Source organism: Alteromonas sp. BZK5, from assembly GCF_014349115.1.
GTDB lineage: Bacteria > Pseudomonadota > Gammaproteobacteria > Enterobacterales > Alteromonadaceae > Alteromonas > Alteromonas macleodii.
On the sequence record NZ_JACSOE010000015.1, the window covers coordinates 1 to 57,671 of the forward strand.

Annotated in this window: 39 protein-coding genes (1 of these 39 running past the window's edge); 31 read left to right on the top strand and 8 right to left on the bottom strand. The window is 44.2% G+C overall.

Annotated elements, in window-relative coordinates; genetic code table 11:
- Window positions 1-204 precede the first annotated feature (204 nt).
- Window positions 205-1,659, bottom strand: a complete 1,455-nt coding sequence (rimO, locus tag BIZ39_RS06270; RefSeq protein WP_187446612.1) for a 30S ribosomal protein S12 methylthiotransferase RimO — start codon at window positions 1,657-1,659, stop codon at window positions 205-207.
- Between the two features lie 306 nt (window positions 1,660-1,965).
- On the opposite strand from rimO, the gene BIZ39_RS06275 reads away from it, so the two are divergent.
- Complete coding sequence (locus BIZ39_RS06275; protein WP_014976532.1) at window positions 1,966-2,436, top strand: DUF2919 family protein; 471 nt, start codon at window positions 1,966-1,968, stop codon at window positions 2,434-2,436.
- Between the two features lie 90 nt (window positions 2,437-2,526).
- Here BIZ39_RS06275 and BIZ39_RS06280 read toward each other — a convergent pair whose 3' ends face one another.
- Both BIZ39_RS06280 and tcdA read right to left on the bottom strand, forming a co-directional pair.
- Window positions 2,527-2,940: a hypothetical protein gene (locus BIZ39_RS06280; protein ID WP_187446613.1), complete on the bottom strand. Its 414-nt coding sequence runs from the start codon at window positions 2,938-2,940 to the stop codon at window positions 2,527-2,529.
- A 111-nt stretch (window positions 2,941-3,051) separates the two neighbouring features.
- A complete protein-coding gene (gene tcdA, locus BIZ39_RS06285) occupies window positions 3,052-3,828 on the bottom strand; it encodes a tRNA cyclic N6-threonylcarbamoyladenosine(37) synthase TcdA (protein ID WP_187446614.1) in 777 nt (258 codons plus the stop codon).
- A gap of 220 nt (window positions 3,829-4,048) precedes the next feature.
- Here tcdA and BIZ39_RS06290 point away from each other — a divergent pair, with 220 nt between their 5' ends.
- From BIZ39_RS06290 to BIZ39_RS06305, 4 genes are all read left to right on the top strand, one after another.
- Complete coding sequence (locus tag BIZ39_RS06290; protein WP_187446615.1) at window positions 4,049-5,014, top strand: glutathione S-transferase family protein; 966 nt, start codon at window positions 4,049-4,051, stop codon at window positions 5,012-5,014.
- A gap of 86 nt (window positions 5,015-5,100) precedes the next feature.
- A complete protein-coding gene (locus BIZ39_RS06295; RefSeq protein WP_075176564.1) occupies window positions 5,101-5,964 on the top strand; it encodes a pirin family protein in 864 nt (287 codons plus the stop codon).
- A 115-nt stretch (window positions 5,965-6,079) separates the two neighbouring features.
- Entirely contained in the window at window positions 6,080-6,583 is a 504-nt protein-coding gene (locus tag BIZ39_RS06300) for a GNAT family N-acetyltransferase (protein WP_187446616.1), read from the top strand.
- Window positions 6,584-6,777: 194 nt separating this feature from the next.
- Complete coding sequence (locus BIZ39_RS06305) at window positions 6,778-8,238, top strand: phosphomannomutase CpsG (RefSeq protein WP_110289625.1); 1,461 nt, start codon at window positions 6,778-6,780, stop codon at window positions 8,236-8,238.
- A 263-nt stretch (window positions 8,239-8,501) separates the two neighbouring features.
- Here the strand turns inward: BIZ39_RS06305 and BIZ39_RS06310 are convergent, their stop codons facing one another.
- Window positions 8,502-8,924: a DUF3429 domain-containing protein gene (locus tag BIZ39_RS06310; RefSeq protein WP_187446617.1), complete on the bottom strand. Its 423-nt coding sequence runs from the start codon at window positions 8,922-8,924 to the stop codon at window positions 8,502-8,504.
- A 99-nt stretch (window positions 8,925-9,023) separates the two neighbouring features.
- Window positions 9,024-10,301 carry a citrate synthase gene (locus BIZ39_RS06315; RefSeq protein ID WP_014949444.1) on the bottom strand — a complete coding sequence of 426 codons (1,278 nt, stop codon included), beginning with the start codon at window positions 10,299-10,301 and terminating at the stop codon, window positions 9,024-9,026.
- A 704-nt stretch (window positions 10,302-11,005) separates the two neighbouring features.
- Here BIZ39_RS06315 and sdhC point away from each other — a divergent pair.
- The 19 genes from sdhC to BIZ39_RS06410 all read left to right on the top strand — a co-directional run bounded on the left by sdhC (window position 11,006) and on the right by BIZ39_RS06410 (window position 44,201).
- Window positions 11,006-11,380 (top strand): succinate dehydrogenase, cytochrome b556 subunit, encoded by a 375-nt coding sequence (gene sdhC / locus BIZ39_RS06320; protein ID WP_014949445.1) that lies wholly within the window; start codon window positions 11,006-11,008, stop codon window positions 11,378-11,380.
- Complete coding sequence (sdhD, locus tag BIZ39_RS06325; protein ID WP_014949446.1) at window positions 11,374-11,721, top strand: succinate dehydrogenase, hydrophobic membrane anchor protein; 348 nt, start codon at window positions 11,374-11,376, stop codon at window positions 11,719-11,721. The genes sdhC and sdhD overlap by 7 nt, the downstream gene beginning before the upstream one ends.
- Before the next feature lies 1 nt (window position 11,722).
- Window positions 11,723-13,495 (top strand): succinate dehydrogenase flavoprotein subunit, encoded by a 1,773-nt coding sequence (gene sdhA / locus BIZ39_RS06330; protein WP_014949447.1) that lies wholly within the window; start codon window positions 11,723-11,725, stop codon window positions 13,493-13,495.
- A gap of 14 nt (window positions 13,496-13,509) precedes the next feature.
- Window positions 13,510-14,220 (top strand): succinate dehydrogenase iron-sulfur subunit, encoded by a 711-nt coding sequence (locus BIZ39_RS06335; protein WP_012518362.1) that lies wholly within the window; start codon window positions 13,510-13,512, stop codon window positions 14,218-14,220.
- 176 nt (window positions 14,221-14,396) lie between these two features.
- A complete protein-coding gene (gene sucA, locus BIZ39_RS06340) occupies window positions 14,397-17,216 on the top strand; it encodes a 2-oxoglutarate dehydrogenase E1 component (RefSeq protein WP_014949448.1) in 2,820 nt (939 codons plus the stop codon).
- A gap of 9 nt (window positions 17,217-17,225) precedes the next feature.
- The gene (odhB, locus tag BIZ39_RS06345; protein WP_014949449.1) at window positions 17,226-18,737 is read left to right on the top strand and encodes a 2-oxoglutarate dehydrogenase complex dihydrolipoyllysine-residue succinyltransferase; all 1,512 of its coding nucleotides are present in this window, start codon (window positions 17,226-17,228) and stop codon (window positions 18,735-18,737) included.
- 152 nt (window positions 18,738-18,889) lie between these two features.
- Complete coding sequence (gene sucC, locus BIZ39_RS06350) at window positions 18,890-20,056, top strand: ADP-forming succinate--CoA ligase subunit beta (RefSeq protein WP_014949450.1); 1,167 nt, start codon at window positions 18,890-18,892, stop codon at window positions 20,054-20,056.
- Window positions 20,056-20,928, top strand: a complete 873-nt coding sequence (gene sucD, locus BIZ39_RS06355; RefSeq protein WP_012518366.1) for a succinate--CoA ligase subunit alpha — start codon at window positions 20,056-20,058, stop codon at window positions 20,926-20,928. The genes sucC and sucD overlap by 1 nt, the downstream gene beginning before the upstream one ends.
- A gap of 328 nt (window positions 20,929-21,256) precedes the next feature.
- On the top strand, window positions 21,257-24,118 hold the full coding sequence (locus BIZ39_RS06360; RefSeq protein ID WP_187446618.1) for a TonB-dependent receptor: 2,862 nt from the start codon (window positions 21,257-21,259) through the stop codon (window positions 24,116-24,118).
- 130 nt (window positions 24,119-24,248) lie between these two features.
- On the top strand, window positions 24,249-25,769 hold the full coding sequence (locus tag BIZ39_RS06365) for a tryptophan halogenase family protein (RefSeq protein ID WP_014949452.1): 1,521 nt from the start codon (window positions 24,249-24,251) through the stop codon (window positions 25,767-25,769).
- A 290-nt stretch (window positions 25,770-26,059) separates the two neighbouring features.
- Window positions 26,060-29,110: a TonB-dependent receptor gene (locus BIZ39_RS06370; RefSeq protein WP_187446619.1), complete on the top strand. Its 3,051-nt coding sequence runs from the start codon at window positions 26,060-26,062 to the stop codon at window positions 29,108-29,110.
- An 83-nt stretch (window positions 29,111-29,193) separates the two neighbouring features.
- The gene (locus BIZ39_RS06375; RefSeq protein WP_187446620.1) at window positions 29,194-33,525 is read left to right on the top strand and encodes an alpha-1,6-glucosidase domain-containing protein; all 4,332 of its coding nucleotides are present in this window, start codon (window positions 29,194-29,196) and stop codon (window positions 33,523-33,525) included.
- 166 nt (window positions 33,526-33,691) lie between these two features.
- Complete coding sequence (locus tag BIZ39_RS06380; RefSeq protein WP_014949455.1) at window positions 33,692-34,552, top strand: patatin family protein; 861 nt, start codon at window positions 33,692-33,694, stop codon at window positions 34,550-34,552.
- A gap of 785 nt (window positions 34,553-35,337) precedes the next feature.
- On the top strand, window positions 35,338-35,826 hold the full coding sequence (locus BIZ39_RS06385; protein ID WP_207198495.1) for an RNA methyltransferase: 489 nt from the start codon (window positions 35,338-35,340) through the stop codon (window positions 35,824-35,826).
- A gap of 96 nt (window positions 35,827-35,922) precedes the next feature.
- Window positions 35,923-36,819 carry a PEP-CTERM/exosortase system-associated acyltransferase gene (locus BIZ39_RS06390; protein ID WP_014949457.1) on the top strand — a complete coding sequence of 299 codons (897 nt, stop codon included), beginning with the start codon at window positions 35,923-35,925 and terminating at the stop codon, window positions 36,817-36,819.
- 122 nt (window positions 36,820-36,941) lie between these two features.
- Window positions 36,942-38,894 carry an alpha-amylase family protein gene (locus BIZ39_RS06395; RefSeq protein WP_168533986.1) on the top strand — a complete coding sequence of 651 codons (1,953 nt, stop codon included), beginning with the start codon at window positions 36,942-36,944 and terminating at the stop codon, window positions 38,892-38,894.
- Between the two features lie 156 nt (window positions 38,895-39,050).
- Complete coding sequence (locus BIZ39_RS06400) at window positions 39,051-40,991, top strand: glycoside hydrolase family 13 protein (protein ID WP_187446621.1); 1,941 nt, start codon at window positions 39,051-39,053, stop codon at window positions 40,989-40,991.
- Window positions 40,992-41,029: 38 nt separating this feature from the next.
- Window positions 41,030-42,502, top strand: a complete 1,473-nt coding sequence (locus BIZ39_RS06405; RefSeq protein WP_061094979.1) for an MFS transporter — start codon at window positions 41,030-41,032, stop codon at window positions 42,500-42,502.
- A 1-nt stretch (window position 42,503) separates the two neighbouring features.
- Window positions 42,504-44,201, top strand: coding sequence for an alpha-amylase family glycosyl hydrolase (locus BIZ39_RS06410; RefSeq protein ID WP_061094980.1), 1,698 nt, complete (start codon window positions 42,504-42,506; stop codon window positions 44,199-44,201).
- Between the two features lie 89 nt (window positions 44,202-44,290).
- Here the strand turns inward: BIZ39_RS06410 and BIZ39_RS06415 are convergent, their stop codons facing one another.
- Window positions 44,291-45,313: a LacI family DNA-binding transcriptional regulator gene (locus tag BIZ39_RS06415; protein ID WP_014949462.1), complete on the bottom strand. Its 1,023-nt coding sequence runs from the start codon at window positions 45,311-45,313 to the stop codon at window positions 44,291-44,293.
- A 296-nt stretch (window positions 45,314-45,609) separates the two neighbouring features.
- On the opposite strand from BIZ39_RS06415, the gene glnS reads away from it, so the two are divergent.
- Entirely contained in the window at window positions 45,610-47,277 is a 1,668-nt protein-coding gene (gene glnS, locus BIZ39_RS06420) for a glutamine--tRNA ligase (protein WP_061094981.1), read from the top strand.
- A 96-nt stretch (window positions 47,278-47,373) separates the two neighbouring features.
- Here glnS and BIZ39_RS06425 read toward each other — a convergent pair whose 3' ends face one another.
- Window positions 47,374-48,117 (bottom strand): YciK family oxidoreductase, encoded by a 744-nt coding sequence (locus BIZ39_RS06425; protein WP_061094982.1) that lies wholly within the window; start codon window positions 48,115-48,117, stop codon window positions 47,374-47,376.
- Window positions 48,118-48,437: 320 nt separating this feature from the next.
- Here BIZ39_RS06425 and BIZ39_RS06430 point away from each other — a divergent pair, with 320 nt between their 5' ends.
- The 4 genes from BIZ39_RS06430 (at window position 48,438) to BIZ39_RS06445 (ending at window position 55,692) form a co-directional block, all read left to right on the top strand.
- Window positions 48,438-51,038, top strand: a complete 2,601-nt coding sequence (locus BIZ39_RS06430) for a VolA/Pla-1 family phospholipase (RefSeq protein ID WP_061094983.1) — start codon at window positions 48,438-48,440, stop codon at window positions 51,036-51,038.
- A gap of 240 nt (window positions 51,039-51,278) precedes the next feature.
- Window positions 51,279-53,801, top strand: a complete 2,523-nt coding sequence (locus BIZ39_RS06435; RefSeq protein ID WP_187446622.1) for an acylase — start codon at window positions 51,279-51,281, stop codon at window positions 53,799-53,801.
- A 119-nt stretch (window positions 53,802-53,920) separates the two neighbouring features.
- Window positions 53,921-54,967 carry a protease SohB gene (gene sohB / locus BIZ39_RS06440; protein ID WP_014976551.1) on the top strand — a complete coding sequence of 349 codons (1,047 nt, stop codon included), beginning with the start codon at window positions 53,921-53,923 and terminating at the stop codon, window positions 54,965-54,967.
- A 101-nt stretch (window positions 54,968-55,068) separates the two neighbouring features.
- A complete protein-coding gene (locus BIZ39_RS06445; protein ID WP_014949468.1) occupies window positions 55,069-55,692 on the top strand; it encodes a TetR/AcrR family transcriptional regulator in 624 nt (207 codons plus the stop codon).
- Between the two features lie 175 nt (window positions 55,693-55,867).
- On the opposite strand, the gene BIZ39_RS06450 is transcribed toward BIZ39_RS06445, so the two are convergent.
- Window positions 55,868-56,215, bottom strand: a complete 348-nt coding sequence (locus tag BIZ39_RS06450; RefSeq protein ID WP_061485869.1) for a hypothetical protein — start codon at window positions 56,213-56,215, stop codon at window positions 55,868-55,870.
- Window positions 56,216-56,445: 230 nt separating this feature from the next.
- Between BIZ39_RS06450 and BIZ39_RS06455 the strand changes: the two genes are divergently transcribed.
- Window positions 56,446-57,207, top strand: a complete 762-nt coding sequence (locus BIZ39_RS06455; RefSeq protein ID WP_061485870.1) for a Nif3-like dinuclear metal center hexameric protein — start codon at window positions 56,446-56,448, stop codon at window positions 57,205-57,207.
- Window positions 57,208-57,222: 15 nt separating this feature from the next.
- A protein-coding gene (locus BIZ39_RS06460) for a methyltransferase (protein ID WP_039232909.1) crosses the window boundary here: on the top strand, window positions 57,223-57,671 show its 5' portion. The gene runs 298 nt beyond the window's last position; the window shows 449 of its 747 coding nt (coding positions 1-449); it begins with the start codon at window positions 57,223-57,225; its stop codon lies beyond the right edge, outside the window.

Here is a 57,671-nt window from a genome sequence, read left to right on the forward strand (position 1 = left end):
TTAAGCTTGGAAACGAAAGTAACCCACAGCTGGAGGCTATATAATACAAAGCCTGTAGCATTCTATGTTACTTTAGAGGGGAAAATCCCTAGAACCCCTATAGGGTCTGTTATACATAAAACCCTATCGACTGGCAATTAGCCGATAGGGTTATAAAAATAACGAATAGATGACTTTCGAGTATAGACAGCAGTTAATCGAAAGTTACAGCGCGGGATCAGCGCCTTCGTCTTCTTCGTCTTGGTCTTCAGACAATACTGCCCATACGTCGTGTTCGTTAGCGTGAATAACTTCAGCCCATACACGATCGCCAGGTTTTACGTCATAAACGCCGTTTAAATGAACCAGACCATCAACTTCCGGTGCGTCTGCATAGGTACGGCCAACGGCACCTTCCGCATCAACGCTGTCGATAACAACTTGATATTCGTTTCCGATCCGCGCTTGTAAACGTGCGGCACTGATTTCGCCCTGTACTTCCATAAAACGTGCAAGGCGAGCTTGTTTCACTTCTTCTGGCACTGGGTCGGGGAGGTCATTTGCTCTCGCACCTTCAACAGGGGAATAGGCGAATGCACCAACGCGATCAAGCTGCGCTTCGCGAAGGAAGTCCAATAACTCTTCAAACTCTTCTTCCGTTTCGCCCGGAAAGCCGACGATAAATGTCGACCGAATGACTAATGATGGGCACTGTTCACGCCACTTTTTAACGCGCTCTAGTACGCGTTCAGCACTACCTGGGCGTTTCATTAACTTAAGAATACGTTTGTTGGCGTGTTGAAACGGAATATCCAAGTAAGGAAGGATCTTACCTTCGTTCATCAGTGGAATTAGGTCATCGACATGCGGGTAAGGGTACACGTAATGTAATCGGACCCAAATGCCCATTTCGCCCAACTTTTCACACAACTGCTGCATGTGTGCTTTAACCGGCATGCCGTTCCAAAAGCCCGTTCTGTGCTTAACATCAACACCATAGGCGCTAGTGTCTTGTGAAATAACCAATAGCTCTTTAACACCAGCGTCTTTCAAACGCTTAGCTTCATCGAGTACGTTACCCACTGGGCGGCTGACAAGGTCGCCACGCATAGAAGGAATGATACAGAACGTGCAACGGTGGTTACAGCCTTCTGAAATCTTTAAATAAGCATAATGACGAGGCGTTAATTTTACACCATGGTCAGGGATCAGATCTTCAAACGGATTGTGCTGGGGTTTTGGAAGATGATCGTGTACTTGCTCAACTACCGCTTCGTAGGCATGAGGCCCCGTGATAGCCAGTACATTTGGATGAAGCTCTCTAATTTCGTCTTCTTTAACACCTAAACACCCGGTAACGATAACTTTGCCGTTTTCTTTAAGTGCTTCGCCTATAGTGTCTAATGACTCTTCTACCGCCGCGTCAATGAATCCACAGGTGTTAACGATAACCAATTCGGCATCGTTGTAGGTAGGGACTACGTCATAACCTTCGGTGCGAAGTTGAGTAAGAATACGCTCTGAATCAACTAAGTTCTTAGGGCAACCTAAGCTAACAAAACCAATTCTGCTGCCATTGCTTTGTTGCGAAGGTTTGTTGTCACTTAATACCTTCACTGGCGTTTCTAGCGTGGTGGTTTTATTTACTACTTTGTTTGGATTAAACGTTTCTACTGTCATCTAAAATATCACCTGGAAAATGACTGAGCTTAAAATGGCCGCGGATTATACAGGAAAACACGCTTGTACGCAGTATATATAATTAGCGACCAAGATATAAATTATTGACGCGTTCTAACAACACAGCCGTAATTTAGGCATTAAATGTGAAAACAAGTTTAAACGGCCACGGGTTTCATTGTAAAAGCGGCACGAACGAGGTTTAAAAATACCTTACTCACCCCCACATTTATTACTTCTTGAAAATAAACATTATCAGAGTTGAATGCGCTTTAGGGTTCAAATTAATAAAATAGAAGTGAATGCATGCTTAAATTACCGCTAACTTTTTATGATGAGTCAGGGCGAATTCTACCTCCCCGTTGGCTTTACAGCGTGTTTATACTTCTATGCATTGACTGGCTAGCGTTCGTCTTTTCTCTGGCTTCCCGCACTCAAACTAGTGAGCTACTTACGTTCTTTTACCCACAAAAAGAAACGTTAGGGTTGGGGTTAGCGGCAAGTTTACCTGTGTTAATTGCGTTATCTTTGGTTAGCCAACGAGATCGCTTATGGAAAAAAGGCTTTTTAGCATGGCGCCGATGGGTTATTCCGCTGGCTCAATTGGGGGTGTTGGCATTGTTGAGTGTTCAGCTTTACTACGCTATGCATCATCACTGGGGGTTTGAAACTATTACGGGTGTAAAAATCGTTTTTTACAGTATAGCCTTGTACGCAATTTCAAAAAGTCGTCATTTAAAGTGGATGGTAGAGGATTGGGAAACACCTAACCCCTGAACCTCATTCTCCAAAAACATCATTATTGGAAATATATTTAATGCACTCAATTGAACAGACGTTAAACTGAGTGCAAAATCTGTGAGAACGCTAGTGGCTGCGTAAGTGGTTCCCCAACGCCTGTTCATAGTAGGCAAGTACGCTGATTTGACTGTCGTTAACCAGACGTTCATAGCAAATACCCGCTAAGGCATAGGTATTTTCACCAACCTGAAGAAAAACGGCAGGTGCTTTAGGATTTGACTGATCGTAAATCCATTCACCATCTAGCTGCGCTTTTAAAATTTCTCCAACATAAGCGCCAAAGATATTACAGATGGTGAACACTGCTTCATCTTCTAACGCTAAATCGTGATATTTGTCTACGAAACTAAGTAAAATATCGTCCACCAGTGCTACGCTAGCAGGTGAGTAGTCGAGTACAATTTCGAACTCATCAGCTGCTGTAGCCACAGCGTCCTTCGCGCAATCTGCCATTAATTTATTGAGTTCATCAGGTGACATGTTGTTCTCCTTCTCACCGATACCTTTGGTATAACAAGTTAACGCTTAAAAAGTCGTTAAGACAAGGTGTTATAAGTTTTTGACTATTGTGCGCAAGTTATCGGCCAAAGTCTATTTTTGTCCAGTTAATCTATTTATTACACTTGCAGCGGCAAACATACCAAAGGTGGCGGTTACGGTGACCACAGCACCAAAGCCGCCTGCACAGTCTAGTCGAGTACCACCTTCCATTGCAGATTTGTTGTAACAAACCGAGCCGTCAGGTTGTGGGTAGCGCAATTGCTCTGTTGAATAGATACACTCAACGCCAAAGCGGCGTTTTGGGTTTTTACTAAAATTATAGTTACGTCTAAGCTCACTGCGTAGCTTAGCTGCTAGGGGGTCTTGTGTTGTTTTAGCTAAATCGCCTTTAGTGACTTGAGTTGGGTCTATTTGACCGCCCGCACCGCCAACCGTAACAATTGGAATTTTGTTGCGTTTACAGTGAGCTATCATCGCCGCTTTAGCGCGAATACTGTCAGTGGCATCGACTACAGCGTGCATTTCTTTGGTTAAAAGCGTGGCCGTATTTTCTGGAGTAACAAAATCCTCAATACAACTCACTTTGCAAGCAGGATTTATCAAGTTAATTCTCGATGCAATGGCGTCGACCTTTGCTTCTCCTATGGTATTGGAAAGCGCGTGAATTTGACGATTTGTATTAGTTACGCAAACATCGTCTAAATCAATAAGGGTTATAGTACCAATGCCCGAACGAGCTAGTGCTTCTGCAGTCCAACTTCCCACACCGCCAATGCCGACTACAGCCACATGACTGTTGGCTAAATTATTAGTTTGCTGTGCGCCATACAAACGCACAATACCGCCTAAACGTGGATCATCAGACATGTTTCACTTCACTTAAAAATAAACTAACTCAAAGGCGTGTGTTTTCACAAAAACGTGCAAACACGCTAGCAGGGCGCGCATCATCTCAAAAGTGAACACTAAAGATCAATACACTCCAGTTTTTTCGAATAATAAATCCGATTTTAAGCGACATACGTTCTACCCAATACATGTTTAAATGAATTCATTGTTTAATGAAGTAATGAAAAGGGGCAGGCATATGGGCTTACTCGTTGATGGAAAATGGCAAGACAAGTGGTACGACACCAGCAAAAATGGTGGGAAATTTGAGCGCCAAGCATCTAAATTTCGTGACAAAGTCAGTAACGAAGATGGTTCCACGTTTCCCGCTGAATCTGGTCGCTATCATCTTTATGTCTCGTTAGCTTGTCCTTGGGCCCACAGGGCGCTCATATTTAGAAAGTTAAAGGGATTGGAGGCGCATATTGATGTTTCGGTGGTACACCCTGAGATGCTTGATCAAGGCTGGGAGTTTAAAGATTACCCAGGAGCAACGGGAGATAAGCTTTATAACTTTGATTATGCGCATCAAATTTATACTAAGGCAGAACCTGAGATAACCACCCGTGTCACTGTTCCAATCCTTTGGGATAAACGAACAGAAACTATCGTTAATAATGAATCAGCTGAAATTATCCGTATTTTTAACAGTGGGTTTAATTCACTGACTAATAATGAAGACGATTATTATCCTAACGACCAACGTGAAGAAATTGATGCCATCAACAATATGGTGTATCACGACATAAATAATGGCGTGTATAAAGCTGGATTTGCTACAACGCAAGAGGCCTATGAAGAGGCAGTAACTGCATTGTTCTGCGCGCTAGATAGGGTTGAAGAAAGGTTGAGTAAACAACGTTATTTGGTTGGCAGCAAAATAACAGAAGCTGACTGGCGCTTATTTACCACGCTGATACGCTTCGACGCTGTGTATCACGGGCACTTTAAATGCAATAAAAAGCAAATCGCAGATTACCCAAACATCTACGGCTATATGAAAGAACTTTATCAAGTTCCGGGCGTTGCTGAAACGGTAAACTTCGACCATATCAAAAGGCACTATTACTACAGCCACACTATGATAAATCCAACCCAGGTAATCCCCGTCGGGCCAGAGCAAGATCTTATGTCGCCTCACGGTCGCGATAAAATAGAACGTTAAAGCACACAAAAGGTCGGTAATACAAAAAGCTAAACGTGAAGCTCGTAAAAGATAGTGAAGGCTAAGATTTAAGGTAGATACACATTATGTCAGTGGAAGTGAGTGAACAAAAATCGATAGAGAAAGTGGTTACAGGTATGCCAACAAGTGATGGCGCGGGGGTGTCGCTTACTCGTATTATTGGGCAACCTGATCTACCTCGCCTCGATCCCTTTTTAATGTTGGATTTTTTTGGTTCAGATAATCCAGGTGAATACATTGCTGGTTTTCCACCACATCCTCACCGTGGTTTTCAGACAGTTACTTATATGCTTGCAGGAAAAATGCGCCATAAAGACTCTGTAGGCAATGAGGGGGTTATTGATGCTGGTGGCATTCAATGGATGAACGCGGGTCGAGGCATAATACATGAAGAAATGCCAGAGCAGGAGGAGGGCTTGTTACAAGGCTTTCAGCTGTGGGTGAATCTTCCGGCCGCAGAGAAAATGTCAGCGCCGAACTATCAAGACATACAGCCAGATAGTGTGCCTACAGTACACATTCAAGATGCAGTAATCAAAGTGTTAGCAGGTGAAATTGACGGTGTGAAAGGGCCTGTGAAGACAACGGCGGTTGCTCCTACTTTTTTAGACGTTGCACTACGAAGCGGGAGTTCGGAAATTACACTGGGTTCGGATGAAGCTGCCTTTATTTATGTGTACGAGGGAAGCGTGGTCATTAATAGCGGCGAACTTAGCATAGAAACAATTGTGTCGCAGGGAGAGCTGGGTGTTTTGTCACAAAGTGGCAAGCAGCTATCTGTATCCGCTGATACGGGTTGTAAGTTTATAGTGGTCTCAGGTAAACCTATTGAAGAGCCTGTGGTCCAATATGGGCCTTTTGTAATGAACACTCAGCAGGAAATTGTTCAGGCATTTAACGATTACCAAAGCGGTTCATTAGCAAAGTAGATACAAGGTTTGCCTGTTTTGATTCGACTATGGGTAATTATCTATGTGGACTGTTATTAGACTGGGCTTTTAATCAATACCTCTTCATTAGGTTCAGCAACGAGTAGCACTGCCAATGCATTTTGAAAGCGTCGCCGAAAAACACGTGCTATCACTTTTAGAATTTGAGCGTAGTAACAAAGCCTATTTTGAATCGTCTATAGCACCAAGAGAGGCAGCGTTCTATTCATTGGATGGCGTTGGCTACCACATTAGCGAATTGCTTTACTTACAACAGCAGAAAAGAGCTTGGGGTTTTGTGCTTGTTGATGAGCAACGAAATAACCAGATTGTAGCGCGTGCTAACATCAAAAATAGAGCAGGCGACAAGGCGGAAATCGGCTATCGAGTTGCAGAGAAGGATTGTGGAAAAGGCATTGCTTCTCGCTGCGTCTCATTTTTAATTGAGGAGGCCAAAAGCATGGGCATAAAATTGCTCACTGCTGAAGTCATGGATAATAACGCCGCTTCTGAAAGAGTCCTTATCAAGAATGGTTTTAGTCCAAAGCTGTGCTTTCGCCGAAAGTATCGTCATCAAGGCGCTTTCCATAACAGTATCTACTTCGAACTCGCGCTTTAAACTTATCGATTGAAAACAGCGTGAGCAAAACGTTGTGCTGTTTAAATTGAATTAGTAATTCACTCCCTCTAATGATTTAATATCGGTATGTATAATCTCTTTTACGACGATAACAAAGGGGCGTATGCGCTTTTTTGTTGTAAAAAACGATAATGTAATCATAAATAGTTAAAACACAGGGAATTTCGATCCAAATGGCAACCCCAATTACCTGCTTTAAAGCGTACGATATTCGTGGCGAATTGAACTCACAACTGACTGAAGATGTAGCGTATCGAATTGGCTATGCTTTTGCGCAAGAATTAAATGCGAAAACTGTTGTTGTTGGTAGTGATGTGCGTCTTACGTCAACACCATTAAAATTAGCGTTAAGCGCGGGTCTAATCGATGCTGGTGCAACAGTGACAGATATTGGCATGGCAGGAACAGAAGAAATTTACTTCGCTACCAAACACCTTGGCGTTGATGGTGGTATTGAAGTAACGGCAAGTCATAATCCCATTAATTACAACGGTATGAAACTAGTGAAGTCAGGCTCTGTTCCAATTAGTGGCGACACAGGCCTAAACGCGATAAAAGAGAAAGCGGAAGCACTAGAAGATAGCTTCGTGTCAGAGCGATTAGCACACTACACTGAGGGTGCGTTGATTGATGCTGATGCGTTTTTTAACGGTACGGCCCATGTAAAAGAAGACAAGCTTTCTGAGACCGATAAATATGCGGTTAAATCGTGTATGTCTGACTATGTTTCTCACATGCTTTCTTACGTTAATTTGAGCAATTTTACGCCGTTAAAAGTGGTGGTTAATGCAGGTAATGGTGCCGCAGGCCCCGCGCTAGACGCTATTGAAAAAGAAATGAAAGTGCAGGGTGTTCCGATAGAGTTTGTTAAAGTACATCACAATGCTGATGGTACATTTCCAAACGGCATCCCCAATCCATTGTTACCTGAAAACCGTGCTGACACGGCTGACGCTGTTAAAGCGTCGGGAGCTGATTTTGGCATTGCATGGGATGGTGATTTCGACCGTTGCTTCTTGTTTGACGCTGATGGTGAATTTATTGAAGGGTATTATATCGTTGGCTTGCTTGCTGAAGCCTTTATCGAGAAAAACACCGACAGTAAAATCATTTATGACCCTCGCGTATACTGGAATACAGAAGATATCGTAGCGAATGCAGGTGGTACACCTATTAAGTCGAAAACCGGCCATGCGTTCATTAAGGAGCGTATGCGCAAAGAAGATGCGGTCTATGGCGGTGAAATGAGTGCGCACCATTACTTTAGAGATTTTGCCTACTGTGATTCAGGCATGATCCCTTGGTTGTTAATTGCCGAATTGGTGTGTGTGAAAAAGCAAACACTAGCGAGTATGGTAAAAGCGCGAATTGAAGCGTTTCCATCTTCTGGTGAAATTAACAGTAAACTAAAAGATGCTGACGCAGCGCTGGAACGCGTTACAAGTAAATATCAGCCACTAGCCAGCGTAATCGATACTACCGATGGCTTGGGTCTGGAGTTTGGCACATGGCGCTTTAATTTACGTAAATCGAATACTGAGCCAGTTATTCGTTTAAACGTCGAAAGTAAAGGCGACATTGCGTTGATGGAACAAAAAACCGAAGAGCTACTTTCGCTTATTCGCGCTGAATAACCACGGTACTTTTCGTTAATAACGCTAGGTCAACAGGCCCTAGATAAGTAAAAAACGAAGGCGATAATATAGTGATATTATCGCCTTTTTTGTTTTCGATATTTGAACTTGTTAAAGCTCTATTTATCAATTGCTTAAGCTGGTTATGCGTAACTTTACGGTTTGAGTTAGACACTCGCTTAATCACCGCAGGCTTTTGCCTCTATTACTTTTTTGCAATTAACTAATGTCATGCCTTTAACGCTAAGCTGTTAGTAGTAACGTTATACGAGCAAGTAAATCATCCAGGCGTGACAGATAACAACGACACTTGTTAATCCCACCCGCAAGCTTATGTAACTTACAATCTGCTCTTTAGGAAGACTAAGGATAAACTTGTCGTAAATAAGTACGGCGACGTAGCTTAGCGATAAAACGCCAAACACCTTCACGTCGTGAGAGAACACTAAACACAACCACCCAATTATGGTCGGCAACATAGCGACTAGCATTTGCTTGTCGTAACGTTGATTACTTATTGCGTCCCACCAATGGATACCACCAAAGAAAGACAATAGCACGGCTGAGTATTGGACAAAGTAAACGGCGCTTTGCGTAAGCGATAACAGGTTAAGCTGATAAGCCAGTGGCATAGCCACAAAAGGAATGAGACCGGCAATACCTAGAAAAACCGCTGAATAGGGCATTGTTGTTCCTTGAAGTAATCTTGTATAAACAAAAATAGCGCCTTAAAGGCGCTATTTTTACTATTAAGCGTAATACTTAGTTCAGTATTTACTAATTTACTACTTAATTGGCGTGTACTTACGCTGGTTATGACCAGTGTAAAGCTGACGAGGACGACCAATTTTTTGTTTAGGATCGCTCATCATTTCATGCCAGTGTGAAATCCAACCTACTGTACGAGACAGGGCAAAAATACACGTAAACATGTTAGTTGGAATACCAATCGCTTTAAGTACGATACCAGAGTAGAAGTCTACGTTCGGGAACAGTTTCTTCTCTGCAAAGTACGGGTCACTCAATGCAATCTTTTCAAGCTCCATTGCTACTTCTAGTAGTGGATCTTTAACATTAAGTTCGCTTAGTACTTCGTGACAACTTTCACGCATTACCGTTGCACGTGGATCGTGGTTCTTATAAACACGGTGACCGAAGCCCATAAGACGGAATGGGTCATTCTTGTCTTTAGCGCGTGCAATAAACTCAGGAATACGATCAACTGTGCCAATTTCTTCTAGCATGTTCAGACATGCTTCGTTTGCACCACCATGAGCAGGACCCCAAAGTGAAGCAACACCAGCAGAAATACATGCATATGGGTTCGCACCAGAAGAACCGGCAAGACGAACGGTAGACGTTGAAGCATTCTGTTCGTGGTCTGCGTGAAGCGTAAAGATACGGTCCATCGCGCGCTCAACAGCTGGGCTGATTTGATATTCTTCTGCTGGTACAGAGAACATCATGTTCAGGAAGTTAGCTGCATAGCTTAAGTCGTTTCGTGGATAAACAAACGGCTGACCTACATTGTACTTGTAGCACATAGCAACAAGAGTAGGCATTTTAGCAATTAGACGGTGCGCGCTGCGAATGCGCTGTTCTTCATTAGAAACGTCTAAATCGCTGTGGTAGAACGAAGACATCGCGCCAACGGTACCACATAGCATTGCCATAGGGTGGGCGTCGTTGCGGAAACCGTGGAAGAACATGTTAATTTGTTCATGTACCATGGTGTGACGAGTAATTGTCTCTTTAAATTCTTCGTACTGTTCTTTTGTTGGTGCATCACCGTGAAGAAGCATGTGACAAACTTCTAAGTAGTCTGCATCACGCGCTAGTTCTTCGATAGGGAAACCGCGGTGTAATAATACACCTTGAGCGCCATCAATGTAGGTAATTGAAGACTCGCAAGATCCTGTCGCCATAAAACCTGGGTCGTACGTGAAATAACCGTGCTGGCCTAACGTACGGACATCGATTACATCTTGTCCTTCGGTGCCAGACAAGATAGGAAGCTCGATTTCCTTACCGCCGGCTTTAAGAATGGCTTTCTGATCTGCCATAAAATGCTCTCCTCAGAATGGTTCTGTTTGCAGCGAAAACGGACGAAAATATCCGCTTCGTTGGGAAAAGTGGGCGTATTTGTACTTTATTATGCACCAACAAGTCAATTTAATTGCATATTTGCACAATAAATATTCCGAATTGCTTAAAAAAATACTAGCAATCAGATAACGATTAATTAACTCGTTGGGATTTCACTTTGCCCGATACGGTGCAATTATCAATGGCTTTTCGATAAAGGTAAACCACCGAACGATAAATATATTAACAGGTTAGTTTAGAAAGTAACCTTTTGATGAGGAATAAATACGCATACAGATTAAAAGTGCTTAATTTCTCGTTGTTATGCATAGTTATTCCATTTAGCTGCTGGTAAACTTCTTAACACTGTAATTGCGCTCGTTTAAACGTGTTGCGCTCAATTTTGATCTCTTTTTATTCAAAATAATTATCATAAAAGTGTATATAGCGACTAAAGTCTTACTACGGCACAAAAAATTGTAATTATATACTACGCTGGATATACTCAGCGGTGCTTTGGAAATGGAATAATTATTCTGTTACAGGCATTAAAGAATAATTCACAAATTGTTAACAACTCAATGGATGAGGCAATTAACAGGTTAAAAATCGAATTCACTTACTCAGGACATAATAAAGGTAAGAAATTCATTATCCCCTACGGATTAAACAGGCATACATTGTGAAAAAGCAAAGACCAGTAAATTTAGAACTCAATACTATTAAATTTCCGCCCTCTGCTATTTCGTCAATTCTCCACCGTGTAACCGGTGTTGCAATGTTCTTCGCGCTACTTTTTGTTATCTGGGCATGGGCAGTTTCTGTTCATTCGCCTGAAGGTTTCGCGGACGTACAAGCAATCATGGACGGTTTCTTTGGAAAATTTGTCGCAATTGGCACAGCTTCAGCGCTGACATATCACATTCTAGGCGGCCTAAGACACGTTGTTATGGATTTAGGTCACTGGGAAGAATTAGAGTCGGGTAACACAAGTGCAAAAGCAGTAATCGCACTTTGGGTTGTACTGACCGTAGTATTGGGAGTTGCATTATGGTAACCAACCAAGCAAGCATTAAGCGTGACGGCGTACAAGACTACGTTTCACTTCGCGCTACAGCAGCAATTATTTTCGCGTACTCGGTTTTCATGGCGTGGTTCTTTATTACCACCGATAACCTAACGTTTATCGAATGGCGAGGGTTGTTCTCTGGCCTGGCTATGAAAGTTTTCACATTGGCAGCACTAGTAGCAGTGATGATCCACGTGCGCATCGGCCTTTGGCAGGTGCTTACAGACTATGTTAAATCAGCAGGTCTGCGCGCAGGACTACAATATATCTTAAATATCATTGCGTTCGGCTATGTAGCTGTTGGCCTATTCGTATTGTGGGGAGTGTAAAATGAGTTTACCCGTTCACGAGTTTGATGCAGTAGTAATTGGTGCTGGCGGTGCAGGTATGCGCGCAGCACTACAGATTTCGCAGTCTGGTAAATCATGTGCACTGTTATCAAAAGTATTTCCAACCCGTTCTCATACTGTGTCTGCTCAAGGTGGTATTACTGTAGCACTTGGTAATTCACACGAAGACAATTGGGAATGGCACATGTATGACACCGTTAAGGGCTCTGATTATATCGGTGACCAAGACGCTATCGAATACATGTGTAAAACTGGTCCAGAAGCAATTATCGAAATGGAAAATATGGGTCTACCATTTTCTCGTTTCGAAAACGGTAAAATCTACCAGCGTCCTTTTGGCGGTCAGTCTAAGAATTTTGGTGGCGAGCAGGGCGCTCGTACAGCAGCTGCAGCTGACCGTACTGGTCACGCGCTTCTACACCTTCTTTACCAGCAAAACGTAAAGAACAAAACAAAAGTTTTCTCTGAGTGGTATGCACTTGACCTAGTTAAGAACCAAGACGGAGACGTTGTTGGTTGTACCGCGATTGATATCGAATCTGGTGAAGTAGTTTACTTCAAGTCTCGCGCTGTTGTATTAGCAACAGGCGGTGCAGGTCGAATTTACGCATCTACTACAAACGCACACATCAATACCGGTGACGGTGTTGGTATGGCACTTCGTGCAGGTGTTGCAGTTCAAGATATGGAAATGTGGCAGTTCCACCCAACGGGTATCGCTGGCGCAGGAACATTGGTAACAGAAGGTTGTCGTGGTGAAGGTGGTTACCTTCTCAATAAAGACGGCGAACGTTTCATGGAACGTTATGCGCCTAACGCGAAAGACCTTGCTGGTCGTGACGTTGTTGCCCGTTCAATGATGACTGAAATTCGTGAAGGTCGCGGTTGTGAAGGCCCATGGGGTACTCACATTAAGCTTAAGCTTGACCACCTTGGTAAAGACGTTCTTGAGTCTCGTCTACCTGGTATCCTTGAACTTTCACGTACGTTTGCGCACGTTGACCCAGTGAAAGAGCCAATTCCAGTAATTCCTACTTGTCACTATATGATGGGTGGTATTCCTACAAATGTTGATGGCCAATGTCTAACGGTTGATGAAAACGGTAACGACAAGGTTGTTAACGGTCTATTTGCCTGTGGTGAGATTGCCTGTGTATCTGTACACGGTGCGAACCGTCTTGGCGGTAACTCACTTCTTGACCTTGTTGTCTTCGGTCGCGCGACTGGTTTACACCTTGGTAAGACATTGTCTGAAATGGCACCAACACGAGACGCATCAGAGTCTGATCTCGAAGCCTCTATGACGCGTTTCAACCGTTGGGAAAATTCAGAGAAAGGTAAGGGCGAAGACCCAGTACAAATTAAGAAAGACTTGCAGAAATGCATGCAGCTTAACTTCTCAGTATTCCGTGAAGGTGAAGCAATGGCGGAAGGTCTTAAAGAGCTTAGCGAAATTCGCGAGCGTCTTAAGCATGCACGCCTTGACGACAAGAGCGCAGACTTCAATACCCAGCGTATTGAATGTTTAGAGCTTGATAACCTAATGGAAACCGCGTACAGCACAGCAGTAGCAGCGAACTTCAGAACGGAAAGCCGTGGTGCTCACAGCCGCTTCGACTTCCCGGACCGTGATGACGATAACTGGTTATGCCACAGCATCTACGATCCGAACACTGATAAAATGCTTAAACGTGAAGTGAATATGGCGCCTAAGCTTAGGGAAGCATTCCCGCCTAAAGTGCGTTCATATTAAGAGAGGCAACGATCATGCAATTAACTTTTTCGATTTATCGTTACAACCCAGAAGTAGATGCGAAGCCTCGCATGCAAGACTACACTCTAGAAGTAGAGGAAGGTCAGGACATGATGGTGCTAGACGCGCTACTTGCACTTAAAGAGCAGGATCCGACGCTTTCTTTCCGTCGCTCTTGCCGTGAAGGTGTGTGTGGTTCAGACGGTGTGAACATGAACGGCAAAAATGGCCTTGCGTGTATCACTCCTTTATCTGCACTGGGCAAAGGTAAAATAGTAGTTCGTCCACTTCCAGGTCTACCAGTTGTACGTGACCTTGTTGTTGATATGACGCAGTTCTACACACAGTACGAAAAGATTAAGCCGTTCTTAATCAACGACAGTAAGCAGCCGCCAGCGCGCGAACACTTACAGTCACCTGAAGAGCGTGCGAAACTTGACGGTCTTTACGAGTGTATTCTATGTGCATGTTGTTCAACGTCATGCCCATCTTTCTGGTGGAATCCTGATAAGTTCATCGGTCCTGCTGGTCTACTTCACGCGTATCGTTTCCTTATCGATAGCCGTGATACGGCAACTGAAGAGCGTCTTAACGACCTTGATGATGCGTTCAGCGTATTCCGCTGTCACGGTATCATGAACTGTGTAAGTGTATGTCCTAAGGGCTTAAACCCTACAAAAGCGATAGGCCAAATTAAGTCTATGCTTTTACAACGGGCTGTTTAGTACTATATTCTGATAACTTCCTAAAGTTACAGATAGTGATGCTCTAAATAGCCATCCCAAAAGGATGGCTATTTTTTTATATATTCGCTGTTATAACACTTGGTTATGCTGAGAATAACCTTATAATACATCTTGATTGTTAACTAGATTTTATAAAACGTAGCAAGGCAAATTAAATGCAAGAAAGCGTGATGAAAGCGTGGTGGGATTCCTCGCACATGGCAGGTGCCAACGCTGCCTATGTTGAAGAGTTGTATGAAACTTATTTAGAAGACCCGCAAAGTGTCTCTGAAAATTGGCGACAAATCTTCGATAACCTCCCCAAAGTCGATGGCGTAGAGTTAGAAACCAATCATACAACAATTAAAAATCAATTTAGGCAACTTGCTGCGTTAGGGCCAACCGCCCGCATGTCTAGTCCGTCTGTGCCTTCTGCAAATGTTTCAGACGACAGGCAAGTTAAAGTTCTTCAGTTAATCAATGCGTTCCGCTTCCGCGGTCATCAGCACGCAAACCTTGACCCGCTAGGTCTATGGAAACAAGAGCGTGTACGCGACTTAGAACTTTCTCACCACAGCCTTTCTGAGCAAGATTTCGATTCAGTATTCAATGTAGGTTCGTATGCCATTGGCAAAGATTCAATGCCATTGGGTGAACTGTTTAAATCGTTAAACCGCACATACTGTGGCTCTATCGGTGCAGAGTACATGCATATTACCGATACTGAACAGAAACGCTGGTTGCAACAAAAAATTGAATCTGTTCAAGCAAAGCCTGAAATTTCTCGCGACGAAAAGCTAGGAATTCTTAAAGGCCTTACTGCGGCTGACGGAATGGAAAAGTACTTGGGTTCTAAATTCCCAGGGGCAAAGCGTTTCTCTCTAGAAGGCGGCGATGCACTTATTCCTATGCTGAAAGGTTTAATCACCAAGGCTGGCACTGCAGGTACCAAAGAAGTGGTTATCGGCATGGCTCACCGTGGTCGTTTGAACGTGCTAGTTAACGTATTGGGTAAAAACCCATCGGTGCTGTTTGATGAATTTTCAGGTAAGCACGACGACTCACTAGGCGCGGGTGACGTGAAATACCACGCAGGTTTCTCGTCTGACTTCGCGACTCCAGGCGGCAATGTTCACTTAGCACTAGCGTTTAACCCGTCTCACCTTGAGATTGTAAACCCTGTAGTTATGGGGTCTGTACGTGCACGTCTTGCGCGTCGCAATGATGACACGAATACAGTACTGCCTATCACTATTCACGGTGACTCGGCAATTGCTGGTCAGGGTGTAGTACAAGAAACCTTCAACATGTCGCAAACTCGCGGCTTTGCTGTAGGTGGTACGGTTCGTATTGTGGTAAATAACCAAGTTGGTTTCACCACATCGAAGACTGAAGATACCCGTTCAACGCAATATTGTACTGACATCGCGAAGATGGTACAGGCACCGATTTTCCATGTGAACTCAGACGATCCAGAAGCGGTTGCCTTTGTTACGCAGCTTGCGCTTGAATACCGCAATAAGTTTAAGAAAGACGTTGTAATTGATTTAGTTTGTTACCGTCGTCATGGTCACAACGAAGCGGATGAGCCAAACGCCACGCAGCCGTTGATGTACCAAAAAATTAAGAAGCACCCGGTTCCACGTGTTCTTTATGCTGACCAGTTAATAGCTGAAGGTGTGATTGAACAACGTGACGCAGACCGCTATCTTGAAGAATATCGTGAAGCGCTCGACCACGGCGCGTGCGTTGTTGAAGAGTGGCGTCCAATGACAGAGCACAGCGTTGACTGGTCTCCATATCTTGGTCACGACTGGGATACGCCTTACGATGGTTCGCTTTCAGTTGAGAAGCTCAAAGAGCTAGGTGAGTCAATCACTACTATTCCTGAAGAGCACAAGCTTCAGTCTCGCGTAAACAAGCTTTACCAAGACCGTAAAGCGATGGTTGCTGGCGAGAAAATGCTTGATTGGGGCATGGCTGAAAACTTGGCCTATGCAACTATCGTTGATGCCGGCGAAGATATTCGTATTACCGGTCAGGATTCAGGCCGTGGTACTTTCTTCCACCGTCACGCGGTATTGCACAATCAAAAAGATGCGTCGACATATATGCCACTACAGCATATTCGTGAAGGACAGGGCGAGATCGAAATCTACGACTCTGTGCTTTCAGAAGAAGCGGTTATGGCATTTGAGTATGGTTATGCGACAGCGGAGCCTACGTGTCTGACTATTTGGGAAGCCCAGTTTGGTGACTTCGCTAACGGCGCTCAGGTTGTATTTGATCAGTTCTTGAGCTCAGGTGAAGCGAAGTGGGGTCGTTTGTGTGGCCTAACCGTTTTACTTCCACATGGTTATGAAGGCCAAGGCCCAGAGCATAGTTCTGCGCGTCTTGAACGATTCTTGCAAATGTGTGCTGACCACAACTGGCAAGTGTGTGTACCTTCAACACCCGCTCAGGTTTACAACATGCTTAGACGCCAAGTGGTTCGTCCAATGCGTAAACCACTTATCGTGATGTCACCTAAGTCACTATTACGTCATCCAATGGCTGTATCTTCGTTAGAGGAACTTGCAGAAGGCAAATTCCATAACGTAATTGGCGAAATTGATGATATCGATCCGAAGAATGTGAAGCGTGTTGTTATGTGTTCAGGCAAGGTTTACTACGATTTGTTAGACCAGCGCCGTAAAAATGAGCAAACAGACGTCGCAATCATCCGTTTAGAGCAACTTTATCCATTCCCACAAGAAGAATGCGCTAAAGTTGTGGCACAATACAGCCACGTAAAAGATTGGGTTTGGTGTCAAGAAGAGCCTCAAAACCAAGGCGCTTGGTACTGTAGCCAACACCATTTCTGGCAAGCAATTCCAGATGGTGCAAAATTAACATATGCAGGCCGTGATGCATCCTCGTCACCTGCAGTAGGTTATGTATCCGTTCACAACCAGCAACAGAAAGCCCTGGTTGAAAACGCACTCACAATTAAATAAGGAACAGTAATGACAATTGAGATAAAAGTTCCGGTTCTACCTGAGTCAGTTGCCGATGCCACCATTGCAACCTGGCACGTAAAGGCCGGTGACGCAGTTAAACGAGACCAGAACCTGGTTGATATTGAAACTGATAAAGTGGTTTTAGAAGTTGTGGCGCCAGCGGACGGTACAATTGGTGAGATCCTAAACGAAGAGGGTGCAACTGTTTTAGGCGAGCAAGTTATTGCTAAACTAGAAAAGGGTGGTGCTGCTGCACCAGCTGAAGCTAAAACAGAAAGCAAAGCGAAAGACGATTCTAAATCAGATGCGGCTCCAGCGGCTTCTGGAAAAACATCTGATGTTAAAGTACCAGTACTTCCTGAATCTGTAGCTGACGCGACAATCGCAACGTGGCACGTAGCTGTAGGTGAAGCAGTTTCTCGCGACCAAAACTTGGTTGATATCGAAACTGATAAAGTAGTACTAGAAGTTGTTGCTCCTGCAGACGGTTCTCTTGCTGAAATTATCGCAGAAGAGGGCGCCACCGTAACAGCTGAAGAAGTGATTGCTAAATTTGTAGAAGGTGCAGCAAGCGGCGCTTCTGCTCCAGCAGCGTCAAGCGAAAGCGATGACAGTGACGAGAGCAGCGATGCGCTTAGTCCTTCTGTTCGTCGTTTACTTGCAGAAAAAGGTGTTGACGCAGCTAAAGTGAAAGGCACTGGTAAAAATGGCCGTATCACTAAAGAAGACGTAGAGAAGTACCTTAAAGGCGGCGACAGCTCAGCGAAGGCAGCGCCTGCTGCGTCTGAATCTGTTTCAGCTGACTTACCAACGGGTAATCGTACCGAGAAGCGTGTTCCTATGACGCGTCTTCGCAAGACAATTGCTAACCGTCTTCTTGAAGCGAAGAACTCTACGGCAATGCTAACAACGTTTAACGAAGTAAACATGAAGCCAATCATGGACCTTCGTAAGCAGTATCAAGACAGCTTCGAGAAGCGTCACGGTATTCGCCTTGGTTTCATGTCTTTCTACGTGAAAGCGGTAACCGAAGCCCTTAAGCGTTTCCCTGAAGTTAACGCGTCTATCGACGGTGATGACATTGTTTATCACAACTACTTCGATGTATCGATTGCTGTTTCTACACCACGTGGCCTTGTAACACCAGTACTTAAAGATACTGACACACTAGGCATGGCAGGCGTTGAAAAAGGAATTAAGGAACTAGCACTTAAAGGCCGTGACGGTAAGCTGTCATTGGCTGAACTACAAGGTGGTAATTTCACAATCACCAACGGTGGTGTGTTTGGTTCACTAATGTCTACACCAATCATTAACCCGCCACAGAGCGCTATTTTGGGTATGCATAAAATCCAAGATCGTCCAATGGCAGTTAATGGAAAAGTAGAAATTCTACCAATGATGTACCTAGCGCTTTCTTATGACCACCGTATTATCGATGGTAAAGAATCAGTAGGTTTCTTGGTAACCGTTAAAGAGATGCTAGAAGATCCAACACGTCTACTTCTAGACGTATAAGACTTTCGTCTCACGGAATTGTGGTTAGGCGTTTAGCTTGTGTATGCTTGCTTTGCGCCTAACGCAACGCTGATATTTGCCCTATAATATCAGTCAAACTAATCAAGTCGCATTTGCGGCTTTTGTCTTACTAAAAATCGGATAGAAACACCATGAATTTGCATGAATACCAAGGTAAGCAGCTATTCAAAGAATACGGTTTGCCTGTTTCTGAAGGATACGCAGCAGACACTGCTCAAGGTGCTGTAGAAGCCGCTGACCGAATTGGCGGAAACGAGTGGGTAGTTAAGTGTCAGGTACACGCGGGCGGTCGCGGTAAAGCTGGCGGTGTAAAGCTAGTTAAAAACAAAGACGACATTCGCGCTTTCGCTGAAAACTGGCTTGGCAAAAATTTGGTGACTTTCCAGACTGACGAAAACGGTCAGCCTGTGAGCAAAATCCTAGTTGAATCTTGCACAGATATCGCTAACGAGCTTTACCTTGGTGCAGTAGTTGACCGTACAACCCGTCGCGTTGTATTCATGGCATCTACTGAAGGTGGCGTTGAGATTGAAACTGTTGCAGAAGAAACTCCAGAGAAAATCCTTAAAGCTGAAATCGACCCAATTGTAGGTCCTCAGCCTTATCAAGCGCGCGAAATGGCGTTTGCTCTAGGTCTTTCTGGCGTACAAATCAAGCAATTCACTCAAATCTTCCTTGGCCTAGCTAAGATGTTTGAAGAGCTTGACGTTGCGCTTATCGAAATCAACCCGCTAGTTATCAAAACTGACGGTAACCTACACTGCCTAGACGCGAAAGTAGGTATCGATGGTAACGCGCTATATCGTCAGCCTAAGCTGAAAGATATGCAAGATCCTTCACAAGAAGATGCGCGTGAAGCTCATGCTGCTCAGTGGGAACTAAACTATGTTGCGCTAGACGGTAATGTAGGTTGTATGGTTAACGGTGCAGGCCTAGCAATGGGTACGATGGACATCGTAAACCTACACGGTGGCAAGCCAGCTAACTTCCTAGACGTTGGTGGCGGCGCAACTAAAGAGCGTGTAGCTGAAGCATTCAAAATCATCCTTTCTGATGACAATGTTAAAGCGGTATTGGTTAACATCTTCGGTGGTATCGTTCGCTGTGACATGATTGCAGAAGGTATCATTGGTGCGGTTAAAGAAGTTGGCGTAGAAGTACCTGTAGTTGTACGTCTTGAAGGTACCAATGCAGAGCTTGGCCGTGAAGTTCTAGCGAACTCTGGTCTAGATATCATTGCTGCTGAATCGCTAACTGATGCAGCGCAGAAAGTTGTTGCTGCAGCGGAGGGCAAATAATGTCTGTATTAATTAATAAAGATACTAAAGTAATTTGTCAGGGTTTCACTGGCGGTCAGGGTACTTTCCACTCTGAGCAAGCAATTGCTTACGGTACGCAAATGGTTGGTGGTGTAACACCAGGTAAAGGCGGTACTGAGCACCTAGGTCTTCCAGTATTCAATACTGTACGTGAAGCGGTAGAAGCAACTGGCGCAACTGCAACAGTTATCTATGTTCCAGCACCTTTCTGTAAAGATTCAATTGTTGAAGCTGCAGATGCGGGTATCGAGCTAATCGTATGTATCACTGAAGGTATCCCAACGCTAGACATGCTTTACGTTAAAGAATACGTTGAAGCTAAAGGCGTTCGCATGATTGGTCCAAACTGCCCAGGTGTTATCACTCCTGGAGAGTGTAAGATTGGTATCATGCCTGGTCACATTCACAAGCCTGGTAAAGTAGGTATTGTTTCTCGCTCTGGTACACTTACGTACGAAGCAGTTAAACAAACTACTGACGAAGGTTTCGGCCAGTCTACTTGTGTTGGTATCGGTGGTGACCCAATTCCTGGTTCTAACTTCATTGACATCCTTCAGATGTTCCAAGACGATCCGCAAACTGAAGCTATCGTAATGATCGGTGAGATCGGCGGTACTGCTGAAGAAGAAGCTGCGGCGTTCATCAAAGCGAATGTAACTAAACCTGTTGTTTCTTACATCGCTGGTGTTACTGCTCCTCCAGGCAAGCGTATGGGTCACGCTGGTGCAATCATCGCAGGCGGTAAAGGTACTGCTGATGAGAAGTTCAAAGCACTAGAAGACGCAGGCGTTAAAACTGTTCGTTCACTTGCTGAAATCGGCAAGGCGCTTCGCGAGACTACAGGTTGGTAAGCTAACGCTTAACAATTTTGTGATAAAAGCCCGCTTTAAGCGGGCTTTTTTGTGCGCGCTTATTAACAACTCTGCAGAAATGCATGTAACAAAATTACAACTATCTGCCGTAAAAGCTCCGTATAATCCATATTGTGTTGTTAAATTACATAAAGGCCTGCATATCCTTTGTTAACGGCGTGTTGCACAAATTTTATTGAATACGTATGCAGGCAATTGTGCAAACCCTAGGTCCTCTATAGCATTATGCCGACGAGATGTATTGTCATTTAATTGTCATAAGAACAACAAAAAGACAACAACTATAACCGTATGGGACACCCGTTTTATGAAACAATTTAAACCCAACCTAATTAAAGCTGCGCTTATTTCAGGCGGTATGGCGTTTGGTAGTGCACCAGCATTTGCACAAGATGCAAACACTGATGCTGTTGATGAAGCAAATCTTGAAGTAATTCAAGTTAGCGGTATTCGCGGCAGCTTACAGCGTGCTCAAGCAATCAAAATGGATAACACTTCAATTGTTGAAGCGTTATCAGCAGAAGATATTGGTAAGTTACCAGATACCAGTATTGCAGAATCAATCGCACGTCTTCCTGGTGTAACTGGTGAACGTCGTAACGGTCGTACAAGTGGTATCTCTGTTCGTGGTTTTAACGAGAACTACGTTGGTACGTCACTGAACGGTCGTGAGCTTCTAGGTATGGGTGATAACCGTGGGGTTGAGTTTGACCTTTATCCAACGGAAATCATTTCAAACATTCTGGTATACAAAACACCAGAAGCGGGCATGACTACCCAAAATATCGGTGGTTCAATTGACCTTCAAACGGTTAAGCCTCTAACGGCAGAAAGCACGTTTACCGTAAATGGCACGTTCGAGAAAAATGCTGAAGACTCTCCAAACCCAGATTTTGACAACGACGGTCATCGCATTTCTTTAAACTTTGTCGATCAATTTGCCGACGATACCATTGGTTTAGCGCTAACTGTTGCGAGCATGGAGTCTCCACGTCAGGAGCAACACTTCCGCGGTTGGGGTTACGCCACAGTAAACACTACACCAGAAAACACGTTTGACGATAACGGAAATCCTCTTTGGAACCCTCGTCGTTATGATGGTCAAGACACTGTAGACGTTCCTGATGGTACTGTTGTATTGGGCGGTCACGATTCATTCCAGCGTTCAGCAATGCTAGAACGTGACTCAATTGCCGCTGTAGTCCAGTGGGCGCCTACCGATAAGCTCAATATTCAACTTGATGCGCTTTATATCGATTTTGTTGAAGACGATGTACGCCGTGGTCTTGAAGAAGGCGGTGCAGAGTGGGGTACAAGCGCTTACACAATCACTGGTGTTGAAAACGGTCTGGTAACCAGCGGTTACACTGATGGTTTCTATAGCGTTGTACGTAACGATGCGCGTCGTCAAGAAGCAGACCTAACCACAGTAGGCATTAATGCTGAATACCAAATCAACGACTCTTGGACACTAGAGCTTGATTACTCTACCGGTAAAGTTGAAAAAGAAATTGTCGATGTAGAAAGCTACTCAGGTGTAGGTCGTGCTGGTACTGAAGGCCGTCCAATTACTGCACGTAGCTGGGAAATGACATCTTCTGGAGTAATGTTCTCTGACCACCCAACTATTGCACCAGTTGACCTTACCGACCCAACACTTATTAGCCTTGCTGGTCCGCAAGCATGGGGCGCACGTCCGTTACTTGAGTCTGACGCACAGGATGGTTTCGTAAACCAGCCGCTTTTCGAAGAAGAGCTTGATACCCTTCGTTTCGACGTTAAAGGCTATGTAGATTGGGGTGTGGTAACTGGCCTATCTGCTGGTGTTGTATATTCTGACCGCTCTAAATCTAAAGACAATAACGGTGCTTACCTAACAGCGCCTTCATATCCTGGAAATGCTCCTATTCCTGAAGTGCTAGGCGTAACGAACCTTAACTTTATTGGAATTGACGGCGTGTTAGCGTACGACTCGCTAGGTCTTTTCGAAAGTGGTTATTACATTGAAAGCGATGCAAGCCGCGTTCAAAACGATCGCTTAGGTGATACTTACACCGTTGATGAAGAACTACTTACCCTTTACACCAAACTAGACTTGGAAATGGAAGTTGGCGATATTTGGGTGCGCGGTAACGTAGGCCTTCAAGTAGTAAGTGCAGATCAAGAATCAACAGGTTTTTCTGCAACGTCTGACCGCGAAGGTTACACCATTGCTAGCCCTGTAACAGGTGGCGCAGACTACACAGATGTTCTTCCAACACTTAACCTTTCAGCAGAAGTGGCTGAGGGTCAGTTTGTGCGCTTGGGCTTGAGCAAAGTTATTTCTCGTCCGCGTATGGATGACATGCGTCCAAATACTCAGGTTACGTTCTCGTTCAACGATAACCAAATTACTAGCACTGAAATTGAAAATGGTCCATGGGGTGGTAGTGCTGGTAACCCTGAATTGCGTCCGCTTGAAGCTAACCAGTTTGACTTAGCTTATGAGAACTACTTTGCAGATACAGGTTATGTAGCTGTGTCGTTCTTCTATAAAGACATTAAAAATTGGCACCGCAGCACGTCAATTGTGGCTGATTTCACAGAGTTTTATATTCCTGAGCTACATCAGGGCTCTGAAGGTCAAACTCCTGTATTGTTCACAGGTCAAGTAAGCAGTGTTCTTGATGGTTTCGAAGGCTTTGTTCGCGGTTACGAATTACAAGGTTCACTTCCATTTGACATGATCCATGATTCACTTGAAGGCTTCGGTTTGTTCGCAAGTGCAACCTTTATGGATGGTGAAGTTGACGCGGCTCCGGGGCAAACTGAAACACGTATTCCTGGACTATCAGAAGAGTCTTACAGTATGACTTTCTTCTATGAGAATGCTGGTTTCGAATTCCGTCTTGCGGCAACAAAACGCGATCAGTACCTAACTGAAGAACGTGGTGTTAGTTTGGCGTTAGTTGATGCAACGAAGCAAGGCGGTACGCTTGTTGATGCGCAAATTGGCTATGACTTTAGCGAGTCTGGTATCGAATATCTAGAAGGCCTGCGTGTTACTTTACAAGCACAGAACCTGACCGATGAAGATGATATTCAAGCGTCAGCGGCTGACGGCCGTCAAATCACGCAGTTCCAAACTTATGGAACGAACTACTTGCTAGGATTTAACTACAAGTTCTAATTTCTTCGTGTGTGTAAAGCCACCTGCTGCTTTTTGTTTTAGCTTGTGCTAAAAGAGAGAGCAAATGGTGGCTTTTCTTTTTGTATGAAAGGAACCCTTCAAAATTTTTGGTACGAATTGCGAGAAGTTTATGCAAGATCCTCATAATAAACCGATAAAGCGTGTAGTGATTGCCGGCGGTGGAACGGCAGGTTGGTTAGCTGCTTCATTAATGAAAAAGGTGTTGGGTAAAGCAGTTGATATTACTCTGGTAGAATCTGAAGCGATTGGTACGGTCGGTGTTGGTGAAGCTACCATCCCGCCAATACGCCTAGTAAACCAAGTGTTAGGTATCGACGAAGCACAGTTTCTTCATGATACTAAAGCTACGATAAAACTTGCTATACGGTTCGAAAATTGGAAAACGAAGGGTGAAAGCTACTATCACACCTTTGGTGCGCCGGGAAAAAGCATGGCGTTTTGTCATTTTCATCACTATTGGGTAAAGGCGCGCCAGCAAGGCCTAAAAGACGACCTGTGGGATTTTGACCTAAATTACCATGCCGCTGAAGCGGGACGATTTGCGCAGATAAATGCCAAAGACCCAGTCGTTGAGCTACCTTTCGCCTATCATTTTGACGCCAGTTTATACGCTCAGTATTTACGAAAGCTGAGCGAAAATATGGGGGTTGTACGCAAAGAAGGTAAAATTTCACGTGTTCAACGTTTTACCGACAGCGGTTTTATTCAAGCACTTCACTTAGAAAGTGGGGACGTGGTTGAAGGGGACCTATTTGTTGATTGCACGGGCTTTAAGGGGCTATTGATAGAGGAAGCGCTGGGCGCTGGTTACGACGATTGGTCTCACTTACTTCCTTGTGATAGTGCCATTGCTGTACCGTCTGAGCGACATGAAAAAACCGCGCCTTACACGCGCTCTATTGCCCACGATGCGGGTTGGCAATGGAGGATCCCACTGCAACACAGAAATGGTAATGGCCACGTATATAGTTCACGCTATATCAGTGATGATCAGGCCTGTGACACCTTGTTGTCAAACTTAGATACCAAACCATTGGGTGACCCTAAACTGATAAAGTTTACGACGGGCAGACGACGTAAGCAGTGGTACAAAAACGTAGTAGCAGTAGGTCTATCAAGTGGATTCTTAGAGCCACTTGAATCTACCAGTATTCACCTTATTCAATCTGCAATTGTTCGCTTAATTCAGTTGTTTCCCCACAACGGCTTTGCACCGAGCTTGGAAACGGAATATAACAAGCAGTCTGAATTAGAGTTTGAACAAATCAGAGATTTTCTTGTTTTGCATTACACCGTAAATGAGCGAACCGATAGCGCCTTTTTTAATGACATGCGAAATATTACTTTGCCCGATTCCTTAGCACATAAAATTGCGTTGTTTAAAGAAAGCGGAAATCTGCTACGAGAACAAAATGATCTATTCCTTGAAAGCTCATGGCTACAGGTCTTGTACGGTCAGGGGATTACTCCTAAGGATTATCACGGTTTGGTAAACAGTGTGCCTGAAGTTCAGTTAAATCAAATGTTAACAAGGTTGTTGGAAATCAAAAAAGAGCCCATTGCTAAGTTGCCGACACATGACGAGTATATAAATGGGATGGTTGCAAAGTATAAGCGCGCAATGAGTTGAATAATTTCATATGGTTAGAAGTGCTGCGAACGAACGCATTAGCTAACTAAACAGGTAAAGGATAAAGCAGCCAAAAGGCTGCTTTATTCGTTTTTAAGGATGAATTGTTACAATTATGCTGGTTTTTTGCTGGTAAATTAAAAATATGTTGCGCTGATGTAAATGAATACGTATGCATAGCATTGCTCCCTTTTTATACAAAACAGTAGTATTTGGTGTTGAACCATAAGAGGCATTTTTGGGTGTGGTAGTCCTAAAAGTGTCGATAATAAACAAGGAATGGGACACCAATGAAAACATTCAAACCCAGCACTATCATGGCGGCCTTGATAAGTAGTGGGGTCGCGTTTAGCGCAGCTCCTCTTTATGCCCAAGAGTCACCAGACACCTCAATAGACGAAGTTGAACGACCACAAGAAGATACCCTAGAGCGTATTGAAGTACGTGGTTTTAGTACCAGCTTGATCCAATCACTAAACCAGAAACGCTTCTCCGATACGGTTTCTGAACAAATATCTGCAGACGATTTGGGCGGACTTCCCGATGTGTCGATGGCGGATGCACTGACCCGCTTGCCGGGTATCTCTGCGGTAAGAACCGGGGGGCAAGCCGCGCAGATAAACATTCGTGGTCTATCCGGTGACTTTGTGTTTTCTACATTAAACGGTAGAGAGCAAGTATCGACCAGCGGAAGCCGGGCAATTGAGTTTGATCAGTATCCTTCAGAGCTTATTAGTGAGGCGGCGGTTTATAAATCTCCCAAGGCATCGCTTATTGAGGGGGGTATAGCGGGTACGGTAGAACTTAAAACTGCATCTCCACTTGCCATTGAAGAGCAGCATAAATTCAGCGCCAACATTCGTGGCATGTACAACGATAGAGCGTCAGAGGTGAGTGATGCTACAGAGTATGGACATAGACTGAGTTTCTCATATCAAGGTAAATTCCTTGACGATACGCTAGGTGTATCACTAGGTTATGCTCGTTTATTCCAACCGAGCGTTTCTACTCAATTCATTGGTTTAGCTTATAACGGTCAAGTTGATGTAGACGGACTTGAAGGTGATATAGACGGGCCAGCAGATTGCCCCAATTGTGAACTCATTTCAGAAGGCTTTGAAATGCAGCACAAGGGCGGGGAAGAGACTCGCGATGGTTACGTTGCCGCGTTTGAATGGGCACCTATCGATACCTTTACACTTAAAGCTGATGCTTTTATCTCGAAATTTGACTCCGAAGCCTTTGCCCGTGGATTTCGCGTTAAGCTAGGTGGAATAAACGCTGGTATAACTAATCCTGTAGTAGTAAATAATAGCGTAATTGGCGGCACATTTTCTCGTACAGACAATAGCTTTACCCGTGTTGAGTTGGTAAACGACGACAATCAAGATTTCGACAGTGTCACCAACTTAGGCGTGAATGCTAGCTGGGAAATATCGCCAGATTTAGCAGTTCAGTTTGACGTTTCCCGCTCAAGTGCAGAAAGCGACTTTAGAAACGGCTTACTGTGGTCGCTTGTTGGCGAAGATGCGACAGCGGCAAACCCCGTGTTCGACGAAAACGTCCAAATTTCTTATTTGCTCAACGGACTAAACTTACCTGATATCGGTTTTAATCAAAGTGATGCTTTTACAGACTTAGACCGTGTAATGGTAAGTAAATACGGTATTTATCCGTATGAAAACAAAGATGAGTTAGACGCCTATCGCGTAGACTTCCAATATTATGTCGATGTGCCAATCATTTCTGGCTTTGAATTTGGCTATCGTTACTCAGACCGGGAATATAACAATGACCGCTCTGTGTTTGAATACGGAAACGATAGTGCATTCTCAGTAAGCGAACCGCCACTTCAGTTAACTTCTGATATGGTCGAAGAGGTTAATTGGAGCGGTGATTTTGGTTATTTTCCAAGTTATCTTTCCGTTGATCTAGACAGTGCACTTAATGCTTGGTTTCCAAGCGGTAGGCCACAGCCTGTTCAAACGTGGGGACCAGGCGCTGCCGGCGTTATCAATGGTCCAGGTACCGGGCCTGCTACTGCGTGGACGCTACAAGAAAGTGGCGATGTATTTGAAACTGTGAATTCTGCCTACTTGATGGCAAACATTAATACAGAAATTGGCAGTATCCCTGTTACAGGTAATGTTGGTGTTCGTTACGTTAAAAGTAAACAAAGTTCAACGACGCTACAGCGTGCTACTCAGTTAATTGAAGACCTTGAGACCGGAACATCGGTTGAAGTTAGTGACCCTACGGCTGGTGCACAAAACATTACCGACGACGTAGGGTTAATTAATAACTTTTATCGCCCAGCGTTGATAAGTCACGAATATTCTGACGTTTTGCCTTCAATTAACCTGAACTTCAAACTTACAGATGACACGCAACTTCGTGTAGCTGCTGCAAAAGTGATGGGCAGAGCGCCAATAAACCGTTTTGCCGCAAATGCGTCAACCACTATTGAAACGGTTACCGCTTTCCAAGACAGAGATTCGGGTGAAATTACGCTTTCCAACCCTACGGCAAGGGTTAGCGGTAGCGCCCGTAACAGCCCTTATTTAGAACCATTCTATGCAACTCAATACGACGTTTCGTGGGAGTATTATTTCTCAGATACGGAAGGTGCATTAGTTGTTGCTGGCTTTTATAAAGACATTGAATCGTTCGTAGAAGACATCGAAATAGAGCCTTATGATTTTGAAGCAAACGGCATTGTAATTCCTGATAACGTAAGTGTGCCGGTTTACTTGACGCCAGAGTTTGCAGGACAGGAAGCCGAACTAGCGCTCGATGAAAATGGCGACCCTATCTTTATTACCGTTCCTACTGAAAATGGAAGCTACAGCACAGCGGTAAATAATGCCGAAGGTGGCTATATTCGCGGTTTAGAAATCGCCTATACGCAAATTTATAGCATGCTGCCTGGCATGTGGTCAGGCTTAGGCGTTAGCGCAAGTTACTCTTACACCGAAAGTGAAATTCAACGCACGCTAGGTGATGACGTGTATGCCGCTAACTTACCAGGTCTTTCTGAAAACGTTGCTACGCTAACCGTGTTTTGGGAATACGAAGGTTTTGAAACTCGCTTGTCTAGCCGATATCGCGACGCATTTGTTTCGCAGCAAGTAGCGGTAAACGATCAGGTGGTTAATTTTGATGAAGAATTGGTTATTGATTACCAAGCGTCGTACGAGATTAACGACAATTGGAGCGTACTATTTCAAGTTAACAACCTAACAGACGAGCCAACGAAGAGCTATTTCTCATCAGAAGAGCAAACCGGCACTATCCAATACTTTGGTACGCAATATTACCTAGGGATGACATATCAACTATGAAAATCAGCATCTTAGGTAATTTATTTAGCAACACGAAGGAATATTCGGTTGCCAAAAGTAGCGAAAATATTCAGGAGAATTCTATGTTTACTAAAAAAAGAGTAGTGCGCGCTGCGTTACTCGTAGTAGGCGCATATACACTTGCAGGTTGCGGTGGCTCGGGCGTAGAGTCGGGCACGAACGATCTGCTTACCTGTGAGGTGCCAAATGTACCTAATTCAACAGGTACGGCTTGTGAACCGCCACCACCTATTCAATGCGATGCGCCGCTCGTACCTAATGAAGCGAACGATGCATGTGAAGCCGGTGCTGATCCAAGTTTACCTGCACCTGTATTTACCCCTTCATCTAATCAAGCTGTACTTTATTATAATCGGGCTGCTGTTGACGCTGATAACTCAAGTAACGATGCAGCTTATGAAGGCTGGAGGCTACATACTTGGAATAATGACGAGTGTGATGCTTATGCTGACGCAGACACGGATTGGGCCAACGGTCGCATTCATAGCGGTATCGATCCAAACTATGGTGCGTATTGGATTCTTGACCTCAAAGAAGGGTATGGAAGCTGCCACAATTTCATCATCCACAAAGGCACTGACGATGCCGGAAAAGAAATGGGGGGCGGAGACTTCCAGGGTTCTTTAGTACAAGATGATGAAACATTTGTACGCATGAATTTTACCCTCTCTGGCGAGGCAACCATATTCGAGTTTCCTATCATGTCTCTTGGTCCTCAGCCTGTTGATATCGAGGGTTTTGGCGCGCATTGGTTAGATGCCAACACTATTTTATGGGACGTACCTGAAACTGTTTCAGAGGTGAAACTTCACTATTCAGCACAGGCTGACTTAGAGAGCACGCTGGAAGAGGGTATTAACGGTACTCAAGTAACGTTAATGAGTACAACACTTACCGAAGAGCAATCTGCCCGTGCGCCGCACTTATCTGCTATGCAGGCTTGGGAAGGCGACTGGTCGTTCGAAGATGCTAAAACCGTGTTGACGACACAAGCCGTAGTAGGGGGTTACGATGCTGACGGTGCGCTTGTTGTTGCGACCGGGATCCAGCTGGCTAACGGAATAGACGCACTATATACGCTCGGTGAAGACGATGCCGACGAAGCTCAACTTGGTGGTATCTACTCTGATACAGGTATTACTGCCGCATTGTGGGCGCCTACTGCTTCAAATGTTGATCTTCTGATTTATAACGACAACAAGACATTAAGCCAACGTATTGATATGGTTCGCGATGATACGTCTGGTGTCTGGCGTCATGAAGGCGATATGTCCCTAGACCGTCAGCTTTACCGTTATGAAGTTACCGTCTATCACCCTATTTCGGGGAATGTAGAAACGCTGCTTGTTACAGACCCATATTCTGTGTCACTAAGCACAAACGGCCGTTTCTCTCGCTTCGTAAATCTAGCTGATGATGATTTAAAACCTGAAGGGTGGGATTCTCACACCATCCCTACGGTTGAAAATTACGAAGACGCAGTTATTTACCAAGGTCACATTCGTGATTTCAGTGTGCGTGATATGTCTACTTCTGAAGAAAATCGAGGTAAATACCTTGCCTTTACTGAAGAGGGCACAGCACCGGTTGAGCACCTTAAAAAGCTTGTTGATGCAGGGCTTACTTACTTCCATATACTTCCAGCAAATGACATTGCAACCATCGATGAGGATCCAACAAAAACGGTAGATTTATACGATACGGTAGGCAAACTGTGTCGCTTAAATAGCAGTGCTGCGGTATGTGAAGAAGAAAGCGCTGATGCATTGCTAATTGACGTTTATAACGGTTACGATCCTTTATCTCAAGCGGGTAAAGCCCAGCAGCTTACTAATGATTTACGCAATCTAGATACATTCAACTGGGGCTATGATCCTCATCACTTTAACGCGCCGGAAGGCAGCTATGCGTCGAGTGCAGAGGGAGTAGAACGCATTGTAGAAATGCGCGCCATGATCCAAGCACTTCACGAGATGGGGCTACGTGTTGCACTTGATGTAGTCTATAACCATACCAATGCGTCTGGTGTTTTCAGTAAGTCAGTATTAGACAAAGCGGTACCGGGCTACTATCACCGTTATGAAGTGGATACGGGTGCGATTGTTCGTGAAACGTGCTGTGATGACACAGAGCCTCGCAATGTCATGATGGAAAAGTTCATGGAAGATTCGCTGCTGATGTGGACTGAGCATTATAAGTATGATTCATTCCGTTTCGACATCATGAGCCAAGCTACAAAAGACACTATGGTACGCTTGCGTGATGCAGTCCAAGCTATCGATGCTGACAACTATTTCTACGGTGAAGGCTGGACTAAAATAGACCGCGGTTACGAGCAAGCGAGCCAGCTCAATATGGCCGGTACTGAGATTGGTACCTATAACGACCGTATTCGCGAAGCTATTCGCCAGGGCGCTATCTTTAGGCCGGAAGATGAAGGGCTATTAAGCGCGCAAGACCGTGTAAAAATGGGCATGATCGGAACGTTAAAAGACTATGTTTTGGAGACGTCTTCAGGAAGTGCAGGCGCTACCAGTAACTTAGGCGGCTATGCAGAAGATCCTGCGGATATCATTAACTACGTGTCGAAGCACGATAATGAAACACTGTGGGATCAGTTAAACTACACGCTTCCACAAGATATTACTCTAGAACAGCGGGTTCGTGCCCAAAATGTGGCAATGGGTATTAATCTTGTGTCTCAAGGTATTCCATTTTTACAAATGGGCGGCGACATGCTTCGCTCAAAATCAATGGATAGAAATACCTATGATGCGGGCGACTGGTTTAACTACGTCGACTTCACCTACGAAACGAACAACTGGAACGTAGGTTTACCGTTGGCACAAGACAACGAAGCCCGTTGGGAAGAAATGGGTGAATTCATTTACAATCCAAATCGCACGGCCTCAATGGCAGATATTATGTTTGCCTCTGATGTGTTTGCAGAATTGCTTAATATTCGAATGACAAGTCCGCTGTTTAGATTAACCACCGCTGAAGACATCATCGACCGTATAGGTTTCCACAATATTGGTGAACGCCAGCAGCGTGGTCTTATAGCGATGAGTATTGATGACGGCATATCTGAAAACAGCGAAGTACCTCGCCAAGATTTAGACATAATGAATGATGCGGTTATGGTGCTAGTGAATACAGGGTATGAAGATAAGTCTATCACGGTAAACACAGCAACAGGTTTTTCGCTTCACGCCACACAAATGAATTCTGTCGATGCTGCGGTACGCGGCGCCACATTTGTAGAAGATGAAGATGGTAATGGAACCTTTACCGTTCCGGCACTAACTATTGCTGTTTTCGTAAAACCACAGTCTGGAGCTCAAGGTTATGGTCTATCAGCGTATGCCACGTCTGGTGCGCCTGATGTTGTTCCTTACGGCGACACCATCGCTTACCTGCGTGGAGATATGAATGGTTGGTCAACGGATGATGCATTTACCTATCAGGGTGACGGTAAGTACACCGTAACAGCTACACTTGAAGGTGGCGTTACATATGGATTCAAATTCGCATCTGAAGATTGGAGTACAGTGAACTTTGGCGCAGCCGATGGTGAAGAAGGTACAGTAATAGCGGGTGAAGAAAAGGTTCTAGCACGTACTAATACTAACCTTTCATTTACACCAGCGACGAGCGCGACCTACCTATTTACTATTGATGCGACTGATAGCGAAGCACCAATCCTTATGGTTGAAAACGAAGAGCCCTATGTTGGCACACCAGTGTATCTTCGTGGTGCAATGAACGACTGGGGTACGGCTGAGGAGTTTGCGTACCAAGGCGGACGTATTTACACTTTCTCTCGTGATGTTGAACCAGGAACTTACGAGTTTAAGGTTTCTTCAGAAGATTGGAATACCGTGAACTTCGGTGCGATCTCAGCCGATGATTCAGATCGCAACCTTGCGCCTGGTCAGACTTTGGGGCTCGCCGCTACTAACGACAATCTTATTTTGAACATTGAAACCGCAGACCGCTATGTGTTCGTATTCAACGTCACTGATTTAGATGCGCCAACCATTGGTGTATTTAAAGAAGCGTTTTGGGGCGACACTCAAGTTTATATTCGTGGTGGTATGAATGGCTGGGGAGCGGTCGATATGTTTGAATATCAAGGAGAAGGTGTTTATACCGCAGACATTGAATTGAGCGCAGGTAGTATTGAATTCAAAGTCGCTTCTGAAGACTGGTCGACAGTAAACCTTGGCAGCCCGAACGATGCAGCAAGCAACGTAGTAACGCCTAGCGAGCCGAAAATACTTGGCGCAAGTAACAATAATCTCATGATTGAAGTTGCAGAGTCTGGTCTATACGAGTTTAAGGTATCTGGCCCTGATGGAAATGCACCTACGTTAACGGTTACGAAAAAGTAAGACCGAATAAACGCTAATTTGGTAAATTTCTAATAAACCAAGATTTAAAAACCGCAACGTAGTTTGCGGTTTTTTGTTTTTGGCATATCTCTTGATTCTCTAGTAGTATCACCAAGAAAATAGTGGTCGTACCAGAGTGGTTGAATTTATTCAAAAGGAGATGAAAATGAAACGTGCACTTGTTGTTGAAGGTGGCGCTATGCGCGGAGTTTTTGCAGCAGGCGTGTTAGACAAATTCATGGAGCATGACTACCATTCGTTCGACTTCGCGATTGGTGTTTCAGCTGGCGCAACTAATCTTTCAACCTACGTGTCGAAAATGCATGGGCTTAGTAAAACCATCATCACGCAATACGCCACAAAGAGGGAGTTTTTTAGCCCGCTTCGTTTCATAAAAGGTGGGCACATGACAGATGTCCATTGGCTATGGCATCACTCTAAACAGTCCATGAATATTCCTGCACCAGGTGAAAAAAGCAGCATGCCACTGTATGTTGGGATTACTAATGCAGAGTCAGGTGAATGTGAATATATACAAGCCACCAAAGATAATGTTGATGATTTAATGGTAGCTTCCTGTGCGTTGCCAACTGCATACCGAGACGAAATTTCAATAAATGGTACGCGATACTTGGACGGGGGAGTGGCAGATGCAATACCTGCTATCCAAGCATACAAAATGGGTGCGAAGGATATCACGGTTATTCTTTCTCAACCGTTAGGTTTTACAAAACCAGAAGTAAAGTCTGTTTGGCTAATGCAAAAGATGTATGGCAACCAGCCTGCGCTACTCGATAAGATGTTGCAGCGTGCAGCCATTTATAACGAAACGTTAGCTTTTCTCAATAATCCACCCGACGACTGCACAATCCGTGTGATAGCGCCTGATGAAGCTTTTTGCGTTAAGCGTTTAACTATGGATAAGAAGAAGTTATTGCGAGGCTACGGTCAAGGGCGGCGCATGGCAAGACGCTATCTTAAACATTGCTATGAGAATTCAGTGGAAAGACAGCGCAAAAGCGCATAGCTACTAGACTTATTTTTTCTTTCTGTACAAAGCCTGTATGCAAATCGCAACAAAAGGCTTATAGAGCTTGGTTTTTTTTCCAAGCTTTTTTTATTTCAAATAAAACTCTATTTTTTCAGTATCTTACCCTGTTTCAATTTGGCAACAGTTTAAGATTAAGTTACTGGTTCATACTTCTAGTACCAACCTCACACATCGTGAATCGTTGATTTTGGCAACGTTATTTCCCTTACATTGCTCACAACTAGTGCTGTTGCCTTCCCGTTTGAACACAAGTTGCCATTTTTCCTATTTTAGTAACATTTTGAAAAAAAAGAATTTTATCGAGTTTATGAAGCTCTCTTGTGTAAACTTTGCAGGCAATGTGTAATATTTTCATTAAACTGGTCTGCATCTTGCTGAACAGGTGACAATAAACGCTGTTTTTTATCGATGCGAAGATTTCAGATGGCTCATCTATCTCAACATTAAATACTTCTTAAAAAAAAGGATCGAGTAAATAGGCCATACTGTCACATGTTATTAAAATATAGAAATTATAATCGACCACGCTTTGCAATATCACGTGCTTCTCGATAAGAAGAGGAGACCAATGCTCATTGGCAGAAATGCCTATTGGCATAGGTGAATCGCGAGTTCTGTGTCTACCGCTTTTTTTGATAAGTTTAATCATACTTAAGGCTAGTTTACGCTAACCTGTCTAGAAGCGTGAGAAAGAACGTGGCAATATCAAATGCTGAATAAAAAATAAAATAAATATAAACGTGCAAATTGCGAATCAGAAAATGTCAATTGGGTTGATAAACCCGAAAAATCCCGTAAATGTTGCTTCTATACTGCGAGCTGCAGGTTGTTATGGTGTGGCCAGCGTTTTTTATACTGGTCAGCGCTATCGATTTGCTAAAGATTTTAATGCGGATACGAAAGCGTTTCATAAAGTCATTCCGACCATTGGGGTCGACGACTTAAAAGAAGTAGTGCCTGAAGGTGCGTCAGTCGTAGCGGTTGAACTGGTAGAGGGTGCTACACCACTACCTTTGTTTGAGCACCCGAGCAATGCGTTTTACTTGCTAGGTCCTGAAGATGGCAGTATTGGCGAAGACGTTTTGTCTTGGTGCGATCATGTTGTCTACGTTCCTACTTTTTCATGCATGAATTTAGCGGCCACAGCAAATGTGTTGCTGTATGACCGTCTGTCAAAGTCTGATTACGTAAGTGGGGATGCACTTATCAGACAAAGTAGAGATACGAATAACAAATCTAAGATTAAATAGTAATTAAATAACTAAGGCTGTCGTTGCGAACAGGAAGTTACCCACAAGCCTAATAATAAATTAAATCAGGGGAGCTTTGCGTTGAAGATGAGAACAATGAGCGCAGTTCGAGCGTTTAATGGCGCCGTGTCTAACAAACTGAGTCGACTACCACAAACATTTTCTAGGGTACTCCCTAGTCGTTTCTCACTCGAAGAGAGTATTTCTAATTTCTTCTTTAGCCGTTACGAACTTGTGATTGCTAACGAAGAAAGTGAAAAGCAGGTGAGTTATAAAACGCGACACAAAGTGTATTGTGAAGAAATGAACTTCGAGCAGAAAAATGCCACTGCATTAGAAAAAGACAAGTTTGATGATCGCGCGATCAATTGCTACATCAAGCATTTGCCAACAGGAGAGTGTGCAGGCACGATAAGGTTGGTCTTGCCAACTGAAGCTGGCTTGGCACTTCCATTAGAAGAAAAGTGTGCGGAAGTAATTGGCGATGGTGCATTGCTACCTTCAAACTTGTCTCCACAAAGCGTCTGTGAAATCTCTCGCCTTGCAATACCGAGAGAATTTAGAGTGCGACAGTTACGCTCTAAAATCCTACCCTCTGAAAAAATTGAAAAAGTTAAACAAAAGAAAAATGTTCCATTTAACGTTGAGCATTTTCCTTATCTTTCAATTGCGCTGTACTTAATGGCAACGAGTGTGTGCCTTCATTTAAACGTTAAGCATGCCTATGTGCTAATGGAGCCTAAGTTAGCAAGAAGAATGAAGGCATTCGGTATTCATTTTAATCCAGTAGGTGAAGCTATTGAATTCAATGGCAAACGTATGCCATATAGATTGTCACCGCACGTACTGCTTGATGATTTAGCAAAACCACTAAAAGGTTTTCACAGAAAGATTCATTCAGAACTAAATAGTGCGTTACAAGCTATTGGCGATGTGGCCGTTCCCACCATTGAGCACACTCGAAAGCCGCTTCGCATAGCCCATGCAGCATGACACCATGCTATCTGGAATACTAAGCCGCCTCGTCAGGCGGTTTTTTTATGTTTGAATACGTATGCATGTTTTTTAACATCCAGTTAACGCGTATCCTGTTGGCATAATTTACGTTTATCACAATGATTACCATGCCAAATTTCCAATTTCGTTTTTGTCTTAAACCCTTGTCAATTGCTATGCTGTCAATTGGATTAACAGCGTGTACAGGGCCGACCTCTCCAGTGAATAATCAAAAACCGGTGATCAAAGACGCTAGTCTGAAACCATTTGGTCAAAGCGGCGAAAGTTCGACGCTAAACGATTCGGCTGAAAGGCAAGGTAAACCGGTCGTTTATCAAGTTTTTACTCGCTTGTTTGGAAACACGAATACAAATAACCAGCCTTGGGGCACAATTGAGCACAATGGGGTAGGTAAGTTTAGTGATTTTACTCCCGAAGCGCTAAAGGCCATAAAATCTTTGGGAACCAGTCATATCTGGTATACCGGTGTGCCGCACCATGCGGTGATTAATGACTACACTGATTTTGGTATTTCAAACGACGACCCAGATGTAGTGAAAGGCAGAGCGGGCTCTCCCTACGCAGTTAAAGATTACTACAACGTTAATCCAGACCTAGCCGATGATCCAGCCAAGCGTTTAGAAGAATTTGAAGCGCTAATTGCCAGGACTCACGCAGCGGGAATGAAGGTTATTATCGATATTGTGCCTAATCATGTCGCCCGTGATTACCATTCACTTTCTGCACCTGAAGGTGTAAGTGATTTCGGCGCGCACGACGACACGTCTGTTGAATACGCCCGTGATAACAACTTTTACTATGTAGTAGGTGAAGCGTTTCAAGTGCCCACAGCTGATAACTATCAACCTCTAGGTGGTGAAAAGCATCCACTATCTGACGGTAAGTTCGAAGAGTTTCCAGCAAAATGGACAGGCAACGGTGCTAGAGCTTCGAAACCGGATATAAACGACTGGTACGAGACCGTAAAAGTGAACTATGGCGTGAAGCCTGACGGCACTTACGACTTTCCAGTTTTACCTGAAGAGTACAGTGATAAGTCTTTTGAAGAACATGCCGCATTTTGGCAAGGAAAAGACGTACCAGATTCGTGGTATAAATTCAGAGATATTGCACATTATTGGATAGATAAAGGTGTCGACGGTTTCCGCTACGATATGGCCGAAATGGTGCCTGTTGAGTTTTGGTCGTTTCTAAATAGCAGTATTAAACAAAAGGCACCTAATGCGTTCTTGCTAGCGGAAGTTTATCAACCAGATAAGTATCGCGAGTATATCCACCAAGGCAAAATGGACTACCTTTACGACAAGGTGGGTTTCTACGACACATTAAAAACGATTATGCAGGGGAGTGGAGAAGTAAGCAAACTGGTTACTATTCATGATGAAATCAATGATATCGCCCCGCATATGCTTCATTTTTTAGAAAATCACGACGAACAACGTATAGCCAGCCCCGACTTTGCCGGTAGTGCCCAGAAAGGTAAACCCGCGCTCGCAGTGAGTGCGCTTATTAGCAGTTCGCCTACGCTGTTGTACTTTGGTCAAGATGTGGGTGAAGACGGTAGCGAGGAGACTGGTTTTGGAGATCCAACACGTACGTCAATTTTCGATTATGTAGGTGTTCCTGCCCATCAGCGTTTTATGAACGACGGTAAGTTTGATGCAGGGAAATCTACCGAAGATGAAAAAGCACTTCACCAATTTTACCAAGACGTGATGGCTATTGCTGCCACAAACCCTGCAGTTACAGGTGAATATCAAAGCCTACACGCGCTCAATCTTGATGTGAAAGATTCAGCCTATACTGAGCAGCAATTTGCTTTTGTGCGCGCGCAAGGTGAGCACGGATTTGTGGTTGTGGCTAATTTTAACGATAAGCCTACAGGTGCAATGAAGCTTGTTGTTCCTTCAAATGTTTTTGGTGAAGATAGCGATCGGATCACGCTAGCGCCTATGCTTTCTCATGAAGGCATAACACTAGAAAAAGAGGGCATTTACTACAACGCTTCGTTCTCATTGGAAGGGCTTGAGACTAAAGTATTCGCCTTCTAATTAGGTTTTATCACATGCTGCTGAGTTAACGCGAAACACCATGTTTTTTTACATGGTGTTTCGTGAATACGTATGCAGAGCATTGGTCAGATCGGACGGGCAAGGTAGTATCTCATCACCATCTTGTACTTAACGTATTTTTAACATGGGGTTGATGTGCCAAAACGTAATCGTGTAACTAATGACAGTGGTCATAAAAAAATCCAAAAGCGCGCAATTCCGCTTCTCCTCAGCTGTATCACTACCTTTCCTTTGTTCTCGGTTCAATCATCTGCAAACAGTGGCATTAATGTTTACCCGCCGAATTGGTGGGTTGGTATGCAAAACAGTAATGTAGAATTGATGCTTTATGGTGATGATGTTGCCGATGACACTGTTTCAATAGCGAAAGGCGATGTAAGCGTTAAGCATAGCCAAGCCCTTGATAGTGAAAACTATCTATTCGTAACGCTAGACACGTCGAATGTTAGTGCCCAGGAACTCGTTATCAGGCTTACTGACAGCGATGGTACGACCCGTGATTTAACTTACACCCTGGAAAAAAGAGCACAAGGCTCAGCGTCGCGCGAAGGCTTTGGGCCTCAAGATGCTATTTATCTTATTGCCCCAGACAGATATGCTAATGGTAATAAGGAAAATGATAATGTTAAGGGTTATGGCGATCCCGCAGACCGTTCATTCAAAGGTGGTCGCCACGGTGGTGACATTCAAGGTATTGTTGATAACCTCAATTATATTCAGGATATGGGCTTTACTCAAATATGGACAATGCCCATGCTCGAAAATGCCATGGATAAATACAGTTATCATGGCTATTCCACCACGGACTACTACAAAATAGACCCTAGATTTGGTTCCAATGACGATTTTATTGCGTTAAGTACTGAAGCTAGATCAAAGGGTCTTGGCATTATAATGGATATGGTACTTAACCATATAGGCAGTAATCATTTATGGATGAAAGATACGCCGTCACACGACTGGATCAATAACAACGGTAAATTTGTAGGGACAACCCACAAGCGTGAAGCTCTTCACGACCCTCACGCCATAGCAAGCGATATAAAAGGGTTTAGCGATGGTTGGTTTGTGCCAACCATGCCGGACTTAAATCAGCGCAATCCGCATTTAGCGAACTACCTTATTCAAAACGCGATTTGGTGGGTTGAAAGCGCTGGGCTAAGTGGAATACGAGTGGATACGTACTCCTATCCTGATAAGGCGTTTTTGAGCCAATGGACAAACCGCATAATGGACGAGTACCCGAATTTCAATATAGTAGGGGAAGAGTGGTCAGTTAACCCCGCAATCACGGCATATTGGCAGGCGGGTAGCCACCGCCACGATGATTACGATAGCGCTCTACCATCGGTAATGGATTTCCCGCTTCAAGCCGCAGTCGTTGAAGCGTTGAGCAATGATGAAAGCTGGAATTCTGGCTTCATCTCTGTATACGAAACTTTAGCTACTGACTTTTTGTACGGCGACCCGAATAATTTGGTCATCTTTCCTGATAACCACGATATGAGCCGCATTTTTACTCAGCTCGGTCATGATAAAGACAAATGGAATATGGCTATGACGCTATTGCTCACTACGCGCGGTATTCCACAAGTTTTTTACGGTACAGAAATTTTAATGGGTAACGAAGGCAGTGAAGACCACGGTATTATTCGTTCTGACTTTCCAGGCGGGTGGCCTTCGGACAATGACAAAAACGCTTTTACCGGGCACGGTTTAACGGATGATGAGCGTTGGGCACAGCAGCGTGTGAAGGGCTTACTTCAACTGCGTAAATCACACCCTTTGCAGTTTAGAGGCCTGTTGAAGCATTTTGCACCGGAGAATGGGGTTTATACCTATATTCGAGAGGCAAATGTCGATTCAGCCAGTGGTGCTGATAAATCAAATACTAATCAGTCTGATAAAATATTGGTCATCTTAAATAAAAAGCCAGTGGACCTGCCTCTAAACAAGTATGCAGAGGTGCTAAGCACACACCAGACATTAACACGTGTTAGCGATGGGATATCTTTTAAGACGACGGATATCTTAAGCTTACCAGCAATGTCTGCTAGTGTTTTCATTGTGCAGTAATCGTATTAACTATAGTAAAACAATAAATAGAGCAAAGTATGCAAGCAACTCAACCACGCCTTTCTTTCTGGCAAATATGGAACGTCAGCTTTGGCTTTCTAGGTGTTCAATTCGGTTTTGCACTGCAAAACGCAAACGTAAGTCGTATCCTTTCAGACTTAGGGGCAGACCTTCACTCGCTATCACTATTTTGGCTCGTCGCGCCAATCATGGGGTTAATCGTTCAACCAATTGTTGGCTCAGCATCTGATAGAACGTGGAATCGATTAGGTCGACGCCGCCCGTTCATCCTTGCTGGTGCAATCGCCGCAGTATTGGGTATGATTTTACTGCCTAATGCGCCGATATTTGTTGCCTTCTTGGCACCTATGGTAATGGGCGCGTTAATGGTTGCACTTATGGACGCGTCGTTTAACGTATGTTTTCAGCCGTTTCGCTCATTGGTGTCAGACATGGTACCGCCGTCACAACGCAATGTTGGCTATTCGATTCAGTCATTACTGATTAATATAGGCGCAGTTATCGGCTCAATACTGCCATTTGTACTTACCAATGTTATTGGCCTTGAAAATACGGCACAAATGGGTGAGGTTGCACCTTCTGTTGTTTGGGCTTTCTACATTGGCGCTACAGTACTGCTTGGTACGGTCATTTGGACGGTAGTTCGTACCAAAGAATACGCACCAGATGAATACAACCGCTATAAAGGGCTTACCGAAGAGCAGCCTGCAACTGAAAAAGCACCGCTAGGACAACGCTTAAGTGAGTTTTTCACGTTAGTAAAAGATATGCCAAAGACGATGAAACAACTTGCTGTCGTGCAGTTTTTCTCGTGGTTTGCGCTCTTTATTATGTGGGTATACACCACACCTGCTATTACGCAGCATATATGGAATGTAGATAAGCAGTGGTTTGACCCAGCTTATATTGCTGCAGCCCCGATGGTGCCTGAAACCATCATCATGGCCAAGGGAGCCGCTGGTGATTGGGTAGGGATTCTATTTGCTGCGTATTCGGTATTTGCTGCTATTTTTTCTATTTTCTTAGCAAAACTCGCTGACAAGTTTGGTCGCAAAACGGTTTACGCTTCGTCTTTAGCGCTAGGTGGCCTGAGCTACGTAAGCTTCTTGTTATTCCAAGACCTGACGATGATCAACGTAAACTTAGTGATTACTGAAGTAACAGTACCTTTGGGCGCAGTGAAGCTGTTAATCCCTATGGTAGGCGTAGGTATAGCGTGGGCTGCCATTCTTGCTATGCCTTACGCTATGTTAGCTGGTGCGTTACCTGCAAATAAAACGGGTGTTTATATGGGTATCTTCAACTTTACCGTTGCCGCCCCTCAAATTGTTTCGGGCCTAACTGCTGGCTGGATTCTAAGTTCTGTTTTCGACAACGACGCAAAGTACATTATCGTTGTTGCCGGAGTTTCTATGTTAATTGGTGCGGTTTCAGTTTTCTTCGTGAACGAGGCCGATAAGCAAGAAATTGAAGAAGCGCAGGGAGCTTAATATGTCATTTAATCGTACAACAATCGCATTAACGTTAGCTGGTTTATTTTGCTCAGCCTGCTCGAGTACATCTGTTCCTTCATCTAACGATATACAAGAAAACAGCCACGCTATCGTGGGTACCACTACGCCATTTGCTAGCGAAGCGGTGTACTTTGTTGTAACAGATCGTTTTGTAGACGGCGACCCTTCGAACAATCATGAAGAGCAGGGAGGCGATCACCCTACGTGGCAACTGCCCTTAGAAGGTCCTGAAGGTAAGAAAGCCTATGTGGGTTACATGGGCGGTGATTTACAGGGTATCTTAAACAACGCCGATTATATTAAAGAAATGGGGTTCACGGCAGTATGGATGACGCCTGTCCACGATAACCCGGACTATGCGTTTAATGGCGATGAACCCATTACTTATGGCGGTGCCTTTAAAGACGGTGGTAAAACGGGTTATCACGGCTATTGGGCAACGAATTTCTATAAAGCTGACGAGCATTTGGTTAGCGCCAATTTAAGCGTTAGTGACTATACGGCGAAAATGCGTCAGCATGGCCTTAAGTCCGTGTTTGATATTGTGGCAAATCATGGCACACCAAGCTTCACCATGGAAAAGGACTTACCCGGCTACGGGGAAATATATGACAGTGATGGAAATCTGGTTGCTGATCATCAAAACTTGGCACCTGAAGAGCTTGACCCTGAAAACAACCCGCTTCATAGCTTTTTTCACAACTATCCAGATTTAGTAAAGCTTTCTAATCTAGATGACGAAAACCCCGCCGTACGCGATTATCTCATCAACAGCTATTTGTATTGGATTTCTCAAGGTGCTGATGCATTTAGAATAGATACAATCAGGCATGTGCCTCATGCGTTTTGGCGTGAAGCGTCAGATCGTATACGCGAGCAAAACCCTGACTTTTTTATGTTTGGCGAAGCATTTGACTATGAGGCGAACAACATTGCCCAACATACGTTACCGAAAAATGGGGGCGTCAGTGTATTAGACTTTCCTATGCAAAAGGCCATGGTGAATGTATTTGAAAAGCCGCTAGAGAGTGATTTTGCTGACTTAGAAACGGTGCTTCATCTTACGCACGGGCCATATAACAATCCATATGAATTAACTACGTTCTACGATAACCACGATATGGCGCGCATTAATGCCACTGATGAAGGCTTTATTAATGCGCATAACTGGTTGTTTACAGTAAGAGGCATTCCGGTTGTATACATGGGATCTGAAATTGGCTTCATGCGCGGTACGGCGGAACATGCCGGCAATCGTAACTATGTTGGCCAAGAGCGCCTAGACCAAGCCAAGAAACATCCTATTCAACAGGCGCTAACAAAGATTGCCAATGTGCGTAAAAACACGGTAGCACTGCAGCGCGGTGTTCAAGTCAACGTTGAACTTGACGGTCATCAAGCGGCGTTTTATCGCGTTGTTGATACTGCAGAAACACAGCAGACTGCACTTGTATTGCTTAATAAGGGTAATGCCGCACAATCTTTTGAGGTTAGTGACTTTATGCAATCGGGCGACTGGACGGAACAATTATCTGGAGAAACGCAAACGGTAGAACTCGGTGATGCGTTAACCGCAACGGTTAAGCCCAATGGCGTTCAGGTATGGGTGCGCGAAGGTCAAGTAAGTAACAGCGCATTACTTGCTCAAATTAAGCACCAGTTGGCCCGCCAATAAAACGTGTTTAGCGCACAATAAAAAAGCCCCGTGGTTGTATAACGCCCCGGGGCTTTTTGTTTAGTTTCTAGCGTGTAATTTGCACACGCTTACTCACTGCCACATGACTGCCTAATAATAATATCCGCAGGCATTAAATAATCCTGAACGTCTTCGTTGTTAATGGCTTTTAATAAGGTGTTTACCAATAACTCTCCCGCCAGTTTGGTATTTTGCTGAACAGTGGTGAGCGAAGGCGTGGTGTAGGCTGAAACCGCAATATTGTCATAGCCAACCACGGCTACATCATCAGGCACATTCACTTTTGCCTGGCGCAGCGCTCTAAGCACGCCCATTGCAATAAGGTCTGATGCGCAGACAATTGCTTGGGGAAGTTCGCCACTTTGCAGCAATGATTTCACCGCTTCTGACCCCGCATCCTCAGTCGAAATAGCATTGCGTTGAACACTTGACTGATCAAGCCCATGAGATTGAAGTGTTTCAAAATAACCGTTAAAACGCGCTTTGAATTCAGGGGCGTGATCGCCGTTGTCGCCAATAAACGCAAAGGAAGTTTTACCCAAGCCAATTAAATGTGACGTTATGCTTTGGCCACCTTGATAGTTATCACAACCGATACTAACCCCTGGGTGGGCTTCATCTGGCGCACCCCAACGAACAAAGTGGGTGCCCTGCGATTCAAGTTGCGCGACTTTGTTTTGGTAATCAGTATAGTCGCCATATCCTAATAGAATAATGCCGTCAGCCTTATTTGAGTCTTCATATTCTGCGTGCCAGTCATCATCTAAATTTTGGAAGGACACAAGCAGATCATAGTTTGCTTGCGCACACGCGCGGGTAATACTGCCGAGCATCGCTAGGAAGAACGGATTAATCATCGAATCATCGGACGTAGGATCTTCAAACAAGAGTAGGGCAATTGTGCTGCTCTTTTGCTTTCTCAAGTTACTTGCGTTTTTATCCACTTTGTAATTGAGTTCCCGGGCAATACGCTGAACGCGATCTCTAGTTTCTTGATTAACTAGCGGGCTATTATTTAACGCTCGCGAAACCGTCGACTGCGAAACACCTGCCAAGTGGGCAATGTCAAAAGAGGTTGCTTTTTCTTTCATAAACACCATGATTTGCTGCTACGACCTTGTTGTCGCGAATTTAGATTACCATATTTTTATAATGACGCGCGCATTTTGAGACGCAGTCGCTCAAATGCCACGCAAAGTTACGATTTCGTCAGTGCTTATTTATATTTTGGAAGTCATAACTGCATTTAGTTTTAGAAGGTATTTGCAGATCGCTCTTAATTCAATCACTTGTCAGGCTTCTTTGAATAAAACATGGTTGAAGTAATTGCGAGAGTGTTATACTCAGCGAGATTTTGAAATATTACGTGCATAAGGGGAACAAGCGAATGGCCGAGACTGAACACCGTCCGACCAATTTTATCCGTCAGATTATTGATAAAGACCTGTCTAGTGGTCTACATGACGCAATTAAAACACGGTTTCCACCAGAGCCGAATGGCTTCTTACACATTGGCCACGCCAAGTCTATCTGCTTGAATTTTGGTATTGCTCAAGACTACACAGGTACGTGCAATTTACGCTTTGACGATACCAACCCTGCAAAAGAAGACATTACCTTCGTTAATTCAATTAAGGAAGATGTGCAATGGCTTGGATTTACGTGGGACGGAGAAGCGCGCTATTCATCGAATTACTTTGACCAACTACACCAATACGCCGTTGAACTTATTGAAAAAGGCTTAGCCTATGTAGATTTTTCAGCGCAAGACGTTATGCGCGAAATGCGTGGCACACTTAAAGAGCCTGGTCAAAATAGCCCTTATCGCGATACAGACGTTGAAACTAACCTCAGTGAGTTTGCCAAAATGACGGCAGGCGAATATAAAGAAGGTGAGTGTAGTCTGCGTGCGAAAATTGATATGGCATCGCCATTTATGTGTATGCGTGACCCGGTAATTTATCGCGTTAAGCATGCTCACCATCATCAAACTGGTGATAAGTGGTGCGTGTATCCAATGTACGATTTTACACATTGTATCTCAGACGCCATTGAGGGAATAACGCACTCCCTGTGTACACTAGAGTTCCAGGATAACCGTCGTCTTTATGATTGGGTTATCGAAAACATTTCTATCGACTGCACGCCAAGACAGTATGAATTCTCACGTCTTAATCTAGAATATACGGTATTAAGCAAGCGTCGTCTTATTCAGTTAGTCGACGAAAACCATGTACATGGCTGGGACGACCCACGCATGCCTACCATTGCAGGTTTACGCCGTCGCGGCTACACACCGGGTTCAATCGTTGAGTTTTGTAAACGCATTGGTGTGACTAAGATGGACAACATGGTTGAAATGTCCATGCTAGAAGCGTGCATACGCGACGACCTAAATGCAAATGCTCCTCGCGCAATGGCCGTACTAGATCCAATAAAGCTCGTTATCGAAAATTATGAGGAAGGCCAGACAGAAACGCTTGTTGCGCCAAATCATCCTAACGATGAAAGTATGGGTACGCGTAACATCGGCTTCAGTCGCGAAGTGTATATAGAAGCAGAAGACTTCCGAGAGTCGGCGAACAAGAAGTTTAAGCGCTTAGTGCTTGATAAAGAAGTTCGTCTTCGCAACGCCTACGTGGTTAAAGCTAATCGCGTTGAAAAAGATGAAAATGGTAATGTAACAACCGTTTTTTGTACTTATGACGCGGATACTCTAGGTAAAGATCCGGCTGATGGCCGCAAAGTTAAAGGTGTTATTCATTGGGTGGATGCAGCAACAGCACAGGCAGCAGAGTTTAGGCTTTACGACCGCTTGTTTAACGTGCCTAACCCAGCTGCGGAAGAGAACTTTACCGATGCGATTAACCCTGACTCGTTGGAAGTAAAACACGGTTGGGTAGAAGCCGGATTGGCAGACAATGTTCCTGAAGTAGGAGCATGGCAGTTTGAACGCACTGGCTACTTCTGTGTAGATAAAGACAGCACAGACGACAAGCCGGTCTTTAACCGCACTGTAGGTCTAAGAGATACATGGGCCAAAATGGGCGAGTAGGCACTGGCCTTTAGCCATTTATGCGCTGTAAATAAAAAAACCGCTTAAGTGCTGCTTAAGCGGTTTTTTTGTTTAACGGAACATTGCTTTCGTTAATTACTTTGGTTGGCAATCAAGTGACTGTCCGGTTGTTTCCTTGCTGTCTTCGCCCATAAGATAAAGATACTTAGGCATAATATCTTCAGGTGTTTTTAGTGTATCAGGGTTTTCTGCTGGAAACGCTTGAGCGCGCATTTGTGTGCGGGTACCACCTGGATTAATACAGTTAAAGCGCAGTGACTTATTTCGATATTCATCAGCAAGGGTTTGCATAACGCCTTCTGTTGCGAATTTTGATACGGCGTACGTTCCCCAAAATGCGCGACCTTTTCTGCCTACGCTAGAGGTGGTGAAAATTACCGATGCACTTTCTGCCTTCTCTAGAGCGGGAATAAGCGCTTGTGTCATGAAAACCATGCCATTTAGGTTAATTTGCATCACGTCTTGCCATTCTTGCGCATCAATATCTTTAAATGCACTTAGGTGGCCTAAAATACTCGCATTGTGAAGAACACCATCTAATCGGCCAAACTGGTCAATAATGGTTTGCGTCATTTGCTGATAATGAGAGGGCGTTGCGCCTTTGATATCTAAAGGAACAATGGCGGGTTCTTGACCACCTGCTGCGACAATGTCGTCGTACACAGCTTCAAGTTTAGACACGGTGCGGCCTAATAAAATACAAATAGCGCCATGTGCAGCATACGTTTTTGCGGCTTGTGCACCAATTCCATCGCCAGCCCCGGTGATAAGAATAACTTTATCGCGCAATAAATCCGCTGGTGCGTTGTAATCGTTCATCATTTTCCTTCAAAAGGTTCATTTATATCGCAATGATTGGGGCCTGTAGACCCAATTAAGAATCAAACCCCAGATCATACTCAGCCTGACTCACAAGTAAAACAATGAATGAAAATTTCTTCAAACGTAAAAAAAGTTAACAAAAGTAGTTAACAAAACTTTGCAAAGTTGCAACAAAGTCAATAAGATTGAGGAAGATACAACTGGTCTAACATGTTTAAAACTATCATCTACGCCTGTAAAGACAGGGTAGACCAAGCTACTTTTAATAGAGTTAAGTTTTAGACACAGAATAACAACAATGCTTGTAGGGAGTAGAGATGAGAAAACTCGTATTAAGTTCCAGTGTGGCCCTTGCGCTGGGTCTAGCAGGCTGTGGTGGCTCCGATGAAACCCTTTCCGACATTCAGGCCGAAACAGAAGTCCAAACACCATTTTCACGAATCGTTTTTGACCCAGCTAATGGGAACTTGAACATTCCAAACGACCTTCTTATGCTTCCAGGCGATGATGGTTTCTTTGATTACACACTGAATATTCCGGTCGATGACCCTACAGATTTTGCTGACCCGCAAAATGCACTCAACGTGTTAGACGGTTGGTCAACTCAACACCCGTTTGTAATCAATGTAGAAACACCTGCCGGCACATCGCTTGATGCAAGTACATTATCTTCTGGCGTGTTGCTTTTTGAAGCAACGTTAGGTCTTGACCAAAGTGATCCTGACTGTGCGCAGGTTACAACACCTTCTGCGGGTTGTAAGCTTGGCGATCAACTTACCTTTGGTGTTGATTACGTACTCAGCCTTGCTGATAGCAACACAATCACTTTTGTTCCTCTTAAGCCGCTTAAAGCAGCCCAGGGCTACATGTTAGTAATGACCACTGATTTGAAAGACTCTTCTGGCAAATCGGTTCAGGGCTCAACTACGTGGGACTCAGTAAGACAAGACATCGACACTAACCCTCTATCAAGTGCAGCACAGCTTCAATTACAAGGCTTAGTTAATTCGTTAGTTAATCCAGTGCTTGGTGCGGGTTTCGACCGTGAAGACATTACTTACGTGTCAGCTTTCACCACACAGTCTATTGCCAACTCGCTTGATACCATCAAGAAGGTCATGATTAGCCGTTTTGCACAACTGGCTGCTGGTGGTGACCCGTCCGCTCCAACTGCACTACCTGCAATCACGGTAAGCGATGTATCTGCAGCGCCTAATGCCATGGAAGCACTTGGTCTTGTAAACGCTACTGTTGTAGCTGGCGCAGTAGAGCAGGGTAAACAAGGTCAACCTGATGATATTCAAGCAGCGATTGACGCGACTGATTTCAGCTTGTTAGAAACTTGTGCAGGACTTGCGGGTACGGCGTCTGGTCAACTTTCTGCTCAATGGGGTGCGCTAAACGAATTTGCTGTTGGTGTTTCTACGGGCATTTTAGCGCAAGCCGGTCCATTCTGTGCAGCTCAACGTTATGAAGGTAATATTGCATTGCCTTATTTCTTGGGTGTTCCAAGTGCAGAGAACCCACTTGCTCCAGTAAATGATTTCTGGAAGGCAGCTTGTGACAGCGGTATTGTTTTAGCTGGTGCTCCTCAAGAATTACTTGCAGACGCAGAGCCAGGTCCTAATGCAGCAATGTGTTCTTCACTAGGCCTTGCTGACGTTCGTATTAACGGCGAAATGTTAGATAGCGCAAGAAACATTACTAAATTCAACCCATATCCACAGCCTACTGGCGGAAACATGGGTACAGAAACGTTAGATGTCCAAGTAACTATACCCGATCCTGCCGTAGTTCAAGCGTTAAATCTTCCAGCAATCAGCATGCCTGAAGCCGGTTGGCCAGTGGTTATTTTAGCGCACGGCATTACCAGCAAAAAAGAAGATATGCTTGCCATTACAGGTACACTGTCTCTAGCAGGTATTGCTTCAGTAGCAATCGACCAACCATTACACGGTAGCCGCGGTTTTGACCTTAATGGCGACGGTACAGACGAACTGAACGCGACTACGGTTAGCGCAACTCACTATATGAACCTTGCTAGCTTGCCTACGGCTCGCGACAATCTACGCCAAAGCGTGTCAGATTTACTTGGTCTACGTTTAGGACTAAACGCAGTTGTCGATACCACAGCAGCGCAAAATGTTAAGTTTGATATGTCACGTGTATCGATTATGGGTGTGTCTCTAGGCGCTATCACTGGTGGTAATTTTGCTTCAGTGGCAAACACGTCGATGGGCGGCGATTTAGCAGCACTTGATGGCATGTTTGCTGTCAAGCAAGCTTCTCTTGAGTCTCCAGGGGGCGGTGTTGCTCAGTTCCTAATTGAGTCAGCCGCGTTTGGTCCACTTATCAAAGGTCTGTTGCTGTCTCAGGCTTCTGAAGAGTTTGTTGCCCTGCTAAATCAGCTGTATGAATCTACTGATGTGAGCGAAGAACAACTTCGCGCAGCGGTAGCGATTTTTGAAGAAAATCTTACTGCTGAGCAGGCTGCCGAAGTAAATGCAGTATTTGCAGAGTTTGCTTTTGCTGCGCAAACGGTAATGGATGCAGGTGACCCTACTAACTACGCTCAGACACTGGGTAGCAATACGCCAGTTCATATGATGACGGTAGTGGGTGATGGCAGCGACGCGAACCTTCCGGATCAAGTTATTCCAATTTCAACAGCGTTACCATTGTCAGGTCAGCTTCCTCTGGCAGCGACCATTGGCTTAGAGCAAGTGACAACCACGCAAGGTCCTGGTACAGATCCAATTAGCGGAATTGTACAGTTCAATAGTGGTGCTCATGCTTCTAGCTTAAGCCCAGCGGCGAGCGCAGCGGTAACAACGGAAATGCAAAAAGAAGTGGCGGGTTATATTGCGTCTGACGCACTTGTACTGCCAATTTCTGATGAAAGTGTTGTAGCGAACTAGCCAAGGGTAGTTTACTCCAATGGGCAGCGTTACAACTGCTTACATTTTATAGAAAGAAAGCCGGCGTTATTGCCGGCTTTTTTGTAGAAAAATTATAATGTTGTTTGAATGTTTTCATTTGTTAATGTAGTGTGAATTCAGGTCGGATCAGTTTTACTTATACTGTAATTAACACCGCTTTGAAGACGCGTGCGGTAAGAGTGGTTGACCTTTTTCATTTATCATTAGGGAACATTTGAGATGATTGACAACACCTTTAACGCTAAACGGACGCTTATTGCGTTATCACTCACTGCACTTCTCGGTGCGTGTGGCGATAACGATAACGACTTTTCTAACGTAGAACAACCAGCGCCCACAACGCCTACGACACCCGAACCAACACCAGCACCAATTCCAGCATTTTCTCCTGACGGTACACTGTCCGCGGATGTTACCTGGACCACCTATGGCGTTCCGCATGTGAAAGCCGATAACCTAGAAAGTATGGCTTACGGTGTGGGTTATGCGTTTGCACGCGATAACCTTTGCGTACTGGCCGACCAGATTGTTAAGTATAACTCTGAGAGAGCTAAGTATTTTGGTCCAGATACTGTACCTGGTAGCGGTGATTCAGAGCACCTTATTAACGATTTCGGTTTTCTTACTCTAGGTATTAGAGAGTTAGCAGAAGAGAACTTACCTCGGTTGTCTGCTAATTCACGTGCAATGTTTCAAGGCTACACTGCTGGATACAACCGGTACTTAGCTGAAACTCCTGTAGAAGAACAAGATCAAAGCTGTGCTGGCCAACCATGGGTCACTGAAATTGATAGTGTGGATCTATTAACGTACTCATTAGGCGTGGCGCTATTACCTGGGGCCGCTAATTTCTTAGGACCTATGTTTATTGCAGCGCCTGAAGGTGAGAGTTATCTACCTACTCCAGCTGTGTCCTCAAGTGACGTTGCTTCTACCTTTAAGATTTCACCAACGGTAGGTCTGCCCGAAAAAAATCCTCAAGAAATGGGCTCTAATGGTTGGGGGTTAGGCAGCGATAAAACGACCAATGGCAAAGGTATGGTTTTAGGCAATCCGCATTTTCCTCACACAGGAAACCTACGCTTTTGGAATTTCCATGCTCAAGTACCCGGACACTTGAATGTAACAGGTGGCTCGTTGATGGGATTGCCTGGTGCAGTAAATATTGGATTTAACGAAAACGTTGCATGGACACACACCTTCTCGACGGCTGAACATTTTGTTGTGTATCAGCTGACCCTCGACGAAAATGATGAATCTGGCCTTACCCATATGGTTGATGGCAACAGACGCACCATCTATGAAAAGCCACTTCAAATTGATGTCGCAGTGGGTGGAGGGCAAACCATTAAGCTTAATAAGACCGCGTATTACACCAACTACGGTCCAATGATTGAAGTGCCTGGTAACTTTGATTGGAATGGTAATAATGCCTTTGCCATAAAAGACGCAAATCTGCCTAACTTCGATATTGTAGACCATTGGCTTGCCATGAATATGGCGACATCCATGGACGAGTTTAAGCAGGCGTTTAAAGATTACGACGGTGTTATTTTCAATAATACAATGGCTGCCTCTGATGATGGTCAAGTCTTCTACATTGACGATTCAACCGTGCCGAATCTAACCGAAACCGCAATTGAGCAACTAACGACTAACCCGTTACTTATTCAAACTAAAGCAGCTGCCGGCTTTACCGTATTACCGGGTAACATTTCGCAGTTTGATTTCGAAGGACCCGTTCCATACGAAGAAGCGCCTAAGTACGAGGGCACGGATTCAGTTCAAAACTCGAACGACAGCTATTGGTTAACGAATTTAAACTCACCAATTGTTGTAAGCAATCCGCTATTTGGTAGCGTGGAATATCAACAAACACTACGTTCAAGAATGGGTCAACAGTTTATTGAAAACGAAGCGGGAAGTGACGGAACCTTTACGCCAGATGAAGTGGAAGGCTTACTGTTTAATAACAGAAGTTATTTAGCAGAGAATATTTTGCCTTCATTGCTTTCGCTATGCGCCGCGCAAGGTTCAACACCTGTAGATGTAGACGGAACTAGCGTTGATGTTTCACAAGCCTGCGCTGCGTTGGAGGATTGGGATGGCACCATGAACCTTACAAGTACTGGTGCACACGTGTTTAGAGAGTTTGCATTCCAGTTTAACCAAGCGCCACAGTGGGAAACGCCGTTTTCACTAGAATCACCAGTCACTACGCCTTCTGGCTTGTTGCAAAATGACGTTACTCTTGAACAATTGGCAAGAGCAACTCAAGTGATTGAGCAAGCTGGTGTCGCATTTGACGCGCCGCTAGGGGACGTTCAGTTTGTTGAGCGAAGCCTGCCAGATGGCACGGCGTCTGGTATCAAACTACCATGGGCTGGTGCACACAATATTGAAGGTGGCTTTAACGTGTTTGACGTTATAAGCAACAGGAACGGTACGTTGCTTCCACGTCATAACTACGAGCCTGTGAATAGTAACACCATAATGAGTGCAGAAGCTGAAGGCTACCATATTAACTATGGCACCAGTTGGGCTATGGTTATTAACTTCACTGATGAAGGCCCCAAGGGACGGGGTATTCTGACCTACTCACAATCTCGCAAGTATGGCAGTGAACACTTCTTAGACCAAACTCAGCTTTATTCTACGCAGCCTACGCTAAGAGATATCTTCTTTACTGACGAGGAGATAGAGGCTAACAAGATAGAGCAAGTTACCCTATCGTCAGAATAAGATGAGACTGGTATTATAACGTAATTAGCAAAGCGGCGTTGCTTTTCACAAAGCAAGGCCGCTATTTACGTTGTGGGTAAACAACGACGCTTACCCGTTTATTTTACTAGGAGTAAAGTTTGGAGTTTTTGTACGAGTACGGTTTGTTTGTTGCCAAGGCAGTAACGCTAGTTATCGCTATTATTGTGGTTGTATCTACCATTGTTGGCTTAGCGAGTAAGCAAAAGCATGGGAAAGGGCAACTTGAGATCGTGTCTATTTCTGAGCAGTTGAAAGACATTACAAATTACGCGAAACAGGTTCTGTTAGATAAAAATGCGTTAAAGAAATTAGCCAAGGAACAGAAAAAAGAAGCGAAAGCTAAAAATAAAGCAAAAAACAAAGCCAAAATCACAGAACAGGGCGAAGAGTCTGAGAAGTCCCGTCTTTATGTCATCGACTTTAAAGGTTCGATGGACGCCAATGAAGTGGAACACTTACGAGAAGAAATTACCGCTATCTTATGTGTAGCGAATAAAGAAGACGAAGTGTTGGTTCGACTTGAAAGTGGTGGGGGTGTTGTACACGGCTATGGACTTGCAGCGTCTCAACTTCAGCGTATCAAGGAAAAGGGTCTTAAACTAACGATTGCGGTAGATAAAGTGGCGGCAAGCGGTGGTTACATGATGGCTTGTGTTGCAGACAAATTACTGGCGTCTCAATTTGCTTACATTGGCAGCATAGGCGTTTTAGCTCAGTTGCCTAACTTCAATAAACTATTGAAGAAAAATGATATTGAGTTTGAACAACACACCGCTGGTGAATTCAAGCGTACTCTAACCGTATTTGGTGAGAACAACGATGAAGGTCGCGCGAAATTTAAAGAAGAAATTGAAGAGATTCATGTACTGTTCAAAGACTTCGTTCAAAGCCAGCGTCCAGATATGGACATCGATAAAGTCGCCACAGGCGAGTATTGGCCAGGTATTAAAGCTAAGTCGCTTGGCTTAATTGACGACATCACAACCTCAGATGACTATATTCTTTCTCATTATCCCGCACGCGAAATATTTAGTGTTAAGTATGCTGTGAAGAAAAATGTAGCAGAGAAACTGGGGATGTCTGCAGCAAATGTTGTTGAGCGCGTGTTTATGAAATCAATGAGCAAAGCGCGTCACTGGTTTTAATAGCGACAATTTGTTTGTGTTGATAATTCAGGACCGATAAAACGATTGTTAACACAGACATACGTTAAATTTTTAACCTACAAAAAGATAATAAAAAGAATATGGCACGGCATACTAAAACCGATATATTAGATGCGGCAGAATACTTATTTTCTCAAAGCGGGTTTACTCAAACATCCATGCGCGAGATTACTGCCAGAGCAGAAGTGAATTTGGCGTCGGTGAACTATCACTTCGGCAGTAAGAAGAATTTAATTCAAGCCGTGTTTAAAAGGTACTTTGATCACCTAATGCCGCAGGTAGAGTCTTGCTTGGCGTCTTTGACACCTATGGAAGGTGCGAAGGGCGTTGAGCAACTCTTGTATTCGTTGATCCCTCCTATGCTTAACCTCAACACCATTTCAGAGCAGGGTACTTCTACGTTTGTTAAGTTGCTAGGACGAGGCTACAACGAAACTCAGGGGCATTTGCGTAAGTTCTTAATGAATGATTACGGTGATTGTATCCGTGCACTTGTCGACGCTATAAGGCGTTGTCTTCCTGATCTACCTGAGGAAGAACTATTCTGGCGCTTGCATTTTGCGATGGGAAGTTTTGTATTTTCAATGGCGTCGAGCCAAGCGCTAACAGAAATAGCTGAGTCTGACTTTCACAAGCATGTAGATATAAAAGAAGTTATCCAGCACCTAGTTCCATTCGTAGCCCAAGGGCTAGCAGGCAAATAATTCAAGCGCGCTCGTTAAATACTCAGTTGAGAAAGAGTGGTAAGCTATTATTATTTCATAATAAATAGTGAAGGGGTCACATAACATAAGTGCCTCAACGACACTTACGGTATGCGACATTTATTGCGTTTTTACACCAGTAGCTAAACTAGATATTGAATCAGGTTATGCAAAATTATCGAGGAAGGGTTGCGCCAGGCGCCTCTGCATTGAGCTTTTCTGCCCAGAAATCCTTTACCGAAAATCCTGACTTTTTGGATGAAGGTGCCTTTTTCTTCGCTGGTTTCGCTGCGGCTTTTGCCTCTTTCTTTGGCGCTTTTTTCTCTTCGCTTTCACTCGTGGCGTCAGAAGAGCCAGAAGCTAACGACGCTGTCATTTCTTGAAGCTGTGCTAAACGGACGTTCTTACCGCCATCTACACTGTACCAACCACTTTTGCTCTCAATAGACGGTGCTTTGCCGTTCGCCTTTTCATAAGCTTCGGTAAATGCTGCTATCACTTCGTCTTTGTCTAAGTTTGCCATGCTTTTTTGCTCTTTATTTTGTTAAGATGACGAACGCTATGCGACGTATGTAATTGCTATAACGCTGAGAAAAACTCGCCCAGCGTAACGACCAAGCCAGCAAGTGTCGCAAAACTAAAATTGGATCTACTCACCACTCATAATTGTCTAATTACAGGTATAATGCTAAACGTTCGCGTCTTTTTATAACGTTTTTTGAACAATTTGTCTAACTTTCAACCGGAGGACTTGTGTCTATTACCCGCCTAGAACTACAAAATTATCTTGATGGAATGTTAAGGGTTAGCGAGATCAGTGATTATTGCCCCAATGGATTACAGGTAGAGGGCGCAAGTAAAATTGAGAAGATAGTTACCGGTGTAACTGCGTCACAAGCACTCGTTGATGCCGCCATAGAAGCTAAGGCAGATGCGCTAATTGTTCACCATGGTTATTTTTGGAAAGGTGAGTCACAAGTGATTGCGGGCATGAAAAAGCGCCGCCTTCAAGCGCTACTGTCAAATGATATCAATTTGTTTGCTTATCACCTTCCACTGGATGTACACCCTGAATTTGGCAACAACCGACAACTTGCATCGCTATTAGGCATTCAAAATATAAGTGCAGTGAGCGGTGTGAAGCCTGTTGGCGTTGTTATGCACGGAAATTTTGAAGAAGAAATTGAAGGGGCAGCGTTACAGGTTAAATTACAGAAGTTGCTGGGGAGAGACGTGCTGATTGAGGGGCCTGTATCAAAACCTATATCGAAGCTTGCTTGGTGCACGGGAGGTGGACAAGGGTTCATCGAACAAGCGGTTGAACTGGGCGTCGATGCATTTATTACCGGAGAAGTGTCTGAACAAACTGTACACACGGCAAGGGAAATGGGGATAACTTTTTTTGCTGCTGGTCATCATGCTACTGAACGCTACGGTGTGAAATCCTTAGGAGAGCACATTGGGCAGCAATTCGACGTGCCTGTCGAGTTTATTGATATTGACAATCCTGCTTAGCGAAGACTGTAGTATATGAATAACGATCGTATCTTCGATGGTATTGCAGAAAAATTCTCAAGCAATATATATGGCACTACTAAGGGAAAGCTCAGGCACACCTTATTATGTGATGTTCTCGAGCCTTATTTAACCACGCCTGTTCGCGCTATTGAAATAGGCGGGGGGACAGGTGTAATGACAGCGCATATTGCTTCTAAAGGGCATTCTGTTGTGTTAACTGACGCGTCGAAGGATGTACTTAAACAAGCTGAGACACTGCTTGCAGATGCACCAAATATTACAATTAGGCATCAATATTTGCAGCAGATTGAGGATTTAGACAGTTTTGATTTAGTGATTTGCCATGCGGTTTTAGAGTGGCTGGATGCACCCTTTGATGCTATCGATTTTATGTATAAGAACATGAAGCCAGGGTCCCGTTTAAGCCTAAGCTTTTTCAACCAAGATGCGAATTTGTTTGC

Excerpts from the sequence above, each read along its gene's own strand:
- rimO (WP_187446612.1), bottom strand. The coding sequence starts at position 1,659 with ATGACAGTAGAAACGTTTAATCCAAACAAAGTAGTAAATAAAACCACC.
- BIZ39_RS06275 (WP_014976532.1), top strand. The coding sequence starts at position 1,966 with ATGCTTAAATTACCGCTAACTTTTTATGATGAGTCAGGGCGAATTCTA.
- BIZ39_RS06280 (WP_187446613.1), bottom strand. The coding sequence starts at position 2,940 with ATGTCACCTGATGAACTCAATAAATTAATGGCAGATTGCGCGAAGGAC.
- tcdA (WP_187446614.1), bottom strand. The coding sequence starts at position 3,828 with ATGTCTGATGATCCACGTTTAGGCGGTATTGTGCGTTTGTATGGCGCA.
- BIZ39_RS06290 (WP_187446615.1), top strand. The coding sequence starts at position 4,049 with ATGGGCTTACTCGTTGATGGAAAATGGCAAGACAAGTGGTACGACACC.
- BIZ39_RS06295 (WP_075176564.1), top strand. The coding sequence starts at position 5,101 with ATGTCAGTGGAAGTGAGTGAACAAAAATCGATAGAGAAAGTGGTTACA.
- BIZ39_RS06300 (WP_187446616.1), top strand. The coding sequence starts at position 6,080 with ATGCATTTTGAAAGCGTCGCCGAAAAACACGTGCTATCACTTTTAGAA.
- BIZ39_RS06305 (WP_110289625.1), top strand. The coding sequence starts at position 6,778 with ATGGCAACCCCAATTACCTGCTTTAAAGCGTACGATATTCGTGGCGAA.
- BIZ39_RS06310 (WP_187446617.1), bottom strand. The coding sequence starts at position 8,924 with ATGCCCTATTCAGCGGTTTTTCTAGGTATTGCCGGTCTCATTCCTTTT.
- BIZ39_RS06315 (WP_014949444.1), bottom strand. The coding sequence starts at position 10,301 with ATGGCAGATCAGAAAGCCATTCTTAAAGCCGGCGGTAAGGAAATCGAG.
- sdhD (WP_014949446.1), top strand. The coding sequence starts at position 11,374 with ATGGTAACCAACCAAGCAAGCATTAAGCGTGACGGCGTACAAGACTAC.
- sdhA (WP_014949447.1), top strand. The coding sequence starts at position 11,723 with ATGAGTTTACCCGTTCACGAGTTTGATGCAGTAGTAATTGGTGCTGGC.
- BIZ39_RS06335 (WP_012518362.1), top strand. The coding sequence starts at position 13,510 with ATGCAATTAACTTTTTCGATTTATCGTTACAACCCAGAAGTAGATGCG.
- sucA (WP_014949448.1), top strand. The coding sequence starts at position 14,397 with ATGCAAGAAAGCGTGATGAAAGCGTGGTGGGATTCCTCGCACATGGCA.
- odhB (WP_014949449.1), top strand. The coding sequence starts at position 17,226 with ATGACAATTGAGATAAAAGTTCCGGTTCTACCTGAGTCAGTTGCCGAT.
- sucC (WP_014949450.1), top strand. The coding sequence starts at position 18,890 with ATGAATTTGCATGAATACCAAGGTAAGCAGCTATTCAAAGAATACGGT.
- sucD (WP_012518366.1), top strand. The coding sequence starts at position 20,056 with ATGTCTGTATTAATTAATAAAGATACTAAAGTAATTTGTCAGGGTTTC.
- BIZ39_RS06360 (WP_187446618.1), top strand. The coding sequence starts at position 21,257 with ATGAAACAATTTAAACCCAACCTAATTAAAGCTGCGCTTATTTCAGGC.
- BIZ39_RS06365 (WP_014949452.1), top strand. The coding sequence starts at position 24,249 with ATGCAAGATCCTCATAATAAACCGATAAAGCGTGTAGTGATTGCCGGC.
- BIZ39_RS06370 (WP_187446619.1), top strand. The coding sequence starts at position 26,060 with ATGAAAACATTCAAACCCAGCACTATCATGGCGGCCTTGATAAGTAGT.
- BIZ39_RS06375 (WP_187446620.1), top strand. The coding sequence starts at position 29,194 with ATGTTTACTAAAAAAAGAGTAGTGCGCGCTGCGTTACTCGTAGTAGGC.
- BIZ39_RS06380 (WP_014949455.1), top strand. The coding sequence starts at position 33,692 with ATGAAACGTGCACTTGTTGTTGAAGGTGGCGCTATGCGCGGAGTTTTT.
- BIZ39_RS06385 (WP_207198495.1), top strand. The coding sequence starts at position 35,338 with ATGTCAATTGGGTTGATAAACCCGAAAAATCCCGTAAATGTTGCTTCT.
- BIZ39_RS06390 (WP_014949457.1), top strand. The coding sequence starts at position 35,923 with ATGAGCGCAGTTCGAGCGTTTAATGGCGCCGTGTCTAACAAACTGAGT.
- BIZ39_RS06395 (WP_168533986.1), top strand. The coding sequence starts at position 36,942 with ATGATTACCATGCCAAATTTCCAATTTCGTTTTTGTCTTAAACCCTTG.
- BIZ39_RS06405 (WP_061094979.1), top strand. The coding sequence starts at position 41,030 with ATGCAAGCAACTCAACCACGCCTTTCTTTCTGGCAAATATGGAACGTC.
- BIZ39_RS06410 (WP_061094980.1), top strand. The coding sequence starts at position 42,504 with ATGTCATTTAATCGTACAACAATCGCATTAACGTTAGCTGGTTTATTT.
- BIZ39_RS06415 (WP_014949462.1), bottom strand. The coding sequence starts at position 45,313 with ATGAAAGAAAAAGCAACCTCTTTTGACATTGCCCACTTGGCAGGTGTT.
- glnS (WP_061094981.1), top strand. The coding sequence starts at position 45,610 with ATGGCCGAGACTGAACACCGTCCGACCAATTTTATCCGTCAGATTATT.
- BIZ39_RS06425 (WP_061094982.1), bottom strand. The coding sequence starts at position 48,117 with ATGAACGATTACAACGCACCAGCGGATTTATTGCGCGATAAAGTTATT.
- BIZ39_RS06430 (WP_061094983.1), top strand. The coding sequence starts at position 48,438 with ATGAGAAAACTCGTATTAAGTTCCAGTGTGGCCCTTGCGCTGGGTCTA.
- BIZ39_RS06435 (WP_187446622.1), top strand. The coding sequence starts at position 51,279 with ATGATTGACAACACCTTTAACGCTAAACGGACGCTTATTGCGTTATCA.
- BIZ39_RS06445 (WP_014949468.1), top strand. The coding sequence starts at position 55,069 with ATGGCACGGCATACTAAAACCGATATATTAGATGCGGCAGAATACTTA.
- BIZ39_RS06450 (WP_061485869.1), bottom strand. The coding sequence starts at position 56,215 with ATGGCAAACTTAGACAAAGACGAAGTGATAGCAGCATTTACCGAAGCT.